The 46,821-nt window shown below is 39.2% G+C and carries 41 protein-coding genes; 20 read left to right on the top strand and 21 right to left on the bottom strand.

The genetic code is table 11. The features are described from left to right. The coding region (locus HUJ21_RS07520) for a beta-ketoacyl-ACP synthase III (protein ID WP_291368385.1) at window positions 1-897 on the bottom strand (897 nt) is incomplete at its 3' end. A gap of 433 nt (window positions 898-1,330) precedes the next feature. On the opposite strand from HUJ21_RS07520, the gene HUJ21_RS07515 reads away from it, so the two are divergent. Beyond that, window positions 1,331-3,925, top strand: a complete 2,595-nt coding sequence (locus HUJ21_RS07515; protein ID WP_291368383.1) for a malectin domain-containing carbohydrate-binding protein — start codon at window positions 1,331-1,333, stop codon at window positions 3,923-3,925. A gap of 42 nt (window positions 3,926-3,967) precedes the next feature. On the opposite strand, the gene HUJ21_RS07510 is transcribed toward HUJ21_RS07515, so the two are convergent. From HUJ21_RS07510 to HUJ21_RS07435, 16 genes are all read right to left on the bottom strand, one after another. Further along, complete coding sequence (locus tag HUJ21_RS07510; protein WP_291368382.1) at window positions 3,968-4,927, bottom strand: beta-1,6-N-acetylglucosaminyltransferase; 960 nt, start codon at window positions 4,925-4,927, stop codon at window positions 3,968-3,970. A gap of 17 nt (window positions 4,928-4,944) precedes the next feature. After that, window positions 4,945-5,790 carry a polysaccharide deacetylase family protein gene (locus tag HUJ21_RS07505; RefSeq protein WP_291368381.1) on the bottom strand — a complete coding sequence of 282 codons (846 nt, stop codon included), beginning with the start codon at window positions 5,788-5,790 and terminating at the stop codon, window positions 4,945-4,947. 28 nt (window positions 5,791-5,818) lie between these two features. Further along, window positions 5,819-6,685, bottom strand: coding sequence for a hypothetical protein (locus HUJ21_RS07500; RefSeq protein ID WP_291368379.1), 867 nt, complete (start codon window positions 6,683-6,685; stop codon window positions 5,819-5,821). Between the two features lie 8 nt (window positions 6,686-6,693). Continuing rightward, on the bottom strand, window positions 6,694-7,704 hold the full coding sequence (locus HUJ21_RS07495) for a Gfo/Idh/MocA family oxidoreductase (protein WP_291368377.1): 1,011 nt from the start codon (window positions 7,702-7,704) through the stop codon (window positions 6,694-6,696). A 48-nt stretch (window positions 7,705-7,752) separates the two neighbouring features. Next, entirely contained in the window at window positions 7,753-8,232 is a 480-nt protein-coding gene (gene pssE / locus HUJ21_RS07490) for a PssE/Cps14G family polysaccharide biosynthesis glycosyltransferase (RefSeq protein ID WP_291368375.1), read from the bottom strand. A 38-nt stretch (window positions 8,233-8,270) separates the two neighbouring features. Further along, window positions 8,271-8,759 carry a PssD/Cps14F family polysaccharide biosynthesis glycosyltransferase gene (gene pssD, locus HUJ21_RS07485; protein ID WP_291368373.1) on the bottom strand — a complete coding sequence of 163 codons (489 nt, stop codon included), beginning with the start codon at window positions 8,757-8,759 and terminating at the stop codon, window positions 8,271-8,273. 53 nt (window positions 8,760-8,812) lie between these two features. Continuing rightward, the gene (locus HUJ21_RS07480) at window positions 8,813-9,829 is read right to left on the bottom strand and encodes a glycosyltransferase (RefSeq protein WP_291368371.1); all 1,017 of its coding nucleotides are present in this window, start codon (window positions 9,827-9,829) and stop codon (window positions 8,813-8,815) included. 11 nt (window positions 9,830-9,840) lie between these two features. After that, entirely contained in the window at window positions 9,841-10,935 is a 1,095-nt protein-coding gene (locus HUJ21_RS07475; protein ID WP_291368369.1) for a glycosyltransferase, read from the bottom strand. Window positions 10,936-10,960: 25 nt separating this feature from the next. After that, window positions 10,961-11,986 carry a glycosyltransferase family A protein gene (locus HUJ21_RS07470; RefSeq protein WP_291368367.1) on the bottom strand — a complete coding sequence of 342 codons (1,026 nt, stop codon included), beginning with the start codon at window positions 11,984-11,986 and terminating at the stop codon, window positions 10,961-10,963. After that, window positions 11,983-13,266: a hypothetical protein gene (locus HUJ21_RS07465; RefSeq protein ID WP_291368365.1), complete on the bottom strand. Its 1,284-nt coding sequence runs from the start codon at window positions 13,264-13,266 to the stop codon at window positions 11,983-11,985. Before HUJ21_RS07465 ends, HUJ21_RS07470 begins: the two co-directional genes overlap by 4 nt. Next, window positions 13,263-14,666, bottom strand: coding sequence for an oligosaccharide flippase family protein (locus HUJ21_RS07460; RefSeq protein ID WP_291368363.1), 1,404 nt, complete (start codon window positions 14,664-14,666; stop codon window positions 13,263-13,265). Before HUJ21_RS07460 ends, HUJ21_RS07465 begins: the two co-directional genes overlap by 4 nt. A gap of 13 nt (window positions 14,667-14,679) precedes the next feature. After that, a complete protein-coding gene (locus HUJ21_RS07455; protein ID WP_291368361.1) occupies window positions 14,680-15,576 on the bottom strand; it encodes a beta-1,6-N-acetylglucosaminyltransferase in 897 nt (298 codons plus the stop codon). Between the two features lie 31 nt (window positions 15,577-15,607). Next, on the bottom strand, window positions 15,608-17,953 hold the full coding sequence (locus tag HUJ21_RS07450) for a polysaccharide biosynthesis tyrosine autokinase (RefSeq protein WP_291368359.1): 2,346 nt from the start codon (window positions 17,951-17,953) through the stop codon (window positions 15,608-15,610). Between the two features lie 662 nt (window positions 17,954-18,615). Continuing rightward, window positions 18,616-19,506 carry an MBL fold metallo-hydrolase gene (locus HUJ21_RS07445; protein WP_291368357.1) on the bottom strand — a complete coding sequence of 297 codons (891 nt, stop codon included), beginning with the start codon at window positions 19,504-19,506 and terminating at the stop codon, window positions 18,616-18,618. Further along, a complete protein-coding gene (locus HUJ21_RS07440) occupies window positions 19,506-20,204 on the bottom strand; it encodes an SOS response-associated peptidase (RefSeq protein WP_291368355.1) in 699 nt (232 codons plus the stop codon). Before HUJ21_RS07440 ends, HUJ21_RS07445 begins: the two co-directional genes overlap by 1 nt. Before the next feature lie 35 nt (window positions 20,205-20,239). Beyond that, window positions 20,240-21,208, bottom strand: coding sequence for an alpha/beta fold hydrolase (locus HUJ21_RS07435; RefSeq protein WP_291368353.1), 969 nt, complete (start codon window positions 21,206-21,208; stop codon window positions 20,240-20,242). A 122-nt stretch (window positions 21,209-21,330) separates the two neighbouring features. On the opposite strand from HUJ21_RS07435, the gene HUJ21_RS07430 reads away from it, so the two are divergent. Both HUJ21_RS07430 and hslV read left to right on the top strand, forming a co-directional pair. Beyond that, window positions 21,331-23,001 (top strand): pyruvate dehydrogenase complex dihydrolipoamide acetyltransferase, encoded by a 1,671-nt coding sequence (locus HUJ21_RS07430; protein WP_291368351.1) that lies wholly within the window; start codon window positions 21,331-21,333, stop codon window positions 22,999-23,001. A gap of 93 nt (window positions 23,002-23,094) precedes the next feature. Continuing rightward, window positions 23,095-23,637 carry an ATP-dependent protease subunit HslV gene (gene hslV, locus HUJ21_RS07425; protein WP_291368349.1) on the top strand — a complete coding sequence of 181 codons (543 nt, stop codon included), beginning with the start codon at window positions 23,095-23,097 and terminating at the stop codon, window positions 23,635-23,637. A 40-nt stretch (window positions 23,638-23,677) separates the two neighbouring features. Here the strand turns inward: hslV and HUJ21_RS07420 are convergent, their stop codons facing one another. Then, a complete protein-coding gene (locus HUJ21_RS07420; protein WP_291368347.1) occupies window positions 23,678-24,067 on the bottom strand; it encodes a Dabb family protein in 390 nt (129 codons plus the stop codon). Between the two features lie 84 nt (window positions 24,068-24,151). On the opposite strand from HUJ21_RS07420, the gene HUJ21_RS07415 reads away from it, so the two are divergent. Continuing rightward, window positions 24,152-25,138 carry an aldo/keto reductase gene (locus HUJ21_RS07415; protein WP_291368345.1) on the top strand — a complete coding sequence of 329 codons (987 nt, stop codon included), beginning with the start codon at window positions 24,152-24,154 and terminating at the stop codon, window positions 25,136-25,138. A gap of 349 nt (window positions 25,139-25,487) precedes the next feature. On the opposite strand, the gene ssb is transcribed toward HUJ21_RS07415, so the two are convergent. After that, entirely contained in the window at window positions 25,488-25,838 is a 351-nt protein-coding gene (ssb, locus tag HUJ21_RS07410; protein ID WP_166142667.1) for a single-stranded DNA-binding protein, read from the bottom strand. A 203-nt stretch (window positions 25,839-26,041) separates the two neighbouring features. On the opposite strand from ssb, the gene HUJ21_RS07405 reads away from it, so the two are divergent. Beyond that, window positions 26,042-26,440 (top strand): hypothetical protein, encoded by a 399-nt coding sequence (locus HUJ21_RS07405; protein WP_291368343.1) that lies wholly within the window; start codon window positions 26,042-26,044, stop codon window positions 26,438-26,440. Here the strand turns inward: HUJ21_RS07405 and HUJ21_RS07400 are convergent. Both HUJ21_RS07400 and HUJ21_RS07395 read right to left on the bottom strand, forming a co-directional pair. Then, window positions 26,430-28,217, bottom strand: a complete 1,788-nt coding sequence (locus HUJ21_RS07400) for a glycoside hydrolase family 15 protein (RefSeq protein WP_291368341.1) — start codon at window positions 28,215-28,217, stop codon at window positions 26,430-26,432. The two genes, HUJ21_RS07405 and HUJ21_RS07400, sit on opposite strands and share 11 nt — an antisense overlap. 122 nt (window positions 28,218-28,339) lie before the next feature. Next, window positions 28,340-28,846, bottom strand: a complete 507-nt coding sequence (locus tag HUJ21_RS07395; protein ID WP_291368339.1) for a UpxY family transcription antiterminator — start codon at window positions 28,844-28,846, stop codon at window positions 28,340-28,342. Window positions 28,847-29,228: 382 nt separating this feature from the next. On the opposite strand from HUJ21_RS07395, the gene HUJ21_RS07390 reads away from it, so the two are divergent. The 15 genes from HUJ21_RS07390 to HUJ21_RS07320 all read left to right on the top strand — a co-directional run bounded on the left by HUJ21_RS07390 (window position 29,229) and on the right by HUJ21_RS07320 (window position 46,771). Next, window positions 29,229-30,227, top strand: a complete 999-nt coding sequence (locus HUJ21_RS07390; protein WP_291368337.1) for a sugar phosphate nucleotidyltransferase — start codon at window positions 29,229-29,231, stop codon at window positions 30,225-30,227. A 4-nt stretch (window positions 30,228-30,231) separates the two neighbouring features. Continuing rightward, complete coding sequence (locus tag HUJ21_RS07385) at window positions 30,232-31,185, top strand: GDP-L-fucose synthase (protein ID WP_291368335.1); 954 nt, start codon at window positions 30,232-30,234, stop codon at window positions 31,183-31,185. A 35-nt stretch (window positions 31,186-31,220) separates the two neighbouring features. Next, window positions 31,221-32,360 (top strand): GDP-mannose 4,6-dehydratase, encoded by a 1,140-nt coding sequence (gene gmd, locus HUJ21_RS07380; RefSeq protein WP_291368333.1) that lies wholly within the window; start codon window positions 31,221-31,223, stop codon window positions 32,358-32,360. A gap of 349 nt (window positions 32,361-32,709) precedes the next feature. Beyond that, window positions 32,710-35,337 (top strand): SLBB domain-containing protein, encoded by a 2,628-nt coding sequence (locus tag HUJ21_RS07375; protein WP_291368331.1) that lies wholly within the window; start codon window positions 32,710-32,712, stop codon window positions 35,335-35,337. 261 nt (window positions 35,338-35,598) lie between these two features. Beyond that, window positions 35,599-36,786 carry a UDP-N-acetylglucosamine 4,6-dehydratase gene (locus tag HUJ21_RS07370; RefSeq protein WP_291368329.1) on the top strand — a complete coding sequence of 396 codons (1,188 nt, stop codon included), beginning with the start codon at window positions 35,599-35,601 and terminating at the stop codon, window positions 36,784-36,786. A gap of 1 nt (window position 36,787) precedes the next feature. Then, window positions 36,788-37,930 (top strand): LegC family aminotransferase, encoded by a 1,143-nt coding sequence (locus tag HUJ21_RS07365; protein WP_291368327.1) that lies wholly within the window; start codon window positions 36,788-36,790, stop codon window positions 37,928-37,930. Further along, window positions 37,917-38,543 (top strand): acetyltransferase, encoded by a 627-nt coding sequence (locus tag HUJ21_RS07360; RefSeq protein WP_291368325.1) that lies wholly within the window; start codon window positions 37,917-37,919, stop codon window positions 38,541-38,543. The genes HUJ21_RS07365 and HUJ21_RS07360 overlap by 14 nt, the downstream gene beginning before the upstream one ends. Further along, a complete protein-coding gene (gene neuB, locus HUJ21_RS07355) occupies window positions 38,540-39,568 on the top strand; it encodes an N-acetylneuraminate synthase (protein WP_291368323.1) in 1,029 nt (342 codons plus the stop codon). Before HUJ21_RS07360 ends, neuB begins: the two co-directional genes overlap by 4 nt. Then, window positions 39,569-40,687, top strand: coding sequence for a UDP-N-acetylglucosamine 2-epimerase (neuC, locus tag HUJ21_RS07350; RefSeq protein WP_291368321.1), 1,119 nt, complete (start codon window positions 39,569-39,571; stop codon window positions 40,685-40,687). It begins immediately after the preceding gene. Next, entirely contained in the window at window positions 40,674-41,720 is a 1,047-nt protein-coding gene (locus tag HUJ21_RS07345; RefSeq protein ID WP_291368319.1) for a nucleotidyltransferase family protein, read from the top strand. Before neuC ends, HUJ21_RS07345 begins: the two co-directional genes overlap by 14 nt. Further along, window positions 41,717-42,409, top strand: a complete 693-nt coding sequence (locus tag HUJ21_RS07340) for an acylneuraminate cytidylyltransferase family protein (protein ID WP_291368317.1) — start codon at window positions 41,717-41,719, stop codon at window positions 42,407-42,409. Before HUJ21_RS07345 ends, HUJ21_RS07340 begins: the two co-directional genes overlap by 4 nt. Continuing rightward, the gene (locus HUJ21_RS07335) at window positions 42,390-43,805 is read left to right on the top strand and encodes a lipopolysaccharide biosynthesis protein (protein WP_291368315.1); all 1,416 of its coding nucleotides are present in this window, start codon (window positions 42,390-42,392) and stop codon (window positions 43,803-43,805) included. Before HUJ21_RS07340 ends, HUJ21_RS07335 begins: the two co-directional genes overlap by 20 nt. Beyond that, window positions 43,789-45,219: a hypothetical protein gene (locus HUJ21_RS07330; RefSeq protein ID WP_291368313.1), complete on the top strand. Its 1,431-nt coding sequence runs from the start codon at window positions 43,789-43,791 to the stop codon at window positions 45,217-45,219. Before HUJ21_RS07335 ends, HUJ21_RS07330 begins: the two co-directional genes overlap by 17 nt. Then, on the top strand, window positions 45,203-45,868 hold the full coding sequence (locus HUJ21_RS07325; RefSeq protein ID WP_291368311.1) for a CatB-related O-acetyltransferase: 666 nt from the start codon (window positions 45,203-45,205) through the stop codon (window positions 45,866-45,868). The genes HUJ21_RS07330 and HUJ21_RS07325 overlap by 17 nt, the downstream gene beginning before the upstream one ends. 39 nt (window positions 45,869-45,907) lie before the next feature. Further along, complete coding sequence (locus HUJ21_RS07320; RefSeq protein ID WP_291368310.1) at window positions 45,908-46,771, top strand: glycosyltransferase family 2 protein; 864 nt, start codon at window positions 45,908-45,910, stop codon at window positions 46,769-46,771. Window positions 46,772-46,821: the final 50 nt, after the last annotated feature.

The raw sequence follows: 46,821 nt of genomic DNA, 5'->3' as shown, positions 1-46,821 counted from the left end.
AATGGCGATGTGAAGTGTAGCTGTAGTTGTGTTTCCATAGTTCATGATATTGTTAAAGACCTGATTCTCTTCAAGGCCCAGTTTTTCCTGGATGTATTGGCTGATTCTCAGGTTTGCCTGGTGGGGGATCAGCAGGTCCAAATCTTTGGTATTTAAATTATTAGCATCCAGGGCTTCCTGAATTACCTCGTAAAACCTGATCACCGCATGTTTGAAAACCGCATTGCCATTCATCTGCAGGTTAAAAGACCCGCTATCAATCAGTTCTTGTGAAACCCTGACTTTTCTGCTGCTTCCGGGATCTTTCACATATAGTTCTTCAGCATGGTCCCCGTCTGCATGCAAATGTGTGGAAAGTATCCCTTTATGAGGTTCATTGCTGGCCTGAAGCACTACTGCACCGGCACCGTCCGCGAATATCACGGCACTTGAACGCCCCTCATCACTTTTGTCCAGTGCGGAGGATTGGATTTCAGCACCCACTACCAGTATATTTTGGTACATACCTGATTTGATGAATTGGTCTGCAACGGACAATGCATAAACGAATCCCGAACAGGCATTCCGGATATCGAGTGCGCCAATTCCCTGTAAACCCAATTCCCTCTGTAGCAATACGCCATTGCCGGGTATGAAATAATCCGGGGTAATGGTAGCGAAGATGATAAAATCTATTTCTTTGTTATTGAGGCCTGCATTTTTTATGGCCATTTCGGAAGCGGCCCTGGCCATGCTGGTAACGGTATCCTTTCCTGGGGTAAACCACCTTCTTTCCCTTATCCCTGTTCGCTCCACGATCCAGGCATCGTTGGTATTCATCAGTGAAGAAAGCTCCTCGTTGGTAACAATTCGGTCCGGCAAGTAATGGCCGGCACCGGAGATAATAGAATTTTTCATTATTGCATGGCTACTTATAAAGGAACAAATATGTCATTTTAAATCGAGAAATCAATTTTGGCATTAATTATGACTAATTGTGCGTAACCAAACAGCTTAATTCACCCTGAGGCTAATTTGGTCCAAAATTATATCTACTAAAAATATTATTAATAATAGATTAATTATAATCTATTTTTTTGAGGTTCATTTCTCAAAAAAAGTATTTCGAAACTTTTTCTCGAAATACTAAAAAAAATAATGGACAAGGCAAAAATATTTTGTCTTCATGTAATTGCTTTATAAAATAAAATTTTGTTTATTTTAAAAAACACCGTAATTATCAGAAAAAAATATTGTTGTATATCAAATACATAATGCTTTATTGGTAAAATCAAAAAACAAAAAACAATAAATCAATTCCCTTTTTATGAATTAAATATTACCTAATCAAATGAAAACAGAAATGAATAAAACAGCAAATGATTGTACAGCTACCCGGATGGGATTAAAAAAAGGAGTGCTTGGATGCGCTTTTTTATTATTTTTTACTACTATGTCAATTGGTAGTAATATTAATAAAGTAAATAAATTTAATTATGGTATTAATCATAGTTTTTTTTATTTAAATCAAGATACCGTTCCAACGAATGTCCTGGGAGAAAAATTATGGAGTGCCGGACATGAAAATGGCACACAGGAGGAATGGTTTCAAAATGGTGGTGGGGGAGAATTTAATAGCAGTAGCGGAAATAGCTCTGTAAGTTCCGAAGCCGCCAGGTCGGGAAGTCATTCCTTGAAAATGTCCATAAATACCACAAATGGTGGAAGTCATGGTACAAGAAATTACCGGTGGTCAGAGATTGCCGACCACAAAGATTTAATTTTTACCCAATATTTTTACTTCCCAAATCGAATCGATTTTGACCGGAATAACAATTGGTTTAACCTGATTCAAACGAAAGGTGTAAAGTTTGCTCCCGGAGGTGCGGGTACAGGTCCGGACCAAATCAATCATCCTCATTTTGTCCTTGGCCTGGATGTTCGTGGCGGAGCTGGGAGTGGCGGAGCAAACTTTTTAAGTCTGGCCGACCTGCAAAAATTTTGGGGAAGTAACCCTGATGTAATTTGGAAAGCCCCGGCAGGAATTGACCTACCTGTTAGGAAGTGGGTTAAAATTCAAATGCGCATCATTCAGGACAGGGGTGATAAAGGTCGGATACTTGTTTGGCAGGATGATATATTGATTATAGATACGAAATTCAGAAATACCCTACGACCCGAAGTGGATCAAAATATGTTTAGTATTAATGCATATGCTGATAAAACCTATCCAAACCTCACAAATATTTACATTGACGATCTTTCTATTCATCTTCCGGGTACCCCAAATGTGGAAAAGGAACCCGTTCCACTGGTAGAACCTGAAGTATCTATCATTGAACCACAAAATGAATTCACCATTACAGAAGGCGAGACGGTTAAAATTGAAACGGAGGTATCAACCGACCCGAGCCTTGAAATCGCTCAGGTGGAGTTTTTTAGCAATGGTTCATTGTTGGGTGCTTCCGATGCCGTACCTCATGATTATACCTTGTCTAACCTCTCAGAAGGTACTTATCAGGTTAAAGCAAAAGTTTGGGATTCGCAAGGTTCTGTTAATGAATCTGAGGAAATAAGACTTATTGTACTGGCAAAGGAAGAGGAAATTACAGAAGAACCGGAGGTTGCTCCTGATGAAATCACGCAACTTCCCTCAGGCCCTGGATTCAACTATAGTTTTGGGAGTAATGAGAATGTAATTTTTAAAGAGGCTGAATTTATGTCTGACCCCGGGTCAGAAATAATTTTTGGAACATCCTATACATTTAGAAATATTAACGCTAGTGGAACAAAACTTTACCAACAGGAAAGGAACTCACCCGATCTCAGATTAAAGGTTCCCTTAGATAATGGAATATATACTGTAGTCACGTACCATAATGAGCTCTGGTTTGGTAAAAATGGTCCTTCAGCAATTGCCGGTAGAAGGGTATTTTCCATTCAATTGGAAGAAGAGCTTTTAAAAGAGAATTTTGACCTTTTCAGAGAAAATAATAATGAACCCACGCAGCTTATTTTTGAAAACATAGAGGTGGTTGATGGGTATTTGGACATCCGAATGCTTGCTACCAAAAATAGAGCAACACTTTCAGGTTTATCGATTTTCCCTCAGGAGGGGCAAAATGGAAAACCAGGGCTTGTCAAAAACGATTTTCAAATGGCATTAAACACTGGTGCAGGTGAATCTACAGTCTTTGGAAATAATGAATTTGAAGCAGAAATAGGTTCTTTTGACTTTTTCAATTCGACTACCATTTATGCTGAGGTCAATGCCAGCAAGGATGTTTTATTTCAAACAGAAAGACATGGACTCAATCTAATCTATAAAATTCCCGTACCGAACGGGACTTATGAAGTCAAAACCTATCACAATGAACTTTGGTATGGAAAAAGAGGTCCAAGAGCAAGTGCAGGGAATAGGGTATTTAGCATTTCTCTGGAAGGTAAAGTAGTAAAGAACAATTTAGACCTTTTTTTAGAAAATAATAACCAGCCCCTGGAATTGGTTTTTGAGGAAGTGGAAGTTAATGATGGTATTTTGGAACTTAAATTACAGGCTTCTGCCAACAGGGCAACGATATCCGGTTTGGCAATCTCAGGTAAGATTAGCTCTACCAGTTCCAATCTCCGAATGGGCCAAACTGAGTTTAATTCCGGTCAATTGAATGAGGGTATAAATAGCAAGGAATCTGAAGTTTTAATATCCCTTTATCCAAATCCAGCCGTTGACCAGATTTACCTGGAAGGAGATGCTGAGAATTTTCAGCAATTTTTGATCCACGATAGCCTGGGAAATCTTTTGTTCCAGTTTGATCCGTTGAATCTTCAAAGAGAAAACGACCGCTATCTCATACCTCTGAATGGATTTAAGGAGGGCATTTACCTTATCAGTGTTATGAAAAAGGACAATTCGGTTGAAAGGTTGCGATTTATGATCCTATCTTAAATCAAGAAATGGGGCCAATTGAATGGGTTAATTGGCCCCATTTTATTTGACCGGCCTGGTCCAGACTTCCTCCTCAATCCTGTCTAAAAGCTCCGGGTTGGGGTTAATATCAAATTTTCGGGCAAACAAAATATCTGGAGAAAGGTCTTTTAGGCGTGGAATATCTTTAGTAGAAAACGTTTGAGGAGAGGGTTCATCCCCACCAGACCAATTTGCATAAGTCAGTGAGTTTTTGATATTGTCTGAATTATCTTTATTGATTTCGAGTACCAAACTTTGAAACAACATTTCATCAGGTAGATTGGAATAAGCCATAAAAGTAAGCAAGTCGCTATGATACTGGATATACACCAGAATTTTGGAAATGGTTTCTGTTTTCAAAGCCCACCAGGTATCTCCACCAAATGGTTTCAAATATGAAGGAAAGCTTTTCTTATGCAACAAAACAGGCAATTCTTTGATTTTTTTTCTTGCGACTACCTTCACAAGCTTTTTCAGACATTCAAAGCGGTAAAACTCCTTGGAGTTTATTGATGGTAGCTGCACATAATCTCCTTTTTTTTCAGATAAATCTATTTTGTATCGATTTATCCGATCCATTCCTCCTTTGGACCACTGGGTGGCAGGAATGGGAAAACAGGAGATAAAATCATTCCCAAAGTTATTTTTAAAATAGGTTGCAATGTAATCCCTTGATTTAACAGGGTAATCTTGTCCACTCAAAAGGACAACATAGCCTTCCTTACCACTTTTTTCTACAAGCTTGAGCATGGTTAATGTGGCATTGACAATACCCATTCCTCCCCAATTGCAGGATTCTCGCTGACCCTCAGTCAGTAAGTAAAGATTGGAAAATTTTCTTAAAGCATCTTTAAATGGGGAAATGGTGGATTTTAAGTCTACATGTACATAAAACCTGGTATGCTCTTGATTTAAGGCTGCCACCAATTTTTTAACCTGAAGGGGATTGGTATGCGCAAGAATTAAATAATGAATGGTCATTGATTTGCTGTCAAAAACTAAAACAAACGAAGCAAGGACTGGATTCCAGAGGATTTAACAATTAGTTCATTGATGTTTTGGGTATCATTTGGATCCAGTCTTCTTAGTTTGAAAGGATCACTTTGAATGGAATTGAAACCTGGATTTACGGTTAACCCGCATAGGTAGCCTGCCTCTTTGGCAAAATTTATCTCTCTTTTAGTAAAATTTCCATTTGGATACGCAATGGCATTTATCGGATTTTTCAGTTTTTTTTCCAAAGCTATTTTCGATTCGGTAATTTCCCACTTCGATTCTCCATCCTTACAGTTACTGAGAATAGGGTGAGAAACTGTATGGGATTGCATGGAAGCCCAGGGGGTCATTTCTGCTATCTGATTTAAAGACAATGCTTGTACATCGTGATGCTCTTCTTCAGAATGGAACCCCCTTGCCTGCAATAATGAAATACGGTCTTCATTGGGAATCCGTTTTAGGTGCCGGAGCGTTTTTTTATCCATTTTTTCCAAAAACCAAAAATGTTTACCAGTATCTACGATTCCTGAACAAAGAAATATGGTTACCGGTACCTGGTATTTTTTTAATACAGGAAGTAAATCATGGTTTTTTACATGTCCGTCGTCAAAAGTTACAACCATGGCTTTTTTGGGGATTTTGCCTGGGTCTTTTTTTTGGATGGCAGTTATCATCTCATCCAGAGAAATGAAATTATAATGTTTTGAAAGATAGGCAAAAGACCTTTCTGCAGTTTCAGGGTCTATGTCGTGGAAAACCAAAACTGAAATTTTATTTCTCTGAATAACCTCCCTGAAAAATACTGGAAGGCCGGAATACCTGAGCAGGGCGAAAACAATTTTTTTCATAAAAGTATAAACTTGTCAATCCTGAAATCTATCCATGAACCAAAATAGAACATCGGTCAATGATTGATTTTGATTGGTGGATATTGGACCTTGAAGATGCCCCAAACAGAATAGATTCAACGCCATCCAGGGAACAAACATATTCAAAGGCTTCTTTGGGAGCTAGGGCTCCGGCTGCCAATACCTGCATGGCTACCAACCTGCATCTTTTTTGTGCAATCACTTCTTCATATTTTTTGATTCCCCCGGACATCCTAAAACCTATTTTGTTGATGGAAGCACAAACGGTTGGATTTTCAATTCCTGCCTTCTCCAGAGTATCCAATAATAAAGGTAAATTCATGGTGATGAATCCGGGCTCTGCATGGTACTTTTCCTTGATGTGCTTGTAAAAGGTAACCAGGAAGTCGGTCATGCCAAGGCCAAGGAGCAAATCGGTAATCACATTTTGTACCCATATCACTGGGGTATTGACTCCATGAAACATTTTCATTTCGGCATCGATCATCAGCTTTGCCAGCTCACTGAAGTCTTTTTTCATAAATGCCAGCCCCCCTTTGGCAAAAGTACTGAAGATATTTCCTGGGACAAATTGTTTGATGGTCCCCAAATACCCCAACTCTGTTACGGCATTGGCATATTTGTGTGCATAAGGCATACAGGGGTATACTTTGAAATCTTTGTACTTCTCATTTCCTCTGATCCTATTGCAAATTTCACCAACCCGATCATGTGTTGTACACATAAACGTATTGATACCCTCCTCAATGGCGCTGTCTAAAACCGCCATGATTGCATCGTCTTGTTGAAAGCGCATGGTTTGAGCCCTTGCTTTTTCATCTGAACTGTGGTTAACGCCAAAAAACTGGTTATCACCGAATAATACTCTTTCCATGGTTTTTGTTATTTACTGTCTGTAATTAATTTAGAAATAAGTTGGTCGGTATAGGATGCACTTCTAAACGAACTTTTATTGTTCGTTTCAGAATGTTTAATACATTTAATAAAATGATCGATTTGGGCGGAATACTCCTCACCCCGCAGGTAATAGTCTACATTCGCTGTCAGTTCGGTTAGGTATTTAACTGTCCAACCTTTAGATAAGCCTAAAAGCTCGTTGCTCTCTTTCAAAAAGATTTTCACCTCTGTAGCATCTGCGATAATTTTTCCCTTTTTACCCAGAATGGTTATTTGGGTATTCATTTTCCGATGTGTCTCGTCGCTCCAGTTTACCGATAGTTGGCCACTGAGTCCATTTTGGAGCGTAATGCTGGAATAAACTGCATCTTCCACATCATTGGAAAAGATATGCTTTAACTGGGTGCCCGAAACATCCTTGGGTTTGTCCAGCAGAAAATGTATCAGGTCAATCGTATGCGAGGCATAGTCATACAGGCATCCTCCTCCCTGACCTTTTTGGGATCTCCAGGTATTCCCTTTTTCCCGCAATACCACAGGGCCGTAAGATTCGCCATTAAAGTGGTATAGCTCTCCCAGAGCGTTCATTTGTAACAATATTTTTACCTCATTAAACGTACCCAGGAAGCGGTTATGGTAGCCCACCTGATTGACTAGTTTTTTCTTTTCGGCCTTTTCTGCCAATATTTCGGCATCTTCAGCTTTTAGCACAAAAGGTTTTTCACAAAAGACATGCAGGGAATTATCCAGGGCAAAATGCACCATCTCCGTATGAAATTTGGTAGGAGAGGCAATCACAATAGCATGCAGGCCCATTTCAGTTATCATCTTTCGGTAATCTGTAAAGCACTGGAACCGGGTATGCTTCTTAAATGCATCAATCACGAATGAGGAGCTGTCACATACAGCTACCAGGTTTACATCCGGATGAGCTCCCAGAATGGCACAATGGGAGATGCCCATTTTACCTAAGCCTATTATTCCTATTCTTATCATTATTTTGATTTTTTTATTAATTTATTTCAACTTACTTACATCAATATTTCATAGCGCATTTATGTAGCTGTCCAAAAAGTCAATGATATTTTGCTTTTTAGAGACGAAGGGCTGTGGTTCAAATTTATTGATCCGGAGGAGTAGCTCCTTTAAATCATCCGATTCCCTCCATCCCAATAGATAATTTTCCTTTTCAAATTCACTTAAGATTTCCATTTGGTGCTCATCTACCACTTCTCCGTATTTCGGCATGCGAGGAATAGCAATGATTTTTTTACCCATTTTCAGTCCTTTTAATAAGGATCCTGATCCCGCATGAGAAATGATGATGCGGGCCTCCTTATATAATTGATCCAGTTCCTCCACCGGAAGAAAAGGTTTGTAGGAAAGGTATTGGGATGGGAATTCGGTAAAACCGTTCTGAACAATAACCTTTTCCCGGATAATTCCTTCCCGGCAAAGGCTATCAATCGCCACCAATGGCCGTTCAAATTGAGTTGGAAAAGTTCCTAATAGTACAAGAATCATAATTTTGTTAATAGTAAATGAAAAAGAATCAATGAATGCTAGTAGATCCCACCCAGGTAAATTGCTTTTTTATAGAATTTCTGAGGTTCGGGCCATTGTATAATAAATTTATCTGCAATGGGATATATCAAATCAGCGGAAGCTGCCCTTGATTTAATTCTTGCATAGGATAAAATCCATACGACTTTTACACCAAGGGATTTCCCAATCAAACACATGGGTACAGCCGTATGGCTACCGGTAGTGATGATGGCTTTTGGAAAATGTCCAATAAGTATTTTAAGAGTTAGGAAAAAGTTCACCACTAAATGAACAAAGAAATTGAGATTTCTCTTTTTTCCTTTTGGTCTCCCCCTGAGAAATTTTATATTAAATTGGTTGGAATAGGATAGGGTGGAAGGAGCTTTCTCCGTAACAATCAGATAATCGTATTTGATGAACCATTCCTTTAATTCCATAATTTGGGCCAAATGCCCCCCATCCGAGCAAATCAGAATGATTTTTTTCTTTTTTTCTGGATTTTCCATATTGAGATTACTGCTACTTTAGCCTTAATTTTTTTTTAATATTACAGTCCTATTTAGGAGACGGGTTCTGCAGGTTTAAATGCCTGAGGTTTTGTGTTTGGCTTACCCCAAGCCTGCAGATAGTGCTTTGCCAGGTTGTTGGCAATCGCTTGGTGATGATATTTTGTCTTTACCAAAAAGGTTTCCCGGATCATCCCACGCTCTTCCAGAAGCGTTTTGATCAACAGATCTGCTAACTCCCCTACTTCACGTGAAGAAGCTACCCGGCAATTGGGAACACCTTCCATTAATTCCTTTACGTCACCTACCGGTACTGCTACCACTGGAAGGTTACAACAAAGCGCCTCTTTCACTACCTGAGGGGATCCTTCTGTTTTTGAAGTCAGGAGTAGGCAGTCTGCCCTATTTAAAAGTGATCGTACTTCGACCCGACTTAAGTTATCGATGCAAGCAATATTTATCTGATGGGATAATTGTTTTTTGACCAGCTCAATCACCCGGTTAAAAAGCGGATAATCCTTTACCTCTCTGGAAGGACTACTAGGGAATAAAATCAATTTTGAATTACCTTTTGGTACGGCGGGAAGTTCGGGTTTGAAGAATGCTGTATCCACCCCGCAGGTTACAATCTCTACCTTTTGGTTATAGGGAAGCACCAGATTTTTCATGGCTTCATTTTGTACAAAAATCAGATCTGCTTTAGGCAGTATTTTTTTTGTTAACCAAACCTGCCATCCATTTTTTTCCCTTTTTTGGATATCGCTTCCGTGAAGTGTCAGGAATACTTTTTGCCGCGGTTTGAAGAAAAGAAGGAATAAACCAGATAAGCCATAATGGATGTGGATAAGATCAATGGATTTGGATTGAATGATTCTTGGAATGGAAAAGATGGATTTTAGGTATTCCTTTTTCCCCTGATACACAGAATCAATCAATGCAACCTCGGCCTGAAGCGGTATTATTTCGGATAAATCCTGAATTTGTTCTTTAATGAATATCCCGTCTACCGGATGAGCTGCAGTTGGGTACATATTGGTCACGTAAAGAGATTTTATTGTTTTATTTGCCATGGTAAAAATCTTTAACCGAGCTGAAAGGATAGGTGATGAGATAGTGTAAGTGATTCCAGGTATGGGGCCAGATTATTTCTGGCAATGTGTTGCCAGGAATAATCCCTGCATACCTGGCTTATTTTTGCTGAGTCAAACTCATTTAATCTGTGTACCAGTGTTTCCAGTCCCCTGGCAACGGATTCTTCGTTGTCCTGAATGAGTTCTCCGCAAGCATCTGAGATGATTTTGGCATTTTCAATGGTCGCAGTGGCCAGTACAGGCAGGCCAGACAGTAAATACTCGTAGGTCTTGGTGGGTGGTTGATGCGTATAATAGGGGGTAATCGGAACGTATGAAATGCCTACGGTAGCTGCTTCAAAATACTCGTATAACTGGTCATTGTGTACATACCCTTTAGTCCGCACAACTTTTTCCAATCCTTGTGACTGTATATAATTCTCAATTTCTGCACGCTCATTTCCCGGTCCGTCACCAACAATGGTTAATGAAATGGGAGGATGGTCCGGTTTGGCAGCATCCATGTACCGATGCAGGCCCCGAATAAATACCATGAGGTTTCTATTTTCCAGTGTCCCTACATACAATAAATTCGCCTTGTCAAAAGATTTATTTCCAGAGCAGAATTTTTCTCCACCTAAGGGAAGGTAATGGTACTTTTTAAACCCCAGTTTATTGGCCAACCCATGGCTCAGAATCGTAAGGTGAGGAAACCTGACTGCCTCCCACTTCAAAAGTTTGTCCTTTATCAGGTTAATCAGGGGCTGATCAGTATCAGTGGCGGTTCTTATATCCAGATTAAAGGTCTGTTTTGGGTTTTGCCAGCGTAAAAAGGTACATCCGGGAAAATACACCAGAAATATCAGGTCATAATTGCCGGACCTGATTTCCCTATTGATTTGTTTTAGAAATTGATACAACCGCATCAGTTTGTTACCTTTCCGGGAAATGTATTTGGTTTGAATACCAGGTACTTTGATTTTTGGCAAACCAAAATCCCAACTCAAGTGTGTGATTCTAAAGTCATCTTTCAGGTAATACCCAAATTTATATGGGTCTATATGATAACCGTATTGGGACTTGGTGACAATCAGTAAATTTTTCATATCAGTTTGCTGTAAAAATTTTAGATTAAAAACGCCGGTATTTGATAATGCATCTTACCAGCAATTTTGTAGTTAGATACAGGTCTGCAGGATAAAATTTTTTGGTTTCCTTCAAGTAGTAAAAAAAAACAGGTAAACCTATTTGGGAAGATTTTTTGCTGAGGAAGAAAAAGATACTGCCCAGGATTTTGGCAAAAGCCGCTGAATCATATATTTTCCTGACCTCGTTTTTCTCTTGAAGAAAAATCAGCCAATCAAAAGCTGCCTTGTATGACCGGTAAGTTTGAAACAGATGGGTAGATCCGATTTTCCGATGCAGGCGAAGTTGGTCCTCAGTGGGATCAATATCCAGCTCACGCAGCGATTTCTCATAAATCAGTTTATGGATGGCAAAACTTCGTTCTTCTGCGCCCTCAAAACTTTTCATAATGCTGGAGTCCGAGTCGCGGTAATAATACAAGGGTTCCGGGATATTGGCTACCGGAAACTTCCTACAGGCTTCCCAATAAAAATCGTAGTCCTCGGCTACGGTGAGTCGGCTATCAAATGTGAGCCCTGCTTTTTTAACCCAATCCAGGCGATACATGGCTGTTGCATTCCAAATGGCGGGTTTGAACAACAACAAGGCTTTGATCTGTTGATGATCTGTTGGAGACCTGGAAACTTCGGATTTTTTTTCATCAAATCTGGTTAGCCAGGAACCACAAATGCCGATCTGAGGATGAGTATCCATGAAGTCCAACTGTTTTTCAAACCTATCCACTGCTATGAGATCATCACAATCCATCCAGGCCAGAAATTCTCCTCTAGCTTCTTGCAGTCCTTTGTTACGGGTAAAGGAAATACCCTTGTTTGTGCCATTATCGAGAAATCGTACCCTGGGATCGGTAAGTCCAAGGATAATTTCCCGGGAGCCATCCTCTGAGCCGTCATCGATGATAATCAGTTCAAATGCAGCAAAAGTCTGATTCAGCACACTGTCAATGGCTTCTTGCAGATGCTTTTCACCATTGTAAACAGGCATGACCACTGATAATTTTATATCTTTCATAGGTCAACAAGCTTTTCTTTCAGGATAGATGAATTTTGCTTATTCTTTTCTCCCGCAGCGTAAGTTTTTTTCATCAGTTGCCAGATTATTTCCTTTTTCTTTTCCTCCATACTTGAGCGGTGATAGATGTAAAGGGCAAAAATTGTAGCGATGAGATAATGATAATGGTAAACCGAATACCAGGTGAAACTGGTAAACAACAAGTACCATAAATAATATTTTACATATACATATTCTCCGGACACAGGCAAGACAAAACTTTTGTACCACATCAGTACGAATCCCAAAATGGCAAAAACACCAAACATGGCATAAACCGCAATTATACCTACATCAGACAGAAAATATTCATGAGTGTTGCTGAGTCTTTCCATGAATTTGCCATAAGCGGATATTCCCCAGTTTGGTGCTCCGTTCCCAAAGATCTGGCTTAACGTATTTGGTGAAAAATCGGTGAGAAAATATTCACCGGCTTGAACCCTAATGTAATCTTTTCCCAATTTCGAATCCCTTTGCTGCACTTCAATGACCCCTTTGATCATGGGTATGTCTGCATTGACCAGAAGGATTAATCCTCCGGCAAATACACCCAGGATAAGGGATTTTTTGAGCAAAGACTGACTTTTGAAGAAATGATAGAAATAAATCAGAAATACTCCTGCAATGAATTGTCGGGTCACCTGCATTACCGGGACAATTAATCCCAAAATTGCGAATCCCAGATACAGCCATTTATTTCGGTCATTTTGAGTGATTTTGGTGATGGCAATAAATATGGATAGAATAAACATACCCGCTCCAGGAAAAATGATACGAATAGCTCCTCTTTGCTCGGAAAATTCCTCTCCTGAAATGGGTTTTCCAAAGAATACGGTATGGGCATTGGCATATTGAAAAAAATACAGTAAAACATATAGTAAGCCGTATCCGAGAATTATTTTTTCAAGGGTACGTAGGGGGATTTTCAGGTGAAGTAATAAGAAAAACAATGGCCATAGCATATATTGGGAAGTTTCCAATAAGCTGTCTTTAAGTCCCTGCCCCCATGAAAAAAGGGCCATTACCATAGAAAAAATAATTGAAAATGAAATCAACTGTACAGGCAGGACAAAGCCATCCTTTCGGTCAAACATATATATACTTGAAACCAGGACAGTCCCCAGCACAGCCAGAAATTCCAGGTAATTCACCATTTTTGGATTTATGAACTTGGCATCAAAAAAATTCAGGCTGATGATTACCAGGAGTACAAGAAATACTATGGGTAATTTGTCTTTCATATCGATTTAGCCAAAGTGTAATTTCTGAAAAAGTACATGCCGGTAAGGATCAGAACCAGGGCACCAACGAGCAGTTTATAGGATAAGGAAATATTGCCCGCAACAAAATAGGATAAACCAAACAGTACTGCCGCCGATACCCACATGAGACCCTTATCCTCAATTTTGAAGTGTAAGGTTTTGCGGAACACATACCAGAGATAAAATTGAAATATGGAAAAGGAAAACACCATGCCTGATGCAAGTCCCAAAGCACCATATTGACTACTTATGAACAGTATGGGAGTGGAAAACAGCGAATTGACAATGCCCAGGCGTAGGATTTTTTTCTCGTTGTTGGTGGCACCAAAGATGGTTCCTATCAGGCTGTCTACCGAAGTAAGGAATAAATACCAAACCTGTAACTGACAGACCACAACAGCAGGAAGGTAACTTTCCGGGAATATGATCCCAAACAATTCTTTTGCAAATAGCGTGAACAGGAAACAGAGCAACATGCCCAGGAGCATGTAATATTTAAAACCGAGACTTACAAAATTTTTGAATTTGGACTTATTGGATACCCAGAGGGCAGATAAGTTTGGGAAGATGGCCACCAGACCAAAATCCAATACAAATGAAATCGGTCCCGTTAACCTTTCAGAGAGGTTGAAATAACCAATTTCCTCCCGGGTTGAATTGATATCAAGAAAATTGTTGGTGAATTTGGTGTAGGGAAGCATGACCAGGACCAGGGCCAAATAGGGCCAGCTTTCTTTCAGCAGTGAATAGGAGGAAGAAACAAACCCCTTCATTTTTCCCATAATAAGCCCTTGCTTGTGCAAAGTAATCTGAAAAACCAAATTTTTAATCACGTTTAAGGCCAGGAAAGAATAAAAGAGAAAGGGTACATCCATATAATATCCCGGTAGAGAAAATATCAATAGAAACCATATGAAACTGAAAGCAAGATTGATTACGGACGGTGGAAGCATTTTTTGATGTCCGAGAAATGCTGTTTCAAATAATTTCCCGAAACAGGAAACCAATGCAAATAAAAGCACGAAAAGTAATTCCTGTCCATGCAGGTTACCTAACAGTTGGTTATATAACAGGTAAATTGCCGCCAATACCAAAAGTGCAAGCGTTCTTAATATTGCTCCATTATAAATGAGGTCTTTTGAACGATAAGGATCTCTTGCGATGCTCCTGATGACGATATTCCGAATACCTAAATCTCCTATTGTCAACAGGAGGGTACCCTGAGCGATCAGGAAGGTATACAATCCGTAATCGTCGGGGTGAAGAATTTTGGTGATTTTCAATACCGTTAGTAAACCAATCACTTGGGACAGGATACTACCAAAAGTCAGGTAAGAAAAATTCTGAAAAACTTTATTTTGAAAAATTTTCTTTATCACAGTAAAAACCTTTTTAAGATGCCTTTTTTTGAGATGATACTTCCTTTTTTATAAGTTTCACCAGTTCATGCGAAGCGGGATAATCAAATCTTCGGGCAAATAATTTGGCTGATGTTTTTAATTTCGGAAAATCAGATTTATCCAGGGTAGCAGGACTGTTTCCATTTCGATGTTCCCAAAGAATCATGGTCATCGTATTGCCTGTTATGGAGGGTTCAAAGCGGGAATTCATGAGTATGGTCTGGAACAGCATTTCTTCCGGACACAAGGTGTAATGCAATCGCTTCAAAATACCCGGATCAGCAGCCAACTGGTCAAGGACATACCTGACACAGTCACTGCTGAGCGACCACCATACAGATCCTCCATATAGCTTTGGAAAAGCAATAAAGGGTTTTCTTTTAATATGGAAGAATTTTTGGATTTTTAGGCAAGCACTGATTAATTTCGCACCTGATTTGGTTTTGCGATTAAAGAGATCATAAGGGTTATAATAATTTAGCCTGTTTAACCCTCCCCCTGCCCATCGGGATGAAGGCAAAGCGAAATGCTCCATAAACTGCTTTCCATTATGTTTTTCGTAGAAATCCTTAATTTCCTGGCTACTCTTAATTGGAAAGTCCTGACCACTCATGCTATGGAGGTAGCCGATTTCTTTATTTTTCACGGCTTCTTTGGCCAAAAGGAGTAAAGCTTTTAGCAGGTTCAATCCGCCCCAATTCACCGCATATTTCCGGCTTATGATTACCACATTTTTTTGTCGTGAAAGCTTTTCTACAGCATTTTTTTTTAATTTACTTTTCTTGTCCAGGTGTATGTAGAACAAAAAATCGTCATCCAGAAGATTAATGTATTCCACCAAATGGTCAACATTTTTATAGGCCAAAAATAGGATTGCGTGTTTCATCATTTATTGAAAAAATTATTAATGATAGTTATGTTTAAATTTTCGCTGATTTTAAATCATAATAATATCCATATTTATATCCATAACTGTGTTCGGATTTAGCATCATTCAATACCAATACCGGATTCGGAAACTTTTCATTTTGAGCAATTTCATTGATTAATTTGAGATGGTTGGGTTTGGTGTAATAGTACCTGACGACGTAGGCCACCATATCTGCGAAAGCAGAGAGGTAAAATGCATCAGCAACCAATCCAATAGGGGCGCTATCAATAATGATATGATCGAATTTACTCCTTAATTCGACAAATAGCCCCTCTAGCCGGGGACTGTTCATGATTTGAAGTGGATTATCTGGTAATTTACCAGCTCCGATCAGGAAAATGTTTGGATTTTCTTCAGAAAGTGTAAGTATATCGCTTGTAATATAGTTTTCACTCGATAGGTATTCGCTGATTCCGGGTTTGTTTGTTTTAATACCAAGTTGCTTTAAAACTGAAGGTTTTCTGAGATCAAATTCCAAAATCACTGTTTTCTTTCCGGAGAGTCCGATAGTCCTGGCAAGGTTAATGCTGAAAAAGGTTTTTCCCTCCCCTCCAATGCTGGAGGTGGTTAGAATTACCTGATTTGTTTTTTTCATGGACGCAAATTTCATATTTGTCCAAATCAGGTTTATTTGTTCTCCTATAAGGGATTTGTGATGCGGAGTTCCGAGATACAGGTTTTTTCTTTTTTCATGAGATATTTCACCCATAATTGGAACCTGACTCATTGCCTCCACCTCATTTTTTTGACCGATCTTTCCGAAATAGTAATCTTTGACGAAAATCAATCCAAACGGTATCCCTAATCCCAGAATAAATGCAAAAACCATGATTAACTTTTTCATAGGTCTGGCAGGATACAGGCCGGCAATTGGTGGGTCTATGACACGGGCATTGGATACGGATGTGGCGGCAAGGGAAAGAATGGACTCTTCCCTTTTTTTCATTAAATACTGGTAGTTTTCCTGTTTAATGGATTGTTGTCTTGTTATGTTTAAAAGTTCCCGTTCAATTTGAGGAACCCGATTGGCTCGTTCTTCTATTGCCAAGGCATTTTCCTGAAGGCTTTTTTTGGCGACCTGGAGGCTTTTTTTACTGCTTTGAATATTTTCTAACAGATTTGATCGAAGGCTAAAAAGCTGCTCATCCAGGTTTTTCACCAAAGGATTGTCTGAAGTAGTACCATTCAAAAGGCGTTGACGCTGGCGTTGCAACTCATTGTATTTTTTAACCAAATCAGACAAAGCATCATCTTCTATCAATAAGGACCCCTGAACCATCTCGGATAGGTTGTTGCTGCTGGTTAAATTTTCTTCAAGGTTATTGAGTACTTCAAAATTGATATCGTATTCGGAAAGTTTCTGCTTGGTGGTGTTGGAGTTCTGCAGGTATATTTGGGATTCAGCACTCAAATCAGAAATGGAGTTTTCGTTTTTATAGGTTTCAACAGCTTTTTCTATTTCTGCAAGTTCGGTAGTCAGCTTCTCCATTTGTTCATCAATAAAAGCAAGCGTGTTGGACGCTGTGGAATTGATGTTTTTTAAGGCCTCAGTATTGTAAACTTCTACTAATGTTTTTAAAAAATCCTCTCCTTTTTCAGGGATTGTAGCCAAAAATTTAAGGGAAATTACAGTAGACAGCTTATTTGTTGGTTCTGCATTGATGTTTTCTCTGTATTCAAAAGCCATTTCGCGCATGTCATTGTAGGTGAAAAAAAGGCTTTTTGGATAGAATTCCTGCTGATTTTCTTTAAGATGGATGGTAAACTCTCCAAAAAAGTTGCTTATTTCATCACCAAAATTATGCCGGCTCTTAAAGCCTTCTTCCATTTCCAATTCAAAGGACTGGTCATCTATTATTTCAAGACCGACCATATTGGTTAATTTTTTGGGCCGATCATTTATTTTGCTGTAACTGATGCTGACCGGGACCTCTATCCCGTATATTTCTTTATATCGCTTAAACCCATCTGCTACAAAGAAGGTGTTGTAAAGGTCCAGGTTTTCAAGGGCCTTTTTGATCAGGGATACTGAAGTTAATACCTCCACTTCATTCTCAACATTACTGGTGGTCTGATATCCGTCTAAATCATCCAGAACGGTGTTATTTGAAAAACCCTTCTTAGCCTCCGTATTGTTGTTTATCATCAATGTGGAGTTGATTTCATACTGGCTTGGCGTGTAGTAAATGTAGGCCAATGCTGCACCGCACAATAACAATACACCCGCTAAAAATAAATACCAGTGTCTCAGGTATTTTTTAAAGTAAAATTCAAGGGGAACAGAACTTGTTTTTTTCAAGTCGATTTCCTGATTCAATAAATCTTTAATGTCCATGATGTAATAAAATTTACTGTGTTGTAAAAATGAATTTCAAATTGCCGTTTGGTCAAAACTTCGTCAGGTCAATCACAAATGAAGGATTGAGATCAGAACCTGCCGTTAAAGTAATTTCCATTTTTAATGGAAATATACTATTTAGTTTAAAAAACATTATTTCTAATATATTAAATATAATATTTAAATAATTAAATAAAACTTTACCTCTTTCTAAGATTGCTGTTTAGGCAAAATTTCATCACAAACTTTTTTATGTATTTAAAAAACAATTTTACAAATGTAAAAACAATTTTTTTTATCTAAAAGCTTTTGTGGCGATAATTAAATGATTTTTGTCAGTTTTTACGGGCTTCTAATAATTCAAAAAGACCTTGCGCTAAAGAATTGATGAGATAATCATGTAATACCCGTGGAGATATTTTAATTAAAAGGAATTATTGCCTATATAATTTTGGAAAAATAGGCCAGAAGTAAATAAAACTAAAGTATTTATTTTGAATAAAAGATAATTTTTTTGTATATATTCTAATGAAAAATATAAAAAATAACGAATTAATTGATTCGTAACTCTGTGAAATGCAGATTTTTTTAATTAAATATATTTTTTCATATTTAATTATTATTAAAAAAATATATAATAGTAAAAAATAAAGTTTATTTTAACGTTTAAGTTTCCAATACCTCATCAGGCCGCTTACAGACATCCAACTGGGATTGGCATATTCGTAAAGTGATTGCAACTTTTTTTCTACACCAAAAGATTCCATTTGGTTGGAAGTATAGGCCATAAACGCTGTTTTAATAGTCTCAAGTGGTGTCCCCTTATCAAAGTGGACTTTCATCCAAAAAGCCCAATCGTCCAGGACTTTTGCGAGCTCAGTAAAGTGCTCTCCGGGCTGGTTGACCTCACCGAAATGGGTCAGGTATAATTTCTCCGGCTGCCTGTCTAAAATGGTTTGTATGGATTTTTTCCAATCTTCCAGGTGTATATCAGGAGGAGGGCAAGGAGGTACTACCGGGCCATCCTTAATTTTAACACCTCCAACATCCCCGGTAAAAACACTTTGCCCCAGTTGCCAGGCAATGTGATGACTGGCATGTCCTGGAGTATGCAGGGCAGTAAAGGCCAAGTCTCCGACATGAATGGTTTCCTTATGGCCGGTGGGGACCAATTTACTTTTGTCTATGCCTTTCATTTCACCCCAGAGCTGCTCCATATTTGCCTCACCGTAAATCTTGGCTGCCGACTGCCACAATCTTTCAGGGCTAGCCAGGTGAGGAAGCCCCACCGGGTGAACGAATATTTCGGCCCCTGCCTCTGCCAATTTCCATGCAGCCCCGGCATGGTCAAAGTGAATGTGTGTGAGCAGGACGGCATCAATGTCTCGGGGTTTCAACCCATGCCGTTTTAAACCATCTTTTAAATTGGACCAGGTGCTTTCAGGGCCGGTTTCCACCAAAACATGGTGATTGTTTAGCGAAATCAAAAAACTGGCAATGGTATGCTTTTCAGCTTTAAAATGAAGATCGAGGATTTCTATTTTATACATTATCCGAATAGGGTATAATTTCCGAATTGATCCATGGGCAGGGTTTTTCGAATGACGTATGCACTGTCATTGGCTACCTGATTTACCATGGGTGATACAGTATATTTAGTCATTTCTTCATCTGGATAAGGACCAAGCATGCCAAGCAATTCCTCCTCCTGCGTACGCACATCGAGCCATCTGGCCTCATCTTCTTTTTTGAGAATGACTGGCATCCTGTCATGTATTTCTGCAGAAAGTTGATTGGGAGCAGTGGTTAAAACTAAAAAAGTGTGTGCTGTTTCTCCTTTCTCAGTTTCATATTCTTCCCAAATGCCGGCCATGGAGAATATGGATTCCCCATGAAGGACAAACCGGTAAGGCACTTTTGTTTTTTTGCCAATTTTTTTCCATTCATAAAAACCATCTGCAGGTACCAGACACCGGTTTTTTTTAAATGCATTTTTAAACGTTGCTTTTTCTGTAATGGTTTCCGCCCTGGCATTGATAAGCTTATTGGCTACAGGTTTGTTTTTTGCAAACGCAGGAGTGATGCCCCAATAAAAATGGGAAAATCCTTTAGGGCTTTCGGTAGTGATCACAGGGACAAGTTGAGAAGGAGCAATATTGTATCTTGGAGTAAAAGCTTCCAGCATTTCAGCCTCAAACCTGTTTTCAAGGTCTATTTTCGTTTTTGCAAGTGAATATCTTCCACACATATTGAATTGGATTCGGCTTCGGGTGATGATGTAATTTAAAGATAGTTTTCGTTTTGGATAAATTCAAGAGCCCTGGATTCAGACCAGTACCTTTCTGCTTTTGATCTCGGACTAAAACCAACATGGCCCCCCTGATTTGGGAATTCCATATAAATCTTTTCCGAGCGTTCACCAATTTCTCTGGGATAACAAGTTTTGCCAAGAAATGGATCATTCATGGCATTTAAAATCATGCAGGGTACCTTTATGGCTTCCAGAAAATAGAGGGATGCATTTTTTTCGTAATAATCCCCTGCATTTTTAAACCCATGCAGGGGAGCGGTAAATGCATCATCAAATGCCCTTAGGGTGGAAATGGATCGCAAGGGAAAGTCTGAAATTATTTCCGGAAAAGCAAGGGCCTTTTTCCGTACCTTTTTCTTTAATGAGAGCAGAAAATTATAGGCATATACTTTATTCCTAAAATGATCTATTTTATCGCAAGAGGCACTTAGGTCAAGGGGAACAGAAATGGCCACGGCTTTCTTTATGTTTTTTTGGCAGGGCCAATTTTTTTCTGCCAGGTATTTGAGCGTGAGGTTACCCCCCAGGCTAAACCCAACCAAATAAATGGATTTGTATTTACCTGAAGCATGGCAAACCACCTCCTCCAGGTCATAGGTAGCTCCGGAATGGTAAAAAAAAGGTTTGAGGTTGGGGCTGCCACTACACCCCCTGTAATTCCAGTTCAATACGTCGTATCCTGAATCAAAAAAAATACCCGCCATGCCCGTCATGTAGGGCCGCTGACTATTGCCTTCCAAACCATGGCTGATTATGATCAGGTTTGTGCTGCCCTGCTTCAACCAATCCAGGTCCAGAAAATCACCATCTGTTGTGTTAATTCTTTCTCTTTCAAACCTTAAAGGGTGTTTTTCTCTGAAGAGAGCAGGAATAATGGTCTGCATGTGACCATTGTATAGTAGTTGGTGGGGGTTGTAATTTGAATTTTTCAGTACGGGCATTTTTTCGCTAAATGCATTCCAGATTCCTTTCCTACGTGAAAATACTATTATTAAATTTGAATAAACATATTTTAAGAACTATTTTTGGATTGCTGAAAACATGAATTCGAATAATATAACTTATGGCCGAAATAATACGAATGCCCAAAATGAGCGACACCATGGAAGAAGGGGTGATCGCACAATGGTTAAAAAAGGTAGGAGATGAAGTAAAGCCCGGAGATATTCTTGCAGAGGTTGAGACGGACAAGGCCACCATGGAATTGGAGTCTTATGATGAGGGTGTATTGCTTCATATTGGAGTAGACGAAAAGGATGCCGTACCGGTGAATGGGGTCATAGCCATTTTGGGAGAAAAGGGCGAAAACATAGATGATTTGCTCAAAGAAATTAAGTCTGGTGGAGACGGTGAGTCTTCAAAAGAAACTGCGTCTAAAGAAAAACAGTCGGCAGAAAAACAGGAATCGACCGAGAAAAAATCCGAGACGAAAAGCGAAAAAATAGATACTTCCGATATCAATGCCACCTTGATCACCATGCCTAAAATGAGTGACACCATGCAGGAAGGGACCATTGCCAGTTGGTTGAAAAAGGAAGGAGACGAAGTAAAATCAGGTGATGTTCTGGCTGAGGTTGAAACGGACAAAGCTACCATGGAGCTGGAGTCGTATGAAGACGGTACTCTTCTGTATATCGGAGTCGAAGAAGGAGATGCAGTGGAAGTAAATGGGGTCATCGCCATTATTGGGGAGAAAGGTGCCGATTACAAGAAATTACTTGAAGCTCACAAACAAGAGGCTTCTTCCGGTTCGGCCACGGAAAGCACAGAGGAGACAGATGCGCCAAAAGAAAAAAGCCCTGAGAAGGAAGAAAAAGCCAAACCGGAGCAAGAGACGGGTAGTACCGCCTCATCAAGTTCAAATGGAAGAATAAAGGCTTCCCCTTTGGCCAAGAAAATGGCCAAGGACAAAGGGATTGACATCTCTCTGGTAAAAGGCTCCGGTGACGGGGGCAGAATTATTAAGAAGGATATTGAAAGTTTCGATCCCTCGAAGGTGGCTTCTGCGGATAAATCCTCCGGAGCAATGGCTGCCAGTCCTGCAGTTGGGCAGGAGTCTTTCAGAGAAGAAAAGGTTTCCCAGATGAGAAAGGTGATTGCCAAACGGCTTGCAGAGAGCAAATTCACTGCACCTCATTTTTACCTTACCATGGAAATCAACATGGATAAAGCTATTGAAGCAAGGAAGAGCATGAATGAGGTGGCTCCGGTGAAAATATCATTTAATGACATGGTGATAAAAGCTGTTGCCGCCGCTTTAAAGCAACATCCCAACGTGAATTCGGCCTGGATGGGCGACAAGATCAGGTACAATGACCATGTACATATCGGCATGGCAGTGGCAGTGGATGAAGGACTACTGGTCCCTGTGATCAGGTTTACGGACAGCAAAAGTCTTTCTCAGATATCCCAGGAAGCCAAGTCCCTGGCAGGAAAGGCCAAGAATAAGGAGCTACAGCCCAAGGACTGGGAGGGTAATACCTTCACGGTTTCAAATCTGGGCATGTTTGGAATAGATGAGTTTACTGCTATAATCAATCCTCCAGACGCCTGTATCCTGGCCATAGGAGGTATCAAGCAAACTCCAATTGTAAAAGATGGGGAAATCAAAATAGGGAACCTGATGAAAGTGACCCTTTCCTGTGACCACCGGGTAGTAGATGGAGCCATAGGTTCGGCCTTCCTGCAGACAGTAAAACAACTTTTGGAAGATCCGGTCAGGCTTCTTATCTGACAAAGGAAAAAATTAGATAATGTCAAAAAGTCCTAGAAATAGGGCTTTTTGTTTTTAGTACGGTTATTGAAAACAATTATCAAAAAAAGAATCATGGAAAAACTCAAATCAACCACAGTAGTAGCCATCAGCCACCAAGGGCAGGTAGCTATCGGTGCAGATGGCCAGGCTACTTTGGGGAATACCGTTGCAAAGAGCAGCGTAAATAAAATCAGGAAATTGCAGGGAGGGAAGATCGTCACCGGGTTTGCCGGTTCTACCGCTGATGCTTTTACACTTTTAGAAAAATTCGAAGAGAAATTAGGAAAGTACAGCAATAACATGAAGCGGGCGGCAGTGGAATTGGCCAAGGAATGGCGTACAGACAGGATGCTAAGCAAACTGGAGGCTATGATGATCATTGCCGATATTACAGATGTGTTGATTATTTCAGGTACTGGGGATGTAATAGAACCTGATTTAGGTATTGCCACCATTGGTTCAGGAAGCATGTATGCACAGTCAGCCGCCAGAGCCCTAAAAAAATACGCCCCTCAACTCAGTGCGGAGGAAATGGTCAAAGAAAGCCTTACCATTGCTGCGGATATCTGTATTTATACCAACCACAACCTAATCATTGAAAGGGTAAGTGAATAAGAAAAGGCCTTCAAATCTTATCTTTGAAGGCCTTTTCTATTTATACCTCAAAGTCATATACTTTGACCTGAGACCATTTGTCTTTGTGGTCCTCCACAAACTGTAAATGAACAGGATCGGTCTGATAAAGATCGTGATCACCAAGGCTGTCAAAATAGACGGTCAGAGATATGTGAAAACTATGATCTACTACTTCCCTTCGTTGGGTATCGGCAGGAACTCCGACTTTGTAGTCTTTCACACTTTTGGTTTGGGCAATTTTCTTGCAGCCATCCATGACCGTTTTAAGATCTTTAGCCGGATCATGAAGCCAGAAAAACACTTGGTGTACAATCATGTTTGCGTGGGTTTTAGCGTTGGTTTGATGTGAAATAAATGCTCCAAATCCCAAAGCAGTCAGGGAGGCCATGAATTTTCTTCTGTTGAGCATTATCGTTTCATTTAATGGAAAATCGTTTAAGAGATTAAAGATAAATATTAATAGTTTAAAAATTAAGAAAAGAAAGGACTTAAAATGAAATACAGAAAACTTGGAAAAACCGGACTGAATGTTTCAGAAGTATCGTTGGGTACCTGGCAGGTAGGAGGAGGCTGGGGAGGCTCCTTTGACGATAAAGTGGCCTCAGGCATTATCCATGAAGCCATAGATCAGGGGATAAATTTTATTGATACAGCGGATGTTTACGATGCAGGAATGAGTGAGGCAGCTGTCGGAAAGATCATCCGGGAGCGAAAGGAAGAAGTTTTTGTGGCTACCAAATGTGGCCGGCAAATTCAGCCTCATGTTTCAGAGGGGTATACTCCGAAAGTATTGAGGGGTTATGTGGAGGGCAGTCTGAGAAACATGAAGCTGGACACCATTGATCTGATACAATTGCACTGCCCTCCCACGGAAGTATATCACAGGCCTGAAATTTTTGGCCTTTTTGAAAACCTCAAAAAGGAAGGGAAGATAAAAAATATGGGGGTGAGTGTCGAAAAAGTAGAAGAAGCCTTGCTTGCCCTGGACTACCAAAATGTGACTACGGTACAGGTGATTTTTAATATGTTCCGGCCCAAACCCTCAGAAAAATTTTTTGGACAGGCCCGGTCAAAAGATTGCGGTATCATTGTCAGGGTGCCATTGGCAAGTGGATTGTTGTCCGGAAAAATTGATGGGGACACCACTTTTCATCCTGAAGACCACAGAAATTTCAACAGAAATGGAGAAGCATTTGATAAAGGAGAAACGTTTTCGGGTATAGATTTGGATCGCGGCGTTGAGGCTGTAAGGGAGCTGAAGCAGCTATTCGGAGACCGGGCTCCACTGGCGGCCCTGGCAATCCGATGGGTTTTGATGTTTGAAGAAGTCTCCACAGTAATTCCCGGCGCTTCAAAACCAGAGCAGGTAATGGCCAATGTGAAGGCTGCATCAATAGCTCCCTTGACAAATGAGGAAATGGCTGCTGTTCGGGATATCTATGATAAATATTTCAAAGCTGAAATTCACCCTCAGTGGTAATAAAAAAGCCATGAAAACATACTTTCATAGCTTTAGTCAATAAACAATAAACCCAAAATAAAACAATGATATACAGGTAAACACCTGAAATTCATTGGATTAAAATTAAATTAATTAATCTAAATTTTCAAACAGTGCTGGGGGAAAAATCAAAAAATTGAGCTATTTAAAAAATTCACCCCTTTATTTTGATATTTTTTTAAAATAAGTGAGTCTTGAAAATGAGATATTGCCGAATTGTAATTCGGCTAACAGGAAAAATCCGGTGGAGCCACCCAAACTCCACCGGACTAATCGGATAAAAAATGAGTTTAACCTAAAAAAGCAGATTTTAAAAATAACAAGGCCTTCAGGCTTTGGCTGCTGATTTTTCTCCCATGAGTAAAACCTCATTGACCTGAACTTCAGTGATGTATTTTTTAATCCCTTCTTTGTTCTCATAGGATCTGCTCACCAATTTTCCCTGAATGCAGATTTCCGAACCTTTGTCGGTGTATTTGTGTATGATTTCTGCCGGCTTCCCAAAGGCAACGATACTGTGCCAGTAGGTTTCTTCAATTTTCTCCCCTTTATTGTTTTTGTAGGATTCATTGGTGGCAAGATTCAATCTTACCATAGGCGTGTTCCCATTGACTGTTTTAAATTCTGCTTTTGCACCCAGTCTCCCGATCAATTGTACTTTGTTTTTAATAGCGTTCATGACGTGAATTGTTTAAGTTAAGAATGTGTATGTTTTCCGAATTGGAACAGGACAAAATTGGGGATAGGGGCAAAAATTATTCGGGTTTTTTTCGTTTAAAACCGTTTGTAAATGTTTGTAAACGGTTACAAACGGGTAGTTTCATTTGTTAAATGACTTTTTTTATATATATTATGCTTAATTTTTACTTTAAAAGGACTTTTATGCCAGTACAACCTAAAAAATGTGTAAGCTGTGGAAAGCCTTTGTTTGGTAGGGTGGATAAAAAATTTTGTGATGACTATTGCAGAAACAGTTACAACAATCAGATGAAATCTGGAAGTAACAGACTGATCCGAAACATCAACAATGCCCTGAAGAGAAACAGGAATATCCTGGCAAATATATTACCCGACACCGAGGATACTGCCAAAACCCTCCGGGGCAACATGCTTGAAATGGGTTTTCAATTCAGGTACTGCACCCATACCTACACCAATAAAAAAGGCAATGTGTATGCGTATTGTTACGATTACGGCTATTTAAAACTTGATCAGGATTGGATCCTTGTAGTGAGAAACAAGGAAGAAAAACGCGAACGGTCCCCGTTTGTTAAATCATAAAATTGGGTTTATCCAGTTTTTTGTCTATCCTGTAGGCAGCATTGAGCAAACCAACATGGCTGTAGGTTTGAGGGAAGTTGCCCCATTGACTACCGGTGTGTTGGTCGACATCCTCAGAAAACAAATTGAGGTGGTTACAGTATTTGCTCAACGTTTCAAAACCTTCCATAGCTTCATCAAGTCGGTTTACACAGGCCAGAGCTTCAATGTACCAAAAGGCACAGATCAGAAAGGTAGTTTCAGGTTCACCGAAATCATCCAGGTGCTTGTAACGGTAAAACAAGAAATCCTTGGCCAGTAAATCTTCTTCCAGGGCTTTAAGGTGATTGTTGGCGCTTTCAATATCATTGCCGAAATAACCCATGGTGATCAATTGTAAGGTGCTGGCATCCATGTTTTTGGTTCCTATCGCCTGGGCGTAAGCCTTTCTTTCCGGTATGTAGCAAGCCTCTATTTTCTTTATGGCTTTGTTTTTTAATTCAACTGCTTTATTTTTCATCTCCAAATCAGACAGCCGGTCTGCCATTTTTACAGCGGCACTGGCACCTGCCCAATGAAAAAGAAAAGTATAGCAATGCTCCTGTTTTAAATTTCTGAATTCCCACAAGCCTGCGTCTTTTTCGTCCATTGTTTCCTCTATTTTTTGCAATAGATTATTAATGAAGGGCTTGCTATGGCTTTTTTCCGATTCGATAAACCTTTTGTCTGCATAAAGTGGCAACAAGCTAACCAATACCTGGCCATATAAGTCATTTTGGATATGTGTGTAAGCTTGATTACCAAAACGTACCGGCTTATTGCCCATATAGCCATGTAAGTCGGCAACCGTTTCAGGTAATTTGGAGGAGCCTGTGATGGAGTAAAGTGGTTGGTACCTGCCTTTTTCATCAACTGGCAGGTTTTGTATAAATTCAAAATACCGCTCCAATTCCTCAAAATGACCCAAATGGTTAAATACATTGAGCGTATAATAGGCATCCCTCATCCAGCAATACCTGTAATCCCAATTTCTGGTAGAGCCCGGCGATTCTGGAAGGCTGGAGGTGGAGGCAGCTATGATCCCGCCGGTATCTTCGTATTGGTGGATTTTTAGCACAAGCGAGGAACGCACCACTAGTTTTTGATAGAAATTCGGGATACTGGTAGATTTCACCCAGTCGCGCCAATATTGGCAAGTGGCATTCAGGAATTTTTCCATGGTACTTTCGATGGGAGCTTCCATAGGATTTCCATAGGTAAGCACCAGGTAAATGGTCCTTTGTAGTCTGAATTCCTGTTCCTCCATGATATAGGTGATGGAGCAATTGGTTGTTAACCTTACCTGTTGATCCCGCCCGGCAAACTGAATATGATTACTGCCTGGTGTAGGGGTCAATTTTGTTTTTCCGTAATTGGCTACTGGCTGACAGTTTATTTTGATTTTGGGTTCTCCTTTTAAGGGCTCTATCTTTCTTACCAACATTGTGGGTTTGAAATACCGGTCGAAATTTAAAAACCGCGGGGCAAAATCGGTTACCTTATACATTTCACCTGCAGATGTTTCGACGGAGGTTTCCAGTATATTAGTGTTTTCCTTGTAAGCCTGGCGGGAGGTGAATCCTCCATTTTGCGGCAAGACAGTAAACTCACCACCCTTTTCCTTGTCCAGCATGCTCCCAAATAGAAAATCACTATCAAAACGGGGCAAACACAACCAACTGATATTCGTGTTTTTCTCGATATGGGCAATGTAACTGCAATTACCTATGAGGCCGGTGCCATATGTATGTTTTTCCATTCAAAAGCAGGTTAAAGTCTATGAATAAAGCATGCGCCATTCTCTTGGAAATAATAAAAAGAAAGGGCAATTAATTTGCGAAGTTATTAAAATTAAGAGTTGATAATAATAAAATGATACCTTTATTGCCTTATAACCTCTAAAAATTTGCGGGAGACTTTTACCAGCATGCTTTGATTGATACTTGGTATACGAATTATGAAATAATCCTGATTGGATTTTTGGATACACTCTCCCTGAAACCCCTGCAAGGCACCACCTAAAATCTTTACTTGTTCACCTGTATCAATATCATCAGTATCTACTTCCACTGCCACCCCTGTTTCAATGATCCGTCGTATGGTGTCAATTTCATTTTGGTGCACCACTGCATGTTCGCCGGAAAAATTAATAAATTTTACCGCACCACTGATTTGTAAAGCCTCCCAGAGCCTTTCCTTACTGGTATAAACAAATAAATATCCATTGAAAAGTGGTCGCTGCACTTTCTTCTTTCGATCACTCCATTGCCTTAGTTCTTCTATAATCGGGAGATACACTTCGGTACCTTTTTCTTTCAGTCTTTGGGCTACCTTTTTTTCCGCTCTTGGAGCAGTATACATCACATACCAATTATATTTTTCTGTCATAATACAGATTTACAGGTTTTAAACCCGAAATTACCGAATAATTTGGGCAACCGTCAACTCTTGTTTTTGGAATTTTCCCATGTTTTCAACCACTAATGGGTTTTTAATATTTGAAATATATTTTTATGTTTTTTAAATAGTTAAAAATGGTTTTAAAATAATTCTTTACCCTTTTGATTTTTTTATTTACTTTTGGCTTATCTTTTATAAGAAATCGAAATAAAAGTCTAACTGTCACAATAGCAATAATTTAATTCTTTTATAACAACAATCAGTTTTGTGTTTGGCGAAAACACATACCATTTTAACATATTATTCTTTTGTGGATCAAACAGAATAGTATGGTTTTATTTTTGTACTGGAACAGCGAAAAAACAAAATCATGAAAATTGTTAATGTAGTTTTATCGGGAGGAGTCGGTAGCCGACTTTGGCCGCTTTCACGTAAAAGCAAGCCAAAGCAATACCTTCCCATTTTTGAAAATCAATCACTTTTTCAGAAAACCGTTAAAAGAAATGCAGGCATTTGTAACCAGGTGATGGTAGTCGGCGGGGTGGATAATTACAAGCTTTCCAGGGATATCCTGGAGAAAATGGATGTCTCAGACTATCTTGAATTGGTGGAAGCTGCCCCCAGAAATACCGCTGCTGCCATAGCTTTTGCGGCTTTGTCCGTCCCTTCAGATGCTGTATTGTTGGTTACCCCTTCCGACCACCTGATAGGAGATGAAGAAAAATATCAAAATTCACTGAAACAAGCCATAGAAATGGCTCGAAAAGGTTCCCTTGTCACCTTTGGTTTGATCCCTACCAAGCCGGAAACCGGATTTGGATACATTGAACACAAGGGCAATGAGGTGCTGGGTTTCAGGGAAAAACCGGATGTGTTCCGGGCGAAAGAATTTTTGGACAAAGGCAATTTTCTTTGGAACAGCGGCATGTTTTGTTTTACGGCAGGCACTTATTTGGATGAACTTCAAAAGTATGAACCTGAGGTGCTTGAAAAGTCAAAGGTGGCCTTGGAAAATGCAAAGGATGGCTTTCTGCCATTAGAGTTGAGTATGGCAATTCCTTCCATTAGTGTAGACTATGCCGTGATGGAAAAATCAGACAAAATCAAGGTGGTGCCCTCCTCCTTTACCTGGTCTGATATGGGGTCTTTTGAAGCTCTTTACGATTATTTTCAACCAGGCAGTAAGGAACGAAGGGGGAATAACCTGGCGCTCGGAACAGCTGACAAGCATGTGGAATTTGTTGGGCTGCAGCATGTGGTATTGGTAGAAACTTCGGATGCCATATTGGTGCTGAACAAGGATAATGCACAGGAAGTAAAAAAAGTGTATGAGAGATTGGAAAACGAAAACCCTGGTTTATTAAACTAAGCAAATGATACAAAAGCAGACCAAAATATATGTTGCAGGTCACAATGGCATGGTTGGCGCTGCCATTTTCAGGGCACTTAAGCAAAAAGGTTACCAAAATTTAATTGGCTTGAGCAGTAGGGAACTGGATTTGAAAAACCAATCCAGTGTTAAAAGTTTTTTTGAGAAAGAAAAACCTGAGATAGTCATTGATGCTGCTGCAAGGGTTGGTGGTATCCTTGCCAACAACAACTACCCCTATCAGTTCCTGATGGAAAATCTACTCATCCAAAACAACCTGATTGATTTTTCACTTCAGGCCGGAGTAGAGAAATTTATTTTTCTGGGGAGCTCCTGTATATATCCCAAACTGGCTCCTCAGCCGCTTAAGGAAGACATGCTGCTTACCGCATCACTGGAGCCGACTAACCAGTGGTATGCCCTGGCCAAAATAGCAGGGGTAAAAGCCTGCGAGGCCATCAGGCAACAGTACGGCAAAGATTTTGTGAGCCTGATGCCCACCAATCTTTATGGACCATTTGATAATTTTGACCTGGAGACCTCTCATGTGCTTCCGGCAATGATCAGAAAATTTCATGAAGCAAAAATCGATGGTAACCAGCCTGTCAAGTTATGGGGCAGCGGAACTCCTATGCGGGAGTTTTTGCATGTGGATGATATGGCAGAAGCCGTAGTATTTGCCATGGAGCATACATTTGAAGACAATTTGTACAATGTAGGTACGGGCGAGGATTTGACCATCAAATCTCTTGCAGCGTTGATCCAGCAGGTCACCGGACACCAGGGAGAAATTATATGGGACAGCAGCAAACCGGATGGAACCCCCAGAAAATTGATGGATGTGAGCAAAATGACCGGGGCAGGCTGGAAAGCTAAAATAACGTTAGAAAAAGGTATTCAGGATACCTACCAGTGGTTCCTGAAAAATATTGATCAAATCAAACAGGTTAAGTTGTAATATATTTTTATCGGCAATTAAAAAAAAAATCATTTATGAAAACGGCGTTAATAACAGGGATTACCGGGCAGGATGGAGCTTATCTTGCGGAGCTTTTATTATCCAAAGGATATATTGTACATGGTATCAAAAGAAGAGCCTCGTTATTTAATACAGACAGGATAGACCACCTGTACCAGGATCCACACGATGATAACAAGCGTTTGTTTTTGCATTACGGGGATATGACAGACTCCATGAATTTAACCCGGATCATTCAGGAGACTAAGCCTGATGAGATTTATAACCTTGCGGCAATGAGCCATGTAAAGGTAAGTTTTGATACACCGGAATATACAGCCAATGCCGACGGGGTGGGAACATTGAGGATCCTGGAAGCGGTCAGGTTATTGGGCATGGAGAAAAAGACCAAAATCTATCAGGCATCCACCTCCGAGCTTTACGGATTGGTTCAGGCTGTTCCCCAGTCTGAAACGACGCCATTTTATCCCAGGTCTCCCTATGCAGTGGCCAAATTGTATGGGTACTGGATTACGGTAAACTACCGGGAGGCTTATGGTATGTATGCCTGTAATGGCATTTTGTTCAATCACGAATCTCCTTTAAGAGGGGAGACCTTTGTAACCAGAAAAATAAGCAGGGCGGTGGCCAAGATAGCTTTGGGATTGCAAAAAGATCTGTACATGGGTAACCTGGATGCCAAAAGGGATTGGGGTCATGCCAAAGATTACGTGGATGCCATGTGGAGAATTTTGCAGCAGGAGGTGCCGGAGGATTATGTCATCGCTACCGGGGTAACCACCAAGGTCCGGGATTTCATCAAGATGGCCTTTGATGAGGTTGGGTTTAAGTTGAAGTTTGAAGGGGAAGGTTTGAATGAAAAAGGAATACTGGAAGAAATCGACAAGGAAAAAGCTTTCGATGTTTTAGGCACTTCCCATTTCAAGATAAAAAAGGGAGATGTCTTGGTGAAGATTGACCCTGCCTATTTCCGGCCTACAGAGGTTGAGTTGTTGATCGGAGATCCGACCAAAGCCATGACCAAATTGGGATGGAAACCAAAATACGACCTTAAAATGTTGGTAGAGGACATGGTACTCTCCGATGTGGGCTTATTCAAGCGCGATATCCATTTGATGAAAGGTGGGCATAAGGTGCTGAATCAGGCCGAGTAAAATAATTTTTACCAATTAGGCAAATAATATAGTTATGTGCAAAATAATGATATTTTGCGCATAACTTTTTTGATTTAAATTGGCGGTCAACTATTATTCCTAATTTAATTTTGTTTTCCCTGTTTACAGAGACCCATTCAAAAAATTCATCTTATGTTATTCCGCTGGTATTGCTTACTTTTGTGCGAATAATTGACAATTTCCCCTTTTTGTTGATCATAAAGGTTATTCAAAACTTCAAAGCTCTTTTACTTATTGTAACTGAGGAGGCGAAGCTTTAATTTTTTTTAAGGTTTTCTTCAAAAAATTTTATTTGATTGCAGTTTCATCAATAACCACCGGTACTTAAATGCTGATCAGAATCTTACTTCATAACTTAAAATTTATTCTTTTTGTTTCCCTCATGTGTTTTGGGTTAATGTCTTATGGTCAATCATTGCAGGATATCCAAAACCTTAAAGTGGATGAGCTTTCTGATGCCCAAATAGAACAACTGATCAGAAGGGCGGAATCTTCCGGCATGAATGAGGCTCAACTTCAAGCCATGGCAAGGGAAAAAGGAATGCCAGCAGCTGAAATAAGCAAACTTACTCAGCGCATTCAGATGCTCAAATCGGGAAATGTTGAAGGAACAAAAGGAAAACAAAATCAGGGACAAGCCCAAAGACAGGTTACCGATAATAGGGTTGAACAAACCAATGTTTTTGATTCCTTAAGGAAGGCAGATCCATACTATGACCTGAGTCCAAAACAAAAGAAGATTTTTGGTTTTACTTTATTTCATAATAAGGAACTTAATTTTAATCCAAACTTAAATCTCCCTACGCCTGATAATTATATTTTAGGCACTGGAGATCAATTGTTAGTAGACGTTTTCGGAGCATCTCAGCAATCTCTGGACCTTACGGTATCTCCTGAAGGTACGGTATTTATTCCAAATATTGGTCCAATCAATGTAGGGGGTGCAACGATACAATCGGTAAGGTCCAGGTTAAATAATTCATTGCAACAGATTTATTCTGGATTGGGAGGGCCCAACCCAAATACTTTCCTGCAAGTCAGGGTAGGCAATATCCGCAGTATACAGGTGACCATGGCAGGAGAATTGAGGATTCCTGGCAGCTATACAATGCCCTCCTTTGCCAACGTTTTCAATGCATTGTACCAGGCTGGTGGTCCAAACGAAAACGGTTCATTTAGAAACATTCAGGTGTACAGGGACAACAGATTGGTAGGTGAAGTGGATATTTATGCCTTTTTGGTGGAAGGAAGTCAGGAAGGAAATATCATATTGCAAGACAATGATGTGGTGATTGTCCCCCCCGTGCGCACCAGAGTAGAAGTTGAGGGGCCGGTGAGAAGACCAGGAATTTTTGAAATCAAACCTGGTGAAAGCATCAATGATTTGGTTTTATTTGCGGGTGGGTTTAAAAGCGATGCTTACCGGGAACTGCTGACCGTTAGACGGACCACAGACAAGGAAATGCGCATAGAAAATGTTTATAAAAATAATTTTGAAACTTTCGCTGTCAAGGATGGTGATTTTTTTACTGTAGGATCAATCTTGGAGCGGTATGAAAATAGGGCCCAGGTTTCGGGGGCGGTTTTCCGGCCGGGTGAATTTGCGATAGAAGATGAGATGACCTTAAAATCATTGTTGGAAATGGCCGGTGGGCTTCGGGGGGATGCTTTTTCTGAGCGGGTTTCTTTGTACAGGACCAATCCTGATTTTACCATGGAAATCATTACGCTAAACTTAAGTGCCATACTTTCAGGTGAAGCGCCCGATGTCAAATTACAACGAGAAGATATCCTGAATGTTCCCAGTATTTATGATCTCAAAGAGGAGTACCACGTACAAATTTCAGGAGAGGTAAACCGTACAGGGGTTTATCAGTTTGCTGAAGGAATGACGGTGGGAGATCTGATTGCCAAAGCCAAGGGGTTTAAAGAATCCGCTACCAGTTCAAATATAGAAATTGCCAGAAGGGTCAAAGCAAATGTTACTGGAGATATTGCTCAAATCATTAATATATCCATAGATCCGAATCTGAAAATAAGCGAGGAAGAAAAGAATATTACCTTACAGCCCTTCGATCATGTATTTGTTCGGGAAAGACCCGGTTTTCAGCGGGAAAAAGTTGTGGAGGTAGAGGGAGAAGTTTTTTATCCCGGGGAATATGCCCTTGAAAAAAGAGATGAAAGGATATCCGACGTGTTGGACCGGGCAGGTGGTTTGAATCAATTTGCCTACCCCAAAGGAGCGACTTTAATCCGAAGGACAGAGTTTTTCAATACCAAGGAGGAAGAAGTGTTGACCCTGGAGCAACTTGAGTCCTTATTGAAAAACTTGGAGAGGGATGAAAATGTTGAAAATACCGAATCCGAAAAAGAATTGATGAAAAGACTGGAAGAAAGAGTTGCACTTCTCAGTGAAGAAAGAAATAAAAGAAGATCAGGTAGCGAAGAGGTAGAAAGTTTTTCGGAAGACAAGTACCAGTTTCTAGAAGGAGCAGACAGTTCTGTGATGGAAGTAGCCACCAGGAATACAGAATTGATTGGCATTGAATTGGATAAAATCCTCCAACTGCCAGGCTCAAAATATGACTTGATATTACAGGAAGGTGATATCATCAGCATACCCAAAGAGCTGCAGACGGTAAGAATGAGGGGGGAGGTATTGTATCCCACTACGGCAAGATATGATGTTGGCCGGAGTTTCAGGAATTATATTTCAAGAGCCGGAGGCTTTAGCGAATCGGCGAGAAAATCCCGTTCTTATGTGGTGTATGCCAATGGGGATGTACAAAGGACCAACAGTTTTTTGTTTTTTAGTTTTTTTCCAAAGTTGGAACCGGGTGCGGAAATAATTGTCCCTAGAAAGCCTGAAAGAGAACCTATGTCTGTACAGGCATGGATTGGCATGGCATCAAGCTTGGCTACATTGGTCATTTTGATCGACAGGGTTAGAAGATAGGAAATCAGGCAGGACTGAATAGTCGCCTACTGGTTCGAACATCAAATACCTATGCAGGGGCTGTCAGGTCTGACTGGGGGAAAATAGTGATATAGAAGTGGAATATTGTTTCAAAAGATTTGTTAACTATTCCTGGAATCATGTTTTTTGGAGAAAGGGATTTTTATACTGGGACTACTGGATTTTCCCTATGGGAAAAAACTGCCGGGTAGGATGATATAAATGTAATGGAGTATACCAATCGGCATAAATTTGTACTAGATGGACATACTTAACTTAATTGGCAGAAACAAAAATCTTTTTGAAGGGGATATCGCTTCATTTGATAAAGAGTTATCTGAAAAGGTGCGCAATGGACGATTCTTGATTATTGGGGGTGCCGGTTCTATAGGACAGGCAGTTACTAAAGAAATATTCAAGCGGTCGCCCCAAAAATTGCACGTTCTGGATATCAGCGAAAATAATCTGGTAGAACTTGTCAGGGATATAAGGAGCTCTATGGGGTATATTAATGGAGAGTTTAAAACATTTGCGCTGGATATTGGCTCGCCTATTTATGACGCTTTTTTCGAGTCCGATGGTAACTATGACTATATTTTAAATCTTTCTGCCCTCAAACATGTCCGAAGCGAAAAGGATCCTTTTACCTTGATGAGGATGATCGAAGTAAATATTTTAAACACCATTAAAACCATCAGGCAGGCCAAACTAATAGGTGCGAAAAAATACTTTTGTGTTTCAACAGATAAAGCGGCTAATCCAGTTAACATGATGGGAGCTTCCAAGCGGATCATGGAGTTATTTTTAATGCGTGAAAGCCTGAGTTTGTCGATTTCAACTGCAAGATTTGCCAATGTGGCGTTTTCTGATGGTTCCTTACTGCATGGGTTTAACCAACGGATCTTAAAAAGGCAGCCATTAGTAGCACCAAAAGATATCAAGCGTTATTTTGTTACCCCTCAGGAGTCAGGGGAGCTATGTTTAATGTCATGTCTTCTGGGAGATAATAAGGATATTTTTTTTCCGAAGTTGAGTGAACATCTGCACTTGATTACCTTTGCAGAGGTTGCAGAAAGGTATTTAAGGATGTTGGGTTATGAAGTCTATGAGTGCAATAGTGAAGAAGAGGCCAGAAGCCTGGCCAGTTCTTTGCCAGCTAAGGGCAAATGGCCATGTTACTTTTCTATTAGCGATACTACCGGTGAAAAAGATTTTGAAGAGTTCTTCATGAATGATGAGATACTGGATATGCAGCGGTTTGAAAATTTGGGAGTGATAAAAAGTCAACTTTCCTATTATGATAGTTCGCTTGATGATTTTTTGCAATCAATTAAAAAATTCACTGAAACTGGTAGATGGGAAAAAGGGGATCTGGTCAGATTGTTTCAAGATTTATTACCTGGGTTTGCCCACAAAGAGACAGGTAAATATCTGGATTCAAAAATGTGAAATGGAGTATAATCGGGTAATAAATTTTATCAGGAGCATATTCGACACCAGCGATTTTGTGCCCCTTCATGTACCCGTGTTTAACGGTAATGAGCACAGGTATGTAAATGATACGCTTGATTCCACCTTTGTTTCCTCAGTAGGAAAGTATGTCGACCAGGCAGAACAGATAATGGCTGAGATAACGGATACTAGAAAAGCTATAGCTGTAGTCAATGGCACATCGGGCTTGCATATTGCACTAAAACTTGTTGGTGTTGAAAGAGGAAACGAAATATTGACTCAGGCGCTTACTTTTGTTGCTACGGCCAATGCTATCCATTACGCGGGGGCAGAACCAGTCTTTTTGGATGTTGATTACGACACAATGGGATTATCTCCAAATGCCGTATCTCGATTTTTGGAGGAATATGGAGAATTGAGAGCAGATGGTACTTACAATAAAAAAACAGGTAAGAGAATTAGTGCTTGTATTCCCATGCATACCTTTGGTTTCCCCGTTCATATGGAGGAGCTTCTGGTGGTCTGTAAAGAGTGGCGGATCCCGATTGTGGAGGATGCTGCGGAATCTCTGGGAAGTTTATACAAAGGAAGACATACAGGTTCCTTAGGGAACCTGGGCGTTTTTTCTTTTAATGGGAACAAAATTGTCACTAGTGGTGGGGGCGGAATGATTGTAACTCAAAATGAGAAGTTGGCGACATTTGGAAAGCATCTTACTACGACAGCTAAAGTGCCACACCCGTATGAATACGTCCACGATCATATTGGGTATAATTATCGCATGCCTAACCTGAATGCGGCCCTGGTATGTGCACAGTTAGAACAACTTGGAGAATTTCTGCAAAATAAAAGACAACTGGCGGAGGAATATATCAACTTTTTTGCTGACGAAGGCATCAGATTTAGAACCGAATTGAACCATACAAAAGCCAACTACTGGTTAATGTGTGTGGAGTTGGAAAACTCAGCGCAACGCAATGCGTTTTTAAAAACAACGAACGAGGCAAAAATAATGACCCGTCCTATATGGCAGCTCATGTACCGTTTACCTATGTTTTCGCATTGTTTTAAAGATGAGCAGAAAAATGCGGAATTTTTAGAGGAAAGAATAGTGAATATCCCCAGCAGTGTCAGAAGCTAAAAAAGTTTTTTTATTCGGTTATTCCGGACATGCATATGTCATCATTGAGTCCCTATTGGATGCAGGGTATGCTATTGCAGGATACTTTGATAAGGCTGAAGCTGAATTCAATCCCTACAATTTGCCCTACTTTGGATTTGAAAAGGAGGTAGATGTAAGATGTATTGTAGGGGATCGATTGGTCTTTCCATCGATAGGGGATAATTCAATCCGGGAAAATCTGATTGATTTTTTCAATAGTTTCGCTTTGAAACAATTTGTATTAAAAGATCCCAGTGCCGTTGTTTCTAGTACAGCCACGCTTGGTGTTTCTACCTATGTTGGCAAGGGCGTGTTAGTCAATGCGCAATCGATTATAGGAGGGGGAGTAATTTTGAATTCTGGAAGCATTGTAGAACACGAATGCAAATTAGGAGACTTCGTTCATATTGCGCCTGGAGCCGTTTTGTGTGGAAATGTTAAAATTGGCAACGGAAGTTTTATTGGAGCAAATTCGGTCGTAAGAGAAAACAATTCGGTTGTTGGGGGTGCATTGATAGGGGCAGGTTCAGTGGTCACGAAAAATATCACGAAAAATGGAATTTGGTTTGGAAATCCGGTGAGGAAAATATGAAAAGAGAAAGTGTTCTTATTATTGCAGAAGCTGGAGTCAATCACAATGGGGATTTGGAGAGAGCCTTACAGCTAATTGATGCGGCAGCGAATTCCGGAGCGGATTATGTAAAATTCCAAACATTTAAAGCAGATAAAATTGTCAGCGCTGAAGCCAAGAAAGCAGATTACCAGCTTAACAATATGGGCGGTGAGGAAAGTACGCAGTATTCCATGCTTAAAAAGTTGGAAATGGCTGACGGTTGGTATCCTGTTTTACTCAATCATTGTAAAGAAAAAGGAATTAAATTTTTGTCAACAGGTTTTGATTCCGATAGCATAGATTTTTTAGACGGGTTTGAAATTCCATTTTATAAGGTTCCGTCAGGTGAAATTACCAATAAGCCTTATTTACAGCATATTGCCAGGAAAAGGAGAGATATTTTATTGTCTACAGGTATGGCAGATTTAGAGGAAGTTAAAGCAGCTCTGGAAGTAATAGAAGCTGCAGGGACGTCCAAAGATCATGTCACTGTTCTGCATTGCAATACAGAGTATCCCACTCCTATGGAAGATGTAAACCTGTTTGCAATGCAACAAATCGCTAAGGAATGTGGAGTAAAGGTAGGTTATTCAGATCATACTCTTGGGATCGAGGTGCCTATAGCAGCTGTTGCCCTGGGTGCATCTGTGATTGAAAAACATTTTACCCTGAGTAGGAAATTACCCGGACCAGACCATGCCGCATCTTTAGAGCCCGGAGAACTCAATGCAATGGTAAAAGCCATAAGGAACATTGAACTGGCTATATCGGGAAGTGGTGTAAAAGAACCAAGCAAGAGTGAAACTAAAAACAGGTTGATTGCCAGAAAGAGTCTGCATCTGACCAAAGATATACATCGGGGGATTAAACTTGAAATGGATGATTTGATTTCTTTGAGACCAGGAGATGGGATTTCCCCAATGCTTATAGACGAAGTAATAGGGAAGAAGCTAAAATCCGACATGTGTTCCGGGACCAAACTATCTGTAAATGATTTTGAGTAGATGAGGATTGCTGTATTGACAAGTTCACGGGCTGATTATGGTATTTATTTGCCTTTACTTAAGGCGATTAAACAAGATAATGAATTGTCCTTAAAAATTATTGCCTTTGGAACACATTTGTCTAAGTATCATGGTTATACGATCGGTGACATTTTAAATGATGGTTTTGAAGTGCCATATAGATTGGAATCACTCCTGACATCTGACAGCCCGAATGGCGTGGCTACATCCTATGCACTTACCGCCCAAAAATTTGCCGATTTTTGGTATTATTTTCATGACCAATTTGATCTAGTGTTTGTTCTGGGTGATCGATTTGAGATGGCAGCAGCGGTGGCGGCTAGTGTTCCTTTTCAAATCCCGATAGCTCACCTGCACGGCGGGGAGACCACTTTGGGGGCGATCGATACAGTTTACAGACATTCTATTTCCCTGTGCAGCAAATTTCATTTTGTCTCTACCGCTGTATTTGCACAGAGGATTCACCAATTATTTGGATTTAAACATCCGAATGTATATCATGTTGGATCACTGAGTCTGGAGAATTTAATACATGTTCGTCTCCTTTCTTATGAGGAATTCAATGCCAAATGGGATATCGATTTGCGTTTAGATAGTATTCTGGTCACCGTACATCCGGAAACAGTAGCTTACGACAGGAATCAAGCATTTTGCGATGAAATTGTAATTGCACTAAAAGCCTTGTCAAAAAAACTGCAAATTATTATAACCATGCCCAATGCTGATACGGCCGGATTGATTTTCCGGAATAGTTTTATGCGACTGGCTAAAGAAAATCCAGGTATCAGGATTGTTGAAAACTTTGGTACGCAAGCTTATTTCACCTGTATGAAACATGTCAAATTATTGATAGGGAATACATCAAGCGGGATAATTGAGGCAGCATCATTTAACAAGTATGTACTTAATCTTGGTGAGCGGCAAAAAGGGCGATTTTGTGGCGAGAATGTTGTTCACCTCCCGTTTGATGCAAAAAAGATTATCGGTTCGGTTGAAAAATATCTTGGAAAAGAATTTATCGGCGAGAATATTTATTACCAACCCCATTCATCTGCTAAAATCCTCACTGCAATAAAAGAATATTATGCGTCCGTTTGAAAGACATATTGCAAACATTAATATTGGAGTGAAGGAAGCACTTAAAATGTTGGATAAGTTGGCATCTGATGCCATTCTTTTTTTGGTAGATGATAAGGAGAAATTAATTGGCTCACTTACTGATGGTGACTTGAGACGAGGATTTATAGATGGTTTGGGATTTGAAGATCATCTAAAAAAATTTATACAACCAAATCCGAAATTTATTCAACAGGGGAAATATCATCTTCGTGAAATTATAGCGCTTCGGAAAAAATTCTTCACTATTTTCCCAGTTGTCAATGCTTCCATGCAAATCATCAATGTAGTCAATTTTCAGCACCAGAAATCCTATCTTCCAATAGATGCATTGATTATGGCTGGAGGACGTGGTGAGCGATTAAAGCCATTGACTGATAAGGTTCCAAAGCCTTTGTTGTTGGTTGGTGAAAAACCAATAATAGAGCATAACATCGATAGGTTAAATAGTTTTGGTATTGATGACATTTGGATTTCTGTTCGGTATTTGGGTCAACAGATAATGCAGTATTTTGAAGATGGAAGAGACAAGGCCTTGCGGATAAACTATGTTGTGGAAAGTAAAGCATTGGGAACGGCCGGATCCCTATCATTAGCAAAAAATCTAATCCATGACCATGTTTTATTGATGAATTCAGATTTACTTACGGATATTAATTTTGAAGATTTGTTTCTTTTTTTTGAAGAGCAGGAAGCCGACTTTGTGGTAGCCTGCATTCCCTATCAGGTAAATGTGCCCTATGCAGTGATGGAGACGAGCGGAAGTTTGGTTACCGGGTTTAAAGAAAAACCTACTTACACACATTACTCAAATGCCGGAATTTATCTAATGAAACGAGAAGTAATTGACCATATCCCTAACAATCAGCCCTACAATGCAACCGATCTAATGGAAGATTTGATCAAAGCGGGTAAGAAGGTAGTCGCTTATCCGTTAGTGGGCTATTGGCTGGATATTGGTAAACACGAAGATTATAAAAAAGCACAGCTAGACATTAAGCATATTAAATTTTGAAACCATTGGTAGTTATTCCGGCCAGAGGAGGATCAAAGGGAGTCCCCAGGAAGAATATTTTGCCACTTCTGGGCAAACCCTTAATTAATTATACAATTGAAGCTGCAAGGGAGGTTTTTTCTGATGAGGTGATCTGCGTTTCTACGGAAGATGAGGAAATTAGGGAAGTGGTGGAAAAGTCAGGGTTGAATGTGCCGTTTTATAGGCCGTTAGAGCTAGCGGGTGATACGGCAGGCACCTATGAGGTTCTTATTCATTCGGTTAACTTTTTTGAAAAGAACCAGAAGTATTTTCCAGACACCTTAATTGTGCTTCAACCCACTTCTCCATTTAGAACCGGACAACACATAAAAGAGGCTTTAAATCAATTTTCTAATAGTTGCGAGATGGTGGTTTCGGTTAAAGAAACCCACGCAAATCCATATTATATTCTCAGGGAAGAAAACCGGGATGGCTGGTTGGTAAAGTCAAAAGAAGGAAATTTTCGAACCAGGCAGGAGTGTCCTAAAGTATACGAATTAAATGGAGCCATTTACATTATTTCTGTTGAGGCATTAAAAAAAAGGAATATTGGTGAATTTACAAGGGTCAAGAAATATGTAATGGATGAAAAAAGTTCGATCGATATTGATTCAAAAATGGATTGGAAAATTGCAGAATTAGTGCTGAGTGATAAGGAAGCTTTTTAGTCATACAGCGATTTATGGTTTGGCACCTCAGGTTGCAAAAATTGCCCAGATTTTTGTTTTGCCTATAATCACGCAGGATTTGACAGATTTAGATTTTGGAGTCGCGGGCATAATGACCGCTTATACTACTGCTATCTCTGTGCTTGCGGTTTTGGGATTAAGAGTTGTTTTAATTAATTTGTTTTATAAATCACGAGGACATTATAAATGGGCCTGGAGGCAGATTTATGGGTTTTTAATTCTTTGGAATTTTTTTTATGCTGCAATCCTCGGATTTTTAATTTATTTGGTGGTGCCAGAACAGGCCAGCGAAAACCGCATGGTGATTATGCTTTTGAACATTGGTCCTTTTATTTTATTCGGACCAATAGCGACGATTGGCAATACTTACTACCAGATCAATCAAAAGCCACTACAGGTAGGTGTCCGCACAGCAATCCTTGGTTTGGTTGGAGTTTGTCTAAATCTCTACTTTATTTCGTATTTGAAAATGGGATATATGGGCTGGTTCTGGTCTACTTTTTTGGTTGGAGTCATTTCAAATTTTTCTTACTGGTATCCCATGAATATACAACTAGGAATCAAGCCAATTTTTAATTTCAAATGGAAAAGGATAAAAAATAGTCTTAAGGTAAGCCTACCTACAGTTCCACATTTCTATTCTGGATATTTACTAAACAGCTCCGACAAGATGGTCATGGACCTTTTAAATGTTTCTACCGGTGATATCGGTAAATATAATGTTGCTTACTCTATAGGAAATATCGCTCAGCAAATAGGTGTTGCCAGCGGATATGCAGTAGGCCCCATGATGATGGAAAAGTACAAAAAAGGAGATGATTTAGGGGCAAGAAACCTGGTCTTTGTGCTTCAGATACTCTTTTTGTTTGGCACCTTTTTTTGCTGCATATGGTTAAGGGAAATCTTTGCCTTCCTGATCCGAAATGAAACACTGGCAAATATGTACGCTCTGGGTATTATTATAATAATGAGTTATAATTACCGACCTATGTATATGGGAGCTAACAATAAGCTTTTTTATACTGAAAATACGAATGTTCTTTGGAAAGTTTCTTTTTCTGCAGGTGTAATCAATCTGATATCCAATTTTTTACTTATTCCATTGTATGGTTTTGAAATTGCGGCATTCACAACATTTGTATCCTTGATGTTTATGGGATATATTGGATTTTTTCTCAAAATTTTTAGAACCATTAATACCGCAGAATACTATCCGTTTAGATGGTTATTGAGTACAATTTTATTAACAGGTTTGGCATATTATCTGGTTGATTTTACCATTGAGATTAAATTGATTATTTCATTTTTTATTTTGTTGACACTACTCTTTCTTTTTTATTTTTTTAAATCCAAGATAAATGAATTACGAAAATAGACTTTTTGCTATAGAACAAATTAATTTGTTGGAACAAAAATTCCCGGTTGATATTTGGGAGATTAATGGCATTCATGTATGGCCATTATTCAAAAAACAAATTTATTTTTTACTTCATGAAGATAAATTTAGCAGTATAAATAATAATAAAAACCGAAGTAAATACAAAAAAATTAAATCTATAGGTAATAAGATATTAAGTTTTTTGATCGCAAAGAAAATGCAGTTTAATCTCAAGATTGATAAAACACCTATTGTTTTTTCTGGTGCATCAAGCCATAAAGTATTATACGAGAATGAATTTATTAACCGATATTTTAAGCCGATAAATAATTATTTAAGTGAAAATAATATTTCCTTTCTTAATTTAAGCTATAGCACCAGTTCTCAAAGTAAAGGCGGTGAAATTCCAATTGATGTTTTGTTGTCGTTATTTAAACATGAAGATATTCAGATATCTAAAATTGAAAATCTACCTCATTTTAGTGAATTTACCGAAGCTGTAGTAAATTTATTTAAATTTGATAAAGAGTTATTTTTAACGACTTTATTCAATAATTTAAAAACCGTTTCCCGATGGAAAAAGTTGTATATTTTTATTTTCAAAAAGACTAAACCAAAGGCTTCATTTGGTCTATGTTATTATTCTTCCGCAATGTTTGGAATGAACCTAGCTGCAAATGAATTGGGAATAAAATCAATAGATATGCAACATGGTGCGCAAGGCAAATTGCATCCTGCTTATCATTACGCGAAGATATCTTCCAAAGGCTACAATTCGTTGCCTAATGAATTCTGGTGTTGGGATGAAAGTTCCAGGCTATTAAATTTAGAATGGACTAGAGGCACGAGGCACCAGGTAAAACTATCTGGGAATCCTTGGTTGTATTATGTTAATAAAATTGGCAAAAACCCTTATATACCTAAGAAAAAACCGATCATATTATTTACCCATCAACCCATCAACCCGCCTATAGATCCTTATTTGGTAGATGCCATTAAAGCTACATGTGACGATTTTCTCTGGATGATCCGGCTTCATCCGAGGATTTCGAGTCAGGATAAAAGTGAAATGGTCACTATTTTAAAAGCTGAAAGAATTTTAGATAAAATTGATTTTAAATTTGCCAACGATTTAGCTTTACCTTTTATTTTGAAACATGCCGCTATTCATATTTCAAAATTTTCTGGCGCTATCATAGAGGGTGTTTCACTTGATGTCCCAACAATTATTCTTGAGGAAATAGGTATAAGTACCTTTGCAAATTTATTGAAGCCAGGTAGGGTAATAGGAATCGAATTTCCTTCAAAGGATATAATTTTAAATACTATTACACAAATAACTGACAAAAATCAAAAAAGAATGAATGAATTTCCTGACTTTATACATTTAATTGATGAGCTGGTATCATAAAATTTTTAGGAAATTAGTTGTATTGGTAAGAGATTTTAATGACTTAAGGATTTCACAAGGGGCTTTTATTCATCGTTCTGCTATCCTAAAAGGAACGAATATTTCGGGTAATGTTTTTATTTCTGAGGGTTGTAAAATATTGAAGGGTGTTCATATTCGCGGAAATTCTAAAATTACGATAGGTAAATATACCTCAATAAATGGACCTTCCACTGATATTCTATCCGGTGTTTTTCCAGTACATATTGGGTCTTTTTGTAGCATCGCAAGAAATGTATCTATCCAGGAGTATAATCACCATGCAGATCGTTTATCCACCTATTTTATTAATAAAAATATTTTGGGTGGGTCATTTGAAGACGATATTGTTTCCAAAGGTAATATTGAAATTGGTAATGATGTCTGGATAGGAACCAAAACAGTAGTTTTAAGTGGGGCAAAAATAGGTCATGGAGCTATTATTGGTGCCAATAGTGTAGTAAAAGGCATTATTCCCGCTTTTGCAATTGCAGTAGGCAGTCCTGCCAAAGTGGTAAAATATAGATTTAACCAAGAAACCATTGATAAGATTCTTGAAATGAAATGGTGGGATTGGGATCTCGAAAAAATTAAAGCCAACAGGGAGCTTTTTACTAATTTTAGGCACTAATTCCATGCGTTTGCCGAAATCATTTCACCAGTTTAATTTATGTTGGAAAAGGAGTCCGTTTCAATAATAATTCCTGTTTTCAACAGGGAAAAGCTATTGGCAGATACTTTGAATAGTATTTTAAATCAAACCTATATGCTTTGGGAGTGTATTTTGGTAGATGATGGATCTCAAGATGACAGTTTAAAGGTGTTGCATTCTTATGCAGCTAGAGACGGTAGATTTAAAGTGTATCAGCGACCTGAGTCCTGGCCTAAGGGTGCGCCTTCCTGTAGGAATTTTGGTTTCTTAAAGGCAACAGGTATTTGTATTCAGTTCTTTGACTCGGATGATATCATGCTTCCTGAAATGCTGAATGAAAAAGTGAGTTTTTTTAAACAAAACAGAGATAAAGATTTTATAGTTTCAAAAATGGCTGAATTTAAAACTCTGGCCAAATGGGTTCCGCCTCATTATCGGTGTATCTCTGAAAATATAGTGGAAGATTTCTTGAAATACAGGATTTATTTTCTTACCCCCGGACCGTTATTCAAAAAGGATTTTCTTGATAAGAAATCCAAATTATTTGATGATCAACTGAATAAGCATCAAGAATGGGAATTTTATTCCAGGCTATTGCTTTCAGGCTGCGAATATAAAGTTTTGGATAAGGTCCATTGCCTCAGACGAATGCATGATGATAGTATAAAATCAATTCTTTCAACTTCCCAGGAAGTAGAGGCAAAAAATTTAAAATTAAAGGCTTTAACAAGATTAAATAGGAATACAGATAATAGGTACCGCAGTTTGATGATTAAATTGTTTTGGAAAGACTATATCCGGAGTATATTTTTATTTTTGAAATACAGAAAATTTGAATATTTTCCTACATTAAATGAAAGTTTAATATCTTTCTTAAAGTGATTTTATTCTATATAGAAATTATTTTATCATTTTTTGGATACTTTTTAATT

Origin of the sequence: Cyclobacterium sp. (assembly GCF_014762705.1) — a bacterium.
Taxonomy (GTDB): domain Bacteria; phylum Bacteroidota; class Bacteroidia; order Cytophagales; family Cyclobacteriaceae; genus Cyclobacterium.
The sequence above is the reverse complement of the archived record's forward strand: the minus strand, read 5'-3'. Positions and strand labels throughout refer to the sequence as shown.

What these genes read in the sequence shown, in the direction of transcription:
- HUJ21_RS07515 (WP_291368383.1), top strand. Translation starts at nt 1,331, where the DNA reads ATGAAAACAGAAATGAATAAAACAGCAAATGATTGTACAGCTACCCGG.
- HUJ21_RS07510 (WP_291368382.1), bottom strand. Translation starts at nt 4,927, where the DNA reads ATGACCATTCATTATTTAATTCTTGCGCATACCAATCCCCTTCAGGTT.
- HUJ21_RS07505 (WP_291368381.1), bottom strand. Translation starts at nt 5,790, where the DNA reads ATGAAAAAAATTGTTTTCGCCCTGCTCAGGTATTCCGGCCTTCCAGTA.
- HUJ21_RS07500 (WP_291368379.1), bottom strand. Translation starts at nt 6,685, where the DNA reads ATGGAAAGAGTATTATTCGGTGATAACCAGTTTTTTGGCGTTAACCAC.
- HUJ21_RS07495 (WP_291368377.1), bottom strand. Translation starts at nt 7,704, where the DNA reads ATGATAAGAATAGGAATAATAGGCTTAGGTAAAATGGGCATCTCCCAT.
- pssE (WP_291368375.1), bottom strand. Translation starts at nt 8,232, where the DNA reads ATGATTCTTGTACTATTAGGAACTTTTCCAACTCAATTTGAACGGCCA.
- pssD (WP_291368373.1), bottom strand. Translation starts at nt 8,759, where the DNA reads ATGGAAAATCCAGAAAAAAAGAAAAAAATCATTCTGATTTGCTCGGAT.
- HUJ21_RS07480 (WP_291368371.1), bottom strand. Translation starts at nt 9,829, where the DNA reads ATGGCAAATAAAACAATAAAATCTCTTTACGTGACCAATATGTACCCA.
- HUJ21_RS07475 (WP_291368369.1), bottom strand. Translation starts at nt 10,935, where the DNA reads ATGAAAAATTTACTGATTGTCACCAAGTCCCAATACGGTTATCATATA.
- HUJ21_RS07470 (WP_291368367.1), bottom strand. Translation starts at nt 11,986, where the DNA reads ATGAAAGATATAAAATTATCAGTGGTCATGCCTGTTTACAATGGTGAA.
- HUJ21_RS07465 (WP_291368365.1), bottom strand. Translation starts at nt 13,266, where the DNA reads ATGAAAGACAAATTACCCATAGTATTTCTTGTACTCCTGGTAATCATC.
- HUJ21_RS07455 (WP_291368361.1), bottom strand. Translation starts at nt 15,576, where the DNA reads ATGATGAAACACGCAATCCTATTTTTGGCCTATAAAAATGTTGACCAT.
- HUJ21_RS07450 (WP_291368359.1), bottom strand. Translation starts at nt 17,953, where the DNA reads ATGGACATTAAAGATTTATTGAATCAGGAAATCGACTTGAAAAAAACA.
- HUJ21_RS07445 (WP_291368357.1), bottom strand. Translation starts at nt 19,506, where the DNA reads ATGTATAAAATAGAAATCCTCGATCTTCATTTTAAAGCTGAAAAGCAT.
- HUJ21_RS07440 (WP_291368355.1), bottom strand. Translation starts at nt 20,204, where the DNA reads ATGTGTGGAAGATATTCACTTGCAAAAACGAAAATAGACCTTGAAAAC.
- HUJ21_RS07435 (WP_291368353.1), bottom strand. Translation starts at nt 21,208, where the DNA reads ATGCCCGTACTGAAAAATTCAAATTACAACCCCCACCAACTACTATAC.
- HUJ21_RS07430 (WP_291368351.1), top strand. Translation starts at nt 21,331, where the DNA reads ATGGCCGAAATAATACGAATGCCCAAAATGAGCGACACCATGGAAGAA.
- hslV (WP_291368349.1), top strand. Translation starts at nt 23,095, where the DNA reads ATGGAAAAACTCAAATCAACCACAGTAGTAGCCATCAGCCACCAAGGG.
- HUJ21_RS07420 (WP_291368347.1), bottom strand. Translation starts at nt 24,067, where the DNA reads ATGCTCAACAGAAGAAAATTCATGGCCTCCCTGACTGCTTTGGGATTT.
- HUJ21_RS07415 (WP_291368345.1), top strand. Translation starts at nt 24,152, where the DNA reads ATGAAATACAGAAAACTTGGAAAAACCGGACTGAATGTTTCAGAAGTA.
- ssb (WP_166142667.1), bottom strand. Translation starts at nt 25,838, where the DNA reads ATGAACGCTATTAAAAACAAAGTACAATTGATCGGGAGACTGGGTGCA.
- HUJ21_RS07405 (WP_291368343.1), top strand. Translation starts at nt 26,042, where the DNA reads ATGCCAGTACAACCTAAAAAATGTGTAAGCTGTGGAAAGCCTTTGTTT.
- HUJ21_RS07400 (WP_291368341.1), bottom strand. Translation starts at nt 28,217, where the DNA reads ATGGAAAAACATACATATGGCACCGGCCTCATAGGTAATTGCAGTTAC.
- HUJ21_RS07395 (WP_291368339.1), bottom strand. Translation starts at nt 28,846, where the DNA reads ATGACAGAAAAATATAATTGGTATGTGATGTATACTGCTCCAAGAGCG.
- HUJ21_RS07390 (WP_291368337.1), top strand. Translation starts at nt 29,229, where the DNA reads ATGAAAATTGTTAATGTAGTTTTATCGGGAGGAGTCGGTAGCCGACTT.
- HUJ21_RS07385 (WP_291368335.1), top strand. Translation starts at nt 30,232, where the DNA reads ATGATACAAAAGCAGACCAAAATATATGTTGCAGGTCACAATGGCATG.
- gmd (WP_291368333.1), top strand. Translation starts at nt 31,221, where the DNA reads ATGAAAACGGCGTTAATAACAGGGATTACCGGGCAGGATGGAGCTTAT.
- HUJ21_RS07375 (WP_291368331.1), top strand. Translation starts at nt 32,710, where the DNA reads ATGCTGATCAGAATCTTACTTCATAACTTAAAATTTATTCTTTTTGTT.
- HUJ21_RS07370 (WP_291368329.1), top strand. Translation starts at nt 35,599, where the DNA reads ATGGACATACTTAACTTAATTGGCAGAAACAAAAATCTTTTTGAAGGG.
- HUJ21_RS07365 (WP_291368327.1), top strand. Translation starts at nt 36,788, where the DNA reads ATGGAGTATAATCGGGTAATAAATTTTATCAGGAGCATATTCGACACC.
- neuB (WP_291368323.1), top strand. Translation starts at nt 38,540, where the DNA reads ATGAAAAGAGAAAGTGTTCTTATTATTGCAGAAGCTGGAGTCAATCAC.
- neuC (WP_291368321.1), top strand. Translation starts at nt 39,569, where the DNA reads ATGAGGATTGCTGTATTGACAAGTTCACGGGCTGATTATGGTATTTAT.
- HUJ21_RS07345 (WP_291368319.1), top strand. Translation starts at nt 40,674, where the DNA reads ATGCGTCCGTTTGAAAGACATATTGCAAACATTAATATTGGAGTGAAG.
- HUJ21_RS07330 (WP_291368313.1), top strand. Translation starts at nt 43,789, where the DNA reads ATGAATTACGAAAATAGACTTTTTGCTATAGAACAAATTAATTTGTTG.
- HUJ21_RS07325 (WP_291368311.1), top strand. Translation starts at nt 45,203, where the DNA reads ATGAGCTGGTATCATAAAATTTTTAGGAAATTAGTTGTATTGGTAAGA.
- HUJ21_RS07320 (WP_291368310.1), top strand. Translation starts at nt 45,908, where the DNA reads ATGTTGGAAAAGGAGTCCGTTTCAATAATAATTCCTGTTTTCAACAGG.